This is a genomic window from Brevibacterium sp. LS14 (assembly GCF_012027885.1).
GTDB classification, from domain to species: domain Bacteria; phylum Actinomycetota; class Actinomycetes; order Actinomycetales; family Brevibacteriaceae; genus Brevibacterium; species Brevibacterium casei.
The window spans coordinates 1-53374 of sequence record NZ_SJXG01000055.1; the positions used below are offsets into that span (position 1 = coordinate 1).

Genomic DNA, 53374 nt, shown 5'->3' on the forward strand with positions numbered 1-53374 from the left:
AACACTCCCGGTCGGCGGGGGTCTGATCGGTGGAGTGTGCAGATGGCGCGGGTGGGGTTGTCGTTCAGCGACAGGTCGGAGATCTCGGCGGCCTCGAAAGCGGGCTGGTCGGTGCGGAGGATCGCCCGTCACCTGGGGCGTTGCCCGTCGGTGATCTCGCGGGAGCTTCACCGGAACTCGACGAAGACCCGCGGCTACCAGGCCGTGACCGCAGACGTCAGAGCGCAGCGTCGGCGAGCTCGCCCGCAGCAGCGGAAGGTCGCGGGGGATCCGGTGCTGCAGGCGAGGGTGGACGCCGACCTGGCCGCGTCCTGGACGCCGAACGAGATAGCGGGCCGGTTGCGTCTGGAGGCGACAGACCCGACCGTTGAACGCATGGCGAACTCTCCTGACGCACGCGGCCGAACCGTCTCCGGTGAGGCTATCTACCAGTACATCTACGCAATCCCGAAGGGTGAGCTCGCCCGCAAGGGCATCTTCCTGCAGTCCAAGCGGACCAAGCGCCGACCACGTACGACCGGGCGGACGCGCGGTGGCCCAATCGTAGGTATGGTCCCGATCGCGGAGCGAGGTGAGGACGCCGCCCAGCGTCGGGTGCCGGGGCACTGGGAGGGTGACCTGATCATCGGGAAGAACGGCACCTCGTGCGCGGCGACGCTGGTGGAGCGGATGAGCGGGTTCACCGGGCTGCTGGCCCTGCCCTCGAAACACGCCGAGCCAACCGCTGACGCGGTCATCGAGTTTTTCAACGACCTGCCCGAGATGATGAAGGCATCGTTGGCGTGGGACCAGGGCAGCGAGATGGCCCAGCACGCGAAGGTCTCCCTGGCCACGGCGATGCCGGTCTACTTCGCCGATCCCCACTCGCCCTGGCAGAGGCCCAGCAACGAGAACACGAACCGGCTCTACCGGGAGTATCTGCCCAAGGGCACGGTGATCCCCGATCACCAGCCCTACCTCACCACCATCGCCGAGGAGATCAACAATCGACCCCGCCGCCGACTGGGCTATCTCACGCCCACCGAGGCATTCGCTCGACTGCTCGCCGGCGAGCCCCATGTTGCTTCGACGCCTTGACATCGCCTAGTCCGTCTCGCGCGATGACCCATTCGTTCCGAAAATGAAGTCATAGGTGGAGGATATCTGCCCTCCCTAGGGTCTCAAGTTCACAACACGAAGCCCCGCCAGTAGCGGCACCTCACCAGCACCTGTGCGATCGTGTCAGTCCCCTCGACTAGGCTGGTCGGCATGACCGCCGCAGCCACCGCCTCCGCCCTCGACGTCCTCCACGATGTCTTCGGCTACGAGGAGTTCCGCGGACAGCAGGCGGGGATCGTCGACCGCCTCGTCTCCGGCGGGGACGCCGTCGTCCTCATGCCCACCGGTGGCGGCAAGTCGCTGTGCTATCAGATCCCCAGCCTCGTGCGGCAGGGCACCGGTGTCGTCATCTCCCCGCTCATCGCGCTCATGGCCGATCAGGTCGCAGCATTGGAGAACCTCGGCGTCCGCGCCGCCTACCTCAACTCGACCCTCGACTTCGACGAGGCCCAGGACGTCGAACGCCGCCTCCTCGACGGCGAGCTCGAGCTCCTCTACCTCGCCCCCGAGCGCCTCGTGCTGCCGCGGACGATGCAGCTGCTCGAGCGTGCGCACGTCTCGCTCTTCGCGATCGACGAGGCGCACTGCGTCTCGCAGTGGGGTCACGACTTCCGCAGCGACTACCTCGGCCTCGGGGTCCTCGCCGAACGGTTCCCCGCCGTTCCCCGCATCGCCCTGACGGCGACGGCGACCCCGGCCACGCACGCCGAACTCACCGAGCGCCTCCACCTGCACGACGCCGAGCACTTCGTCGCGAGCTTCGACCGGCCGAACATCACCTACCGCATCGAGCCGAAGTCCTCGGCCCGCTCGCAGCTGCTCAACTTCATCACCACCGAACACCCCGGCGACTCCGGGATCGTCTACTGCCTCTCCCGGCGTGGTGTCGAACAGGTCGCCGAGGCGCTCGTGGCCCGCGGGATCCCCGCCCTTCCGTACCACGCGGGTCTTCCCGCCGATGTGCGCGCTGAGCACCAGGCCCGCTTCCTCCGCGAGGACGGCCTCGTCATGGTTGCGACGATCGCCTTCGGCATGGGCATCGACAAACCCGATGTCCGCTTCGTCGCCCACCTCGACCTGCCCCGCAGCGTCGAGGGCTACTACCAGGAGACCGGGCGTGCCGGCCGCGACGGTCTGCCCGCTGACGCGTGGATGGTCTACGGCCTCGGCGATGTCGTCTCCCAGCGCCGTCTCATCGAATCGGGTGAGGGCGACCAGGCCCACAAGCGCCGGGCGATGTCCCACCTCGACGCGATGCTCGCCCTCTGCGAGACCGTCGACTGCCGTCGCGTCCAGCTCCTGCGCTACTTCGACGAGGAGTCGGGCCCGTGCGGCAACTGCGACACGTGCCTGACCCCACCGGCGACGTGGGATGCGACCGTGGCCGTGCAAAAGCTGCTCTCCACGGTCATCCGCCTCGACCGCGAACGCGGCCAGCGCTTCGGCTCCGGACAGGTCATCGACGTGCTGCGCGGCAACGACAACGACCGCTCCCGCGCCTCGAACCACGACCAGCTCAGCGTCTGGGGCGTCGGCGCCGACATGAGCGAGAGCGAGTGGAAGGCCGTCATCCGGCAGAGCCTCGCCCGCGGTCTCCTCGAATCCCACGGCGACTACGGCGTCCTCGTCCTCGGTCCCGCCGCCGATCCTGTGCTCCGCGGTGAGGCCGAGGTCTCGATGCGCATCGACCCCGTCAAGCGATCCGGCGGTTCGCGCGCAGGGGCGAAGCGCCGAGGCGGGGACATCACGCTCGATACCGCCGACTCCGCACTGTTCGAAGCCCTGCGCGCATGGCGGGCCGAGCAGGCCAAGGAGCAGTCGGTGCCCGCGTACGTCGTCTTCCCCGACGCGACGATCTACGGCATCGTCGAGGCGAAGCCACGGACCGTCGCCGAGCTCGGCCAGGTCAGCGGCGTCGGGCTGAAGAAGCTCGACCGCTACGGTCCGGCCGTGCTCGAGGTCATCGCCGCCCACCTCGGCTGACGCGTCGCCCGAGCGCCTCCGCCCGGGCGAGCGCCCGCCGTCGGACTGGCCTGCCGCCTATCCTTCGGTCTCGGTGAAGGCCTCGGGTCCCGCCTCGGCGGCGGCTGGGTCCATCCACATGAACTCGATGATGTTCCCGTCGGGATCGGTCATGCTGATCGCGTACATGAACCCGTGGTCCTGCGGTGGGCGGTTCTCGCCTCCCCCGGATTCGAGGACCGCTGTGCGCATCGCGTCGACGTCCTCGCGGGAGGGGCGGCTGAGCGCCGTCATCGCCTGCGCGCTCGCATGCGGGTCGATGATCGGCTTGTCGGTGAAGGACTGCAGATAGTCCTTCGTGAGGATCATGAAGAAGATCGAGTCCTCCCACTTCACGCACGCGGCGTTCGCGTCGGTGAATTCGGGGACGATCGTCGCGCCGAGCGCTGAGTAGAACGCCTTCGAGCGTTCGAGGTCGAGAGTGGGGAGGTTGACGAAGATCTCGGTCATGTCTGCTCCTTCGCAGAGGGTGCGGGTCACCCGCGGTGGGCTGGGTCTTCGCTGGGGCGCGGGTCTTCATTGAGTCTGGGTCCTCCGAGGATTCCCCTGCTCATCCTCGCCTGCCCTGGTCAGACCGTCAATGCCTCGGCGCCTGCCGTCAAACCCGCCCTCACCATCGGCGCCTGCCGTCGAAACCGCACTTCCCCGCGGAAGCGCACTCACCCGCGGTGGTGGCCGAAGACGAGGCTCGTCTGCGTGTGGGCGATCGCCTGATCGGCGAGGTGCTCATCGATGAAGGCATGGAGGCCGAGGGGGTGGGTCGTGGCGATGTGGACGAGGAGGTCACGCTCGCCCGAGACCTGGAAGACCTCGAGCGTCTCGGGCACCGCGAGGAGCCGATCGATGACCGCGGCCATCGAAGCGCGCCCCACGGGCGTCATCCGCACCGAGATCATGCCGAAGACGTGGAGTCCGAGCGCCTCGAGGTCGATATCGGCATGGAAGCCCCTGATCACCCCGCGCCGACGCAGCGCACTCACCCGCCCCGAGCATGTCGACGGGGCGATGCCGACACGCTCGGCGAGCTCCCGGTTCGAGATCCGGGCATCGGCACTGAGCTCACGGAGGATCGCGAGGTCCACCTCGGCGAGGGAATCGGACTCCGGTGTGCGATGATCGACGATCAGACCCGAACGATTACCCATTCTCTCACTCCATTTCCGTGGATCGTTCACTTTCACTCCGATCATCCCGCACTTCCGGCACGATGGGAACATGACCGAACTCACCGTTCTCGACCGGGCCGCCTGTCAGCGCCGCGATGCCGACGATCCTCTGCGCGGATTCCGCGACGACTTCATCATCCCCACGGACACGATCTACCTCGACGGGAACTCGCTCGGCGCCCGCCCCAAGGGTGCGGCCGAACGCGCCGCCGCGGTCATCGAGGACGAGTGGGGCGAGGGCCTCATCCGCTCGTGGAACACCGCCGGGTGGTTCGAGCTTCCCGCCGCGCTCGGTGAGAAGGTCTCCGGCCTCGTCGGCGGCGGCGACGGAAGCACCGTCGTCACGGACACGACGTCGATCAACCTCTTCAAGGCCGCTTCGGCGGCGCTGCGGATCCAGGCCGAGGACAGGCCCGAGCGCCGCGTCATCCTCACCCAGCGGGAGAACTTCCCCTCCGACATCTACATGCTCCAGGGCCTGGCCGAGCAGCTCGACGACGGGTACGAGGTCCGCCTCGTCGACGACGCCGAGGTGACCGCTGGCTTCCCGACGACGATGACCGACGAGGTCGCCCTCGTCGTCCTCACCCATGTCAACTACCGCACCGGCCGCCTCTTCGACATGCGCTCGACGACCGAGGCGATCCACGCCGGCGGGGCGCTGGCGATCTGGGACCTCTGCCATTCCGCGGGCGCCCTGCCCATCGACCTCGCCGGGGGCGGTGCGGACATGGCGGTCGGCTGCACGTACAAGTTCCTCAACGGCGGGCCGGGATCCCCGGCGTTCATCTGGGTGGCCGAGGAGCATCGCAACCGCTTCGCCCAGCCTCTGTCGGGATGGTGGTCCCATGCGAAGCCGTTCGAGATGAGCCCCGGATACGCTCCCGCCGAGGGCATCCGCCGCTTCCTCACCGGCACGCAGGGCATCGTCTCGATGTCCGTCGCCGAGGTGGGGCTCGACGTCGCCGCGCGCGCGGACATGGGTGCGGTGCGGGCGAAGTCGCTCGAACTCAGCGACCTCTTCATCGAACTCGTCGAGACGCGCCTGTCCCACCACCCGGTCGAGATCGTCACCCCGCGCGAGCATGAGCACCGCGGCTCACAGGTCTCGATCGCCCACGAGGAGGGGTTCGCGATCATGAGCGCCCTCATCGCCCGCGGCATCATCGGCGACTACCGGGAGCCCTCGATCCTGCGCTTCGGCCTCACGCCGCTCTACCTCGGGTTCGCCGACGTATGGGACACCGTCGAGGCGTTGCGCGACATCCTCGACAATCGCCTCTGGGACACCCCCGAGTTCAAGGTCCGCGGCGCCGTCACGTAGGCCGCGAGCAACCCTCGGGGGCGCGAGCGTCGAGTCTCGGCAAACCTCCGGACGCTGAGCAACCCTCGGGGGCGCGAGCGTCGAATCTCAGCACCCCCGGGCACTGAGCAATCTGGCGCCGGGGTGCCGAACGCCGAAGGGCGCTGAGATTCAGACCACCTCGGCGTAGACGCCGAAGAAGGGCTCACCCGCCCGGTTCGTCGCCCTTGTCGCGGCGAGCGTCGTGAGCAGACTGCCGGTGCGCTCGCCGGTGGTCGGATCGAGGTCGATGACCGCGCAGCGCGGCACCGGTCCCCCGATGCGCACCCGCAGCCCACCCACCGCTCCGGTCCCGCGCACGGTCATCACCCGTCCCAGCCACGTCTCCTCGGCGAACGGCTCGTTCGTGTCGACGAGCAGTGTCGCCCGGAAGCGGTGGAAGAGATCGGTCACCGCCGCACCCCCTGCCACCTCGGCGAGGGAGGCGGTGGCGACGATCGTCAGCGGCTGGCCGAAGACGACGCCGCCGCGCGGGGCCTCGGCCAGGCGCACCGGCCGCCCCAGATGCGTCGAGAACAGTTCATCGTGGTCGCCGTCGGTGAACGTCAGGTCGACCGCCCGACCCCAGTAGTCGCAGGTGAGCGTCTCACCGGTGGGCTCAGGAACCGCCGTGACCGCGGTTCCGTCGGGGAGCACCGTCTCCAGCGCCTCACCCTGCATCCGCGCGACGACGGCGAGCAGGGAAGGATTCTGCACGGTCCGCAGCACGCGCCGGGTGCGCATGTCGACGAGGCAGAAGCGCCGATCACCGAGCGGACCCGCCGCATCGAACCGGGCCTGCGGCTGCACGAGGTGCCGCGTGCCCTTGATCGGCGAGAAGCCGACGGCACGAACGTCGAGAACGTCGTCGTCCACCTCGGCGCCCCCCTCCCATTCCACCCTTCGAACATCTGCGTCCCACACTAGGTGATGATCCGCGCCCGCACCTCGCCGCCACTAGGCTGATGAGCAGCCGTGCACCGACCACCAAGGAGCTTGCACATGCCGAAGATCACCATCGGCCTCGGAATCATCCTCATCCTTTTGGGCGTCATCGGATGGCTCGCCACCGGTATGGCGAGCTGGACCGCGCTCATCCCCGCGATCCTCGGTCTCATCATCGCGATCTGCGGGTGGATCGGGATCCGCCGCCCGAAGATCGGCATCCACATCGCCCTCGTCGTCGCCCTCCTCGGCGTCTTCGGCACGTTCATGAACGTCCTCAAGCTCGGCGATCTCTTCGCCGGCACCGCCGAGCGTCCGGCCGCCGTCATCATCAGTACGGTGACGTTCGTCCTGCTCATCATCTACATCATCCTCGGCATCCGCTCGTTCATCGCCGCTCGCAGGAACCCGACCGCCGCCTGAGTCCCGACCGTCCGGTCAACCGGACGCCAGCAGGTCGTCCGGCATCTTTGCATCCCGACCGCCTCGCCGCATCCCCGCGCCGAGGCGGTCGTCTGCGTTCCGGTGCGATCCGCCCGTCCGTCGTGCCCCGGCACGGCCTATCGTCGTGTCACGGGCGGACGCTAGCCTGTCAGTGACCGTGCATGTGCACGACGATCAAGGAGGATCGCATGTCGAACAACACCCCCGCCGCCGCACCGAACACCGCTGCCCCGTCCGCCGCTCTGCCCGCCGAGAGACCGAATTCCGCGCTCGTCGTCTTCGACGCCCAGTATGCTGCGTTGGCCGCAGCCTGGAACGCCGCCGAGGTGGTCGCGACGATCGCCGACCTCGTCGAGCGTGCCCGACAGTCCGGGACCGAGGTCGTGTGGGTCCGCCACAGCTCCGCCGGGCTTCCGCCGGGCTCCGACCAATGGCAGATCGTCGAGGAGCTCATCCCGGCAGAGGGAGAGGCGATCGTCGAGAAGACCCATGCAAGCAGCTTCGAGGACACCGACTTCGACGAGGTGCTCGCAGGCCGGGGCATCGGCCACCTCGTCGTCACCGGGGCCCAATCGGACTGCTGCGTGCGCTCGACGATCCACGGCGGATTCGCCCGCGGCTATGACGTCACCCTCGTCTCCGACGCCCACACGACCGAGGATCTCACCGAGTGGGGCGCACCGCCGCCCCAGGACGTCGTCTCTCACACCAACCTCTTCTGGACCTTCGAATCCGGTCCCGGACGACAGGCGCGGGTGCAGGAGTCCGCGGAGGTCGACTTCGGGGTTCGGTGACTGAACCGGATCAGACTGAGCTGGATCTGACTGAACCGGTCCATCGGCGCGTGCGCCTCAGCGCCGTTGCAGCGTCCAGGCACGGGCCTGGCTCCGCCAGCACCGCGTCAGTCACAGAACGGTAGCGCAGTCGGCCCTTCTGCGATCATGGATCCATGAGCGAAGACCCGCGCAGCATCGAACTGACCCGCATCGCAGAGAACCACTACCGTGCGACCGCTCCGAACGGCGCGAGCATCGAATTCGGCCGTGGCGAGGGTCTGATGACGCCCGTCGAACTCCTGCTCGCCGCCGTCGCCGGGTGTTCGTCGATCGACGTCGACACAGTGACGAGCCGGCGGACGGAGCCGACGCGCTTCGACGTGCGAGCGAGCGCGGACAAGGTCGTCGAGGACGGCGCGAACCGGCTCGAGAACGTCCACCTCGACTTCGACCTCGCGTTCCCCGACGACGAGGCCGGCCGCAGGGCCGATACCCAGATCGAGAAGCTCGTCGCCCTCTCCCACGACAAGTACTGCACGGTCTCGCGCACCATCGAGCATCCGACGCCCGTCGATGTGAGGATCCACCGCGACTGACACCGCCGATGGCCGATCGGCCCCGCGGGGTTGCTCACACGCGAGGCCCGCCGCTTCCGCTGAGGTTCCGCACTGGTTCGCCGCCCGGACGGGCAGGCTCAGCTCGCGAGCAGCCGCTTCTTCTCCACCTCGATGTCATAGTCGGCCGGCGGCCACTGCGGATCGATCGCTGAGAGGGCATCGATGAGGAGGCGCTGGACGGCGAGGCGCGCGTACCACTTCCGGTTCGCAGGTACGACATACCAGGGAGCGATGGCCGTCGAGGTCCGTTCGAAGACGTCCTGGTAGGCCTCCATGTACGCAGGCCAGAGCAGGCGCTCGTCGACATCGCCGGGGTTGTACTTCCAGTGCTTGTCCGGCCGGTCGAGGCGTTCGAGGAGGCGGTCGCGCTGCTCCTCGGGCGAGATGTGGAGCATGACCTTGATGATGACGACGCCCGCCTCGGCGAGTTCGGCCTCGAATGCGTTGATCGCGTCGTAGCGGCGTTCGATCTCCGCCGGATCGGCGAGGCTGCGAACCTTGCCGATGAGCACGTCCTCGTAGTGGGAGCGGTCGAAGACGCCGATCATCCCCGGACGGGGCACCCGCTTGCGGATCCGCCAGAGGAAGTCGTGGGCGAGCTCCTCCTCGGTGGGCTTCTTGAACGCGGCGAGTTCGACACCCTGCGGGTCGACCGATCCGACGACGTGGCGGACGATCCCGCCCTTGCCCGCCGTGTCCATCGCCTGAAGGACGAGGAGGACGGCAGGCCCTGAGTCCTTGTCATGGTGCGCCGCGAAGAGACGCTCCTGCAGATCGTCGAGGTTCGGGGCGGCCGCGGCGAGATCCCGCTGACCGCTCTTCTTCTCACCCTCGTAGCCGGGGGTCGACTCCGGATCGACATCGCCGAGGCGGAATCCCTCTCCGACGTGCAACAGTGGGCCGGGGTCCTGCGTCCAATGGCTGCTCATGCGAACATCTTCGCAGGTGGGTGACCCAGCGTCCACACCGACATCGAGCACCCCGCAGTGACCGCCCTGCCCGCCGCGACTCTGGGCAAGGCGCCTTCCCATGCCCTACCCTTGAACCAACCTTCACAGCGGCGGGAGGAGTGTGCCCATGGACGACGATCTGCTCATCGTCGAAGAGCTCATGCTCCTCCTGCTCGCCGACGACGGCACCGCGATCGCCGGAGCCAATGTCCTCCACTGCCTTCTGCCTGCTGCGATCTTCGTCGAACTCGCCCTCACCGCGCGCCTCGACGTCCACTCCCACCGCCGTTCCGCCGGCACCCTCATCCATGCCCGGCGCACAAGCCCGGATCCGGCGATCGATCCGCTGCTCGCCGAGGCGCTGCGGGCGATGGGCACGCGGGAGCATTCGGCGTACGGGCTCGTCTCCGCCCTCGGGATCGACGTCCGACAGCCCGTCCTCGACCGCCTCGCCCGCCGCGGACTCATCATCCGGGAGACGAGGAAGATCCTCGGCGTGCTGCCGGTGACCCGATGGCCTGCCGCCGACTCCCGCGCCGAGGCGCCGCTGCGCGATCGCGTCACCGCCGTCCTCGACGGTGATGCCGACCCCGACGCGCGAACGGCGGGGATCATCGCGCTCGTCTCCGCCTCCCAGGTCTACGTCCAGCTGCAGCCGCGGATGCCGTGGACTGCGGGGGTGGCGAAGCGTCTGCGTGCGATCGAAACGGGAGAGGTCACCGCCCCCGGCACGACACAGGAGTCGAGGGAGATCACCGAGGAGCTCGCGAAGGCCGTGCGCGCCCTGACCTCCTCGGCCACCTCGGCGCCGATCCTCTGACTGAGGTACCCCCTCAGTCCGGGCGACGGAACACCGAGGGCAGCCGTTTCCGTCGGGACCGCCCCTCCTTCGCGCGGAACGACCACTGCCGCATCGGCTGCGGCACCCGCCACTGCAGCTTCCACGCGAGCATCCGGAACCCGAAGGCGAGCGCGGCGATGAGCACCGCGGTGACGCCGCCGAGGACGCCCGTGCGGTCGGCGATGATCGTCAGACCCGACCCGAAGAGAGCGGGGATGAGGTAGAGGTCGGTGCCGCTGAAGATCGCCGGGTCCTCGTTCGCGACGACGTCACGCAGCAGTCCGCCGCCGCACGCGGTGAGCGCCCCCATGAGCAGAGCCACCGGTGCCGCTGACCCAGCGTCGAGCGCGATCGCGGTGCCGGTGAGGCTGAAGAGGCCCATCCCCATGGCATCGAAGACGATGATCCAGATCCGCGCCCGCAGGGTGTGCCGCCCGAGCAGGTAGACGATGAGCGTCGCGAGCAGCGGCGGCGCGAAGTAGACGGGGTGGGCGATCGCGTTGGGCACACGGTCGAGGAGGATGTCGCGGATGATGCCGCCGCCGATGCCGGCGAGCATCCCGAGGACGAGCCCGCCGGTGATGTCGAATCCGCGCCGGGCGGCAAGCAGCACACCGGAGATCGCGAACACGAACGTGCCCATGAGGTCGAGCACGAGCAGGACGATCGCGACGAATGACACACCGACTCCTTGATCCGGGCCGCAGCCACTCGCGGCGCTCCCGCCACCACTGTAGTGCGGCTGATGAGAACCCGGCGGCGTGACCCACATGCCCACGGTGACCCTCACATCCTCGGCGGCGCCGCTAGGCTGGCCCCATGACCGAGCACACAACGCCGTCCGGTGAGCCCACCGTCGTCCTCATCCACGGAGCGTTCGCGAACTCGCTGACCTTCGCCCCGCTCCAGGCGGCGCTGGCCGGCCACGGCGTCCGCTCGGCGGCGCTCGACCTGCCGGGTCACGGCTTCGCCGCGTCCGTTCCCGCCGGCTACCATTCACCGCAGGATCTCTCCACCCTCGCCACCTCACCGAGTGCGATGGCCGGAGTGAGTCTGGACGATGCCGTCGACAGCCTCGCCGAGGCGCTGGTGAGCTTCCGGAGGTTCGGACCCGTCATCGTCCTCGCCCACAGCCGCGGCGGTGTCGCCCTCACCGCGCTCGCCAACGCCCACCCGGAGCTTGTCGACCATCTCGTCTATGTCTCGGCGTGGGCTCCCGTCGACCTCGAGGCCGCCGCGTACAACGGGGAGCCGGAGATGGCGGGGGTCGACTCCACGGTCCTCGCATCCCTGCTCGTCGGGAATCCGGCCGAGCTCGGGGCGCTGCGCTGCAACTTCCGCGCCGCCGCCGGCGAGCAACTGGCCGCGCTCAAGAACCTCTTCGCCGCCGACCGCAGCGACGACGAGTTCCTCACCTTCCTCAGCACCTTCCAGACCGATGAGGGACTCGACGCGGGCGGTGCCGACGATCGGGCGCACGCGGGCACGTGGGGGACGATCCCACGGACGTACGTCCGCCTCGACGAGGATCGGTCGATCCCTCCGGCGATGCAGGACCGCCTCATCGCCGAGGGCGACGCGCTCACCCCCGACAACCCCTACCGGGTGCGGACGCTGCCGACCTCGCATCTGGGATGGCTCATCGACCCCGCCGAAGCGGCAGCGCAGATCGCGGACATCGTCGCCGAGGTGCGGACCGGGTGATCACGTCGACACCGGCCGGGTGAGCGCGCTCAGCGCAGCCGACCCGAGCCGAGGCGGCGAGAGTGCTCAGCTGAGCAGGAAGTTGTCGGGGTTCTTGTAGGCCTCGATCTCGACGCTCGGGGAGCCCATCCCCTTGAGCAGCTTCGAGATCGGGCAGCGGGCGTGGGCGCGGGCCGCGTACTTCTCCGCGTCCGCATCCGAGACCCCATCGATCGAGACGTACGCGCGGGGGACGAAGTAGTAGCCACCGGACTTGTCCCGGTGGAGGTCGACCTCGCAGCGGACCCGGGAGAGGGCCTCGAGGTCGTTGACGGCGAGGACCACTTTGAGGGTCTCGCCGAGGCAGGTGCTCCACGCCATCGCGAGGAACTGCTCCGGATTGCTGCCGAGCTCCGTGTGGGAGGTGGGCGCTGTGGCCAGGGTCGGGCCGTCCTCGACCCTCACCTCTCCCGAGGTGCCGCCGAGGTTCTCCACCTTCGCGGTGTAGATGGGAGCGTTGGCGCCTTTGGGTGCATCGTCCGAGTCTTCGCGGCGTGCCTGCGGCTCGGCGTATCCGGGGTTCTCAGTCATTGATCCATGTTACGACGGCGAAGAGACACGCGGCTGAACGTTTCGTGAAATGGAGACGCCCGTCCGGCTCATCCGCAGCCCGCCCGGCTGATCCGACGCCCGCTCGGCTGATCCGACGCCCGTCCGGCTCATCCGCAGCCCGCCCGGCTCATCCGCAGCCCGCCCGGCTCCGAACTCCTCGCATGAGACCACTTCTGCGCTCGGTCCGCTGGCTGCCCATCCTCCTCGGCGCCGCCGCGACCCTCGTCCTCTTCGGCCTCGCCGACCTCATCGCCCGGCTCATCGGCCCGAACTCCGCGCCGCTGCTCGCTCTCGGTCAGGCGATCATCCCGCTCACCCCGACGAGCATCATCAAACCGGTCATCGCGATCTTCGGCGACAACGACAAACTCGTCCTCGTCGCCACGGTCGGCCTCGGCGCACTCGTGCTCGGCGGCCTCATCGGCTGGTTCGGGTCAGTGCGACCGCGGGCGGCCCTCGCCGCCTTCACCCTCGCCGGGCTCGTCCCCGCGGTCGTCGTGCTCTCCGCACCCGGTGCGCGCCTCCTCGACCTCGTGCCCACTCTCCTCGGGCTCGTGGTCGGGCTCGTCGTCCTCGGACTCGGACTGCGGATGGAGGATCGGTCCCCCGCCGCCGGTGACGCTGCCCCGACCCCCGCCGAGGCGGTCGCCCCGCCCCGGGTCACCGACGACACCGCCCCGAGCGCTCCCCCACCCGTCACCCGGCTCCTCACCCGCAGCCCATCACGGCAGCGGCCGACCTCCCGCCGCCGCTTCCTCGCCCTCACCGGCACGGCGGCGGTGATCGGCGCGATCGGCGTCGCCGCAGGGCAGTCGCTTGTCACCCTGACGCGGGAGGCCGGTGCCGCCGCGGCGAACTTCGTCCTCCCCCGCGCCGCGCGGAGGGCACGGCCGATCCCACCCGAGGCCAGCCTCGGCGTCGAGGGGATCGAACCATTCATCACCGACCAGAAGGACTTCTACCGCATCGACACCGTGCTCGCCCCGCCGACGATCGATCCTCGCACCTGGTCCCTGCGGATCCACGGAATGGTCGAGAACGAGGTGACGCTCACGATGGACGAGCTCCTCGCGCTTCCGCTCGAAGAGCAGCACACGACGCTCACCTGCGTCTCTAACCCGGTGGGAGGGGATCTCGTCGGGACGGCGACGTGGCTCGGCTACCCCGTTCGCGAACTCCTCCGCCGGGCACGGCCGCAGCCGGGAGCGGACATGGTCCTCTCGAAGTCCGACGACGGCTTCTCGGCCTCGACCCCGCTCGAGGCGATGCTCGATGATCGCGACGCCCTCCTCGCAGTCGGAATGAACGGGCAGCCACTCACACCCGTGCACGGCTTCCCCGCCCGGCTCGTCGTCGCCGGACTCTACGGCTTCGTCTCAGCGACGAAGTGGGTGACCGAACTCGAGGTCACCCGCTTCGATCGGGCGGAGGCGTACTGGACGCAGAGAGGGTGGGACGCGAAGGCACCGATCCTCGTCGCCTCGCGCATCGACGTCCCCCGCCCCCTCGCCCGGGTCGCCGCAGGCACCGTCGTCGCCGGCGGTTCGGCTTGGGCGCAGACGCGCGGGATCGAGCGGGTCGAGGTCCGCCTCGACGACGGCGACTGGACGCGGGCCGAACTCGGCGCCGACGTCAGCGACGACACGTGGCGGCAGTGGCGGGCGGAGTTCCCCGACGTCGGTGCGGGCACGCACGCGATCACGGTCCGCGCCGTCGACGGTGAGGGCACGGTGCAGACGGCCGAGCGGCGGGAGTCGATCCCGAACTCCGCGACCGGTCATCACCGGATCCAGTTCACCGTCGAATGAGAACTGAGATCAGCGAAAGAGATTTCTTCCTCAACCACCCATCCAGAACCCGCCCGGCTGCGAACCCCGGGTACACAGCAGGACACACAGGCGCTGTGTCGACCAGAGAACCGCACCACAGTGAAACAAGGAGAAGAACGATGAAGACACTTCGCACCCGCACTGCCACACTCCTCTCGGCCGGCGCGATCGGTATCCTCGCACTTTCGGGCTGCTCGGGCACCGGCAGCGGCTCGGAGGGCGGCGGCTCGGAGACCGAGTCGAGCGAGTCCGCGGAGACCTCCGCGCCGGCCTCGGAGGAGGCGATGGCCGACTCCGAGCTCGTCGGATCCGGCTGCGCCGCCTACGCCGAGCAGAACCCCGATGGGGCCGGCTCCGTCGAGGGCATGGCTCAGGACCCGGTGGCCACCGCCGCGTCGAACAACCCGATGCTCTCGACGCTCACCGACGCCGTCTCGGGCAAGCTCAACCCGGACGTCAACCTCGTCGACACGCTCAACGGCGACGAATTCACCGTCATCGCCCCGGTCAACGACGCCTTCGAGAAGATCCCCAAGGACGACCTCGATGCGCTCGCCGGCAACGCCGACGAACTGACGAAGGTGCTCACCTACCACGTCATCCCCGGCCAGCTCTCGCCGGACGAGGTCGTCGGTGAGCAGGAGACCGTCGAGGGTTCGAAGGTCAAGATCGGCGGCAGCGGCGACGACCTCACGTTCGATGACGCCAAGCTCGTCTGCGGCGGTGTGAAGACGGCGAACGCGACCGTCTACATGGTCGACAGCGTGCTCATGCCTCCGAAGTGAGACACGCCTGCGCCTTCCCCGCAAGGCGCGCACAGGCCTCCCAATTGAGGGATGGGAGGAGTCGCCGGGGGCCGCGACCCCAGTGGTCCGGCCTCCGGCGACATTCACCGGTCCCTCGCACCCCGCGCTCCCGGAATGTCGCCCCATCACCTCAGGCGGAGATGACATGATGGGAACATGACTTCCCACGATCCTGGCGCGCAGGGAGAGGCACCGCCCGGTCAGAGCATCGGCTCGCCGCCGGCGGCCGATCCCTGCGGTCGGCTCCTCGTCGAGGTGGCCGCGGGCGACCGCGGAGCCTTCGAGGAGCTCTTCGTCTCCCAGTCCCCCGTCCTCATGGCCGTGATCGTGAGGATCGTGATGAGCCGCTCGCTCGCCGAGGAGGTCCTCCAGGAGTGCTTCGCCGAGGTGTGGGCAAGGGCCCGCAGCTTCGATCCCGGCCGCGGCACCGGCCGGGCGTGGCTCGTGACGATGTGCCGCCGCCGCGCGATCGACTGCGTGCGCAGCGTGCAGGCCTCCCGTGACCGGGACGTCGCCGACGGCCTGCGCCAGGCCGCCACCGTCGATGAGGAGGTAGAACAGACAGTCATCAGCAAAGCAGAGTCGGATCGCACAGTCTCAGCCCTCAAGCTTCTGCCCGACGACCAATCGACGCCGATCGTCATGGCGTTCTATCAGGGGAAGACCCACGCTCAGATCTCAGAGGAGCTCGGAGTCCCCCTGGGCACGATCAAATCGAGGATCAGAGACGGAATGAAGAAGCTGCGAAGAGACTTGGAGGCGAGCCGATGAACGCAGATCGTGACTATCTGGCCGCCGGATTGGCCCTGGGTGGGCTGAGCGAGAGCGAACTCGCCGAGGCGCGCGCCCTGGCCGACACCGACGCCGACTTCCGCGCCGAAGTCGATGCCTACGCCGACACCGCCGCCCTCATGGCGATGTCCGACGAGCCCCAGAGCGTGAGCGAAGAGACCCGAACCGCGATCCTCGCTCTGCCCGAGACGGTGGCACAGGAGGACAGTGCTGCCGATGCCGCCGATGCCGGTCCCGCCGAGGCGGCCGACCGTTCGCCGGCACCGTTGCGCGAGGTCACCCGACCAAACGAGACGGGTCAGATGGAATCCGCACCGACCGGGCCCGTCGCGGCGGGCAACGGGACCGCGGCCCCGCCCTCGGCCCGAACCGGATCCACAGGCGCTGCGTCCACCGACGCTGCATCCGCGGGGTCACCCGCCTCGCCCCGAGACGACCAGCCCGTCGACCTCGCCGAGCGACGCCGCCGACGGGCATGGCTGCCGTGGGCGGCGGCAGCGGCCGCGGTGGCCCTTGTCATCGCGGGCTTCGGCATCAACTCGTGGCAGACCCAGCAGCGTCAGTACGCGCTCCAGGAGCGCCTCGAGCACACGCAGAAGCAGCTCGATGAGACGACGCGGCTGATGACGGCACCCGACCTCAAGACGTCGACGGCCGAGCTGCCCGACGGCGGCTCGGTCACCGTGGTCTCCTCGGAGGCCGAGCAGGTCATCCGCGTGTCCGCGAGCAATGTCGACGTCCCGAGCGGTTCGGACCTGCAGATGTGGGTCATCGACGCCGACGGCCCAGAGAGCGCGGGCCTGATGTCCGGTGCCGGCGCGCAGATCGACGATCGCACGTTCACCGCCGGCAGCCAGTTCGGCATCACCGTCGAGCCCTCCGGCGGGTCGCCGCAGCCGACGAGCGATCCCATCGTCGCCGTCGAGCTGTAGTCAGCCGGCAGCGCCGCTCGCGTCCACCTCTCGGCGGAGGCGTTTCCGCACAGAGGCGGATGTCTCCGGGGTCGGCACTGCCTAAGCTGGAGGCATGGCAGATCCGATCACCATCGAGGAGCGGCGACCGCGCGTCGGGGACTGGTACCTCGTCGCGGCGCTCGCCATCGGCTCAGCGGTCTTCGCCGCACTCTACGATGCCGGCGGCTTCTGGCCCTTCGAGGTCCCACTCTGGATGGCCTGCACGGCATCGGTCGCCGTCGCCCTGCCCCTGCCGTGGCGCCGACTCCACCCGAGTGTCACCGCGTGGCTGATCTCGGCGATCTACGTCACCGCCCAATTCCTCGGGGCGATGGAGCCCGGTGTCTCCCAGATCGCCCTCTTCATGGGCACGTATGCGATCGGAGCGTGGCAGAGCGACCGCCGCTCGGCGTTCCTCTCCCGCCTCCTGCTCTGCGTGGCGATCTTCGCCTCCCTCATCGTCGGTGCGGTCATCGAGCTCTCGAACCTCGGCAGCCTCACCGTCCTCCAGTATGCCGCGAACTCCGGCATCACCGTCCTCATCAACATCATCTTCTTCGGCGGCGCCTGGCTGTTCGGCGACCGGGCGTGGAATCAGCGTCTCCTCCTCGCCGAGCTCAGACGCGCCAACAACGAGGTCCGCCGCCAGGGCCGACAGCTCGCCGATCAGGCGCTCGACCTCGAGCGCGTCCGCATCGCCCGCGAACTCCACGACGGCGTCGCCCACCACATCGCCGGGGTGAGCATCCACGCGGCCGCAGCGCGGCGCAGCATGGAGCGCAACCCCGACCGGGCACGCGAGTCGCTGGGGATCATCGAATCCTCGACACGGGAGACCGTCGAGGAGCTGCGCACCCTCGTCCACACCCTCCGCGACTCCGGCAGCCCGACAGCCCCGACAACCGACGGCGCAGGCAATCCCGGTCTCGGCGACCTTCCTGAGCTCTTCGACAACGCGCGTCGGAACGGGCAGCGCCTCGAGTTCCGGACCCTCGGCGAGCCCCGTCCACTCACCCCGATCATGGAGCTCTCCGTCTATCGCGTGATCCAGGAGTCCCTGACGAACTGTCATCGCTACGCGGGGGCCGACGCCGAAGTGGAGGTGCGCCTGCGCTACTGCGATGCGGAACTCGAGGTCGAGGTCAGCGATGCACGTCGGCGCACCGCGTCCACCGGCCACCTCCCGGAGACCGATGCCGACGCCACCGTCTCCCACCACGCTCCCGGCCAGGAGACGGGCTCTGCCGCCTCGGTCGGCACAGGGCTCGGCATCATCGGGATGCGAGAACGCATGAGCGCCCTCGGCGGCACCCTCGAGGCCGGCCCGAAGTCACGCGGGGGCTGGCTCGTCCGGGCCCGCCTGCCCTATCCCCTCCGGAGCGGCAACCGCTCCGGGACGGTCGATGCGACCGACACCCCTGACCCGTCCGGGGACCCCGCTGTCGATGCCGCCTCGGCGAGGACCCCCGACGAACTCGCCCCAGCGGAGGTCAGCCCATGATCCGAGTCCTCCTCGTCGACGACCAGTCGATGGTCCGCACCGGCTTCCGCACGATCCTCGAGTCCGAGGACGACATCGTGGTCGTCGGTGAGGCCGAGAACGGGCAGGAGGCCGTCGATCGGGCCCTCGAACTCTCCCCCGACGTCATCTGCATGGACGTGCAGATGCCGGTCATGGACGGGCTCGCCGCGACCGCGGAGATCGTCCGTCGGGGCGCCGCCGGCGCCGTGCTCATGCTCACGACCTTCGACCGCGACGACTTCCTCTTCGACGCCCTCGCGGCGGGAGCGAGCGGATTCCTCCTCAAGACCGCACAGGCCGAACAGCTCATCGACGCCGTGGCCGCGCTCGCCGGCGGGGACGGTCTCCTCTCACCCGAGGTCACCCGCCGGGTCATCGAACGCTCCGTGAGCACTCCGGCGGCGAGCGCCGCCCCGGCGCCCGAGCTCGACTCTCTCACCGACCGCGAACACGAGGTGCTCCGCCTGCTCGCGACGGGTCTGAGCAACGCCGAGATCGCCGGGCAGCTCTTCCTCGGGGAGGCGACGGTGAAGACGCACGTGTCGAATGTGCTCGCGAAGCTCGGCATCCGCGACCGCACGCACGCGGTCATCTGGGCGTATGAGAACGGGGTCGTGAGAGTCGGCGAAGGCCGCGCGGACCGCTGACGGTCAGAGCGACGCGGGCCGTGAACGGTCCGGAGGAGCTCAGCCCGCTGAGGGTCCGGGGGCTGCCGGTGCGAGCGCACCGGCAGCCCCTGATGACGAGGCTGAGAACGCCGAGGCGCCTCTGGGGATTGCCGTCATCGGATACTCCTCGGGGAGTGCACGCGGAGTCGGACTCCACTTGCATTACGTATCGTAACGCAATGTAAGATGGTCTTCAACGTCCCTGGTGCCGGGAGTCCCGGCTGCAGTCGACGTGAGCGACCCGACCCGAAGAAGGAGTGTCGACATCATCATCCAGAGGCTCTCCGGTCGCCCTCGAGACGATTCGATCGACTCCTCGATCCTCGACGCGGCGGCACGGATCATCATCGACGACGGCTACTCGGCGGCGACGATCGCGGCGATCGTCAAAGCGGCCGGAACGAGCAAACCCGCCTTCTACCGTCGCTTCGACAGCGTCGCCGACCTCGTCCCGGCGCTCGTCGAACGGCGCCATCAGCTCAGCGTCCCCGCCGACACCGGGTCGCTGACCGGCGATCTCTGTGCCTTCCAGACTGCACAGGCCGAGATCTTCAACGACCCGTTCGTCCGGGCGGCGATGCCGGGCTGGCTTGCGCACATGCAGGAGTCCCCGGAGACCTCGGGACCGTTCGTCGAGGGCTTCCTCCCGCAGCGGATGGCTGTGCTCGAGGCGATCCTCGCCCGGGCGGAGGAGCGCGGAGACGCGGTGCGCTCCGGCCTCGACATGGACACCCTCATGGAGGCGTGCGTCGGCCCCTTCCTCATGCGCTCCCTCATCCCGGGTGCACCACTGCTCGACGACGCCGACGTCGATCGCACCGTCGCTCTCGCCTGCCTGCTCATCGACCAGGCGAGCGCCGCAGCCTCGGCTCCCCCGGCCAGCGGAGTCCGATCTCGTCCGCACGACTGAGCCGCAGACGGCCGCTCGGCCGTAGCGTGGGAGCATGATCACTCTCGAGGGAATCTCCCGCAGCTTCGGTGCCACGCAGGTGCTCCACGACCTGAGCTTCTCGATCGGCGCGGGCCGGATGACCGGCTTCGTCGGATCGAACGGTTCGGGGAAGACGACGACGATGCGCATCCTCCTCGGCGTCCTCGCCGCAGACAGCGGACGGATCACCGTCGACGGCACCGACATCACCCCTGCCGATCGGAGCGCGATCGGCTACATGCCCGAAGAGCGCGGGCTCTACCCGAAGATGCCGATCATCGATCAGCTCGTCTACCTCGCCCGCTTCCACGGGCTCAGCCGCCACGACGCCAAGCGCCGCGGACTCGACCTCCTCGAGCGCCTCGACCTCAAAGGCGAGCCGAGCGACACCCTCGAATCAGTCAGCCTCGGCAACCAGCAGAAGGTCCAGATCGCCGCCGCGCTCATCCACAGCCCGCGCGCCCTCGTCCTCGACGAGCCCTTCTCCGGCCTCGACCCCGCCGCCGTCGAACGCACTCTCCAGGTGCTCTCGGACTTCGCCGCCACCGGCGCCCCCGTCCTCTTCTCGAGCCATCAGCTCGACCTCGTCGAACGCCTCGTCGACGACCTCGTCATCATCGGTGACGGCCGGCTCATCGCGACGGGCACGGCCGATGAGCTGCGCCGCTCCCGCAGCCTGCCCGAGTGGACGCTCGAGGCCGACGCCGACCTCGCGTGGGTCCGTGAGGTCCCCGAGGTCGACGTCACCGAGTTCGACGGCTCGTGGGTGCGCTTCACCGCCCCGGATGCCGATGCCGCCGAGGCGGTCCTGCGCCGGGCGCTGTCCGTGTCCTCGGTGAGGTCGTTCACCCCGCACTCCGTTCCACTCAACCGTCTCTTCCAGGAGGTCACGCAGCCATGAGCACCATCACCGCAACGGACCGGACTGCACCGACCCGGCCCACCCGGGCGAGCTTCACCACGGCCATCGGCCTCGTCATCGAACGCGAGATCATGGTGCGGGTGAAGTCGAAGGCGTTCATGATCTCGACCCTGCTCTCGATCGTCCTCTTCGGCGCCGCCGTCGCCGCATCGGGGGCGCTGCCCTCTCTGTTCGCCTCGACGGACAAGGTGGCGGTGACCTCGGCGGAGACCGTGGCCGGGATCGAGGGCATCGAACCGGTCGAGGTCGCCGGCGTCGAGGAGGCGAAGGAGCTCGTGCGCACCGAGGCGGTCGCCGCGGCCGTCGTCGACTCACCGGACTCGCCGACCGGCACCACCGTCATCGCCCTGCGGTCGGCCCCGGAGTCGCTGGCCGGGGCGCTCAGCCTCACCCCGGACGTCGAGATCCTCGACCCCGACGCCCCGGATCCGACGCTGACGAAGTTCATCGGACTCGGCCTCGGGCTCATCTTCCTCAGCTCCGCGATGACCTTCGGGGTGACGATCGCGTCCTCCGTCGTCGAGGAGAAGCAGTCGCGGATCGTCGAGATCCTCCTCGCCTCCGCCTCGGCGAAGGTGCTCATGTTCGGCAAGGTCATCGCGTGTTCGATCCTCGCGTTCGCGCAGATCGCGCTCACCGCGGTCGCCGTCCTCGTCGGGGCCGCGATCAGCGGCAACGATCTCGTCCTCGGCCGCCTCGCCGCCCCGATCGCGTGGTTCATCCCGCTCTTCGTCGTCGGCTTCGTCATGATCGCCGCCCTCTACGCGGCGGCCGCCTCGATGGTCTCCCGGTCGGAAGACCTCGGGTCGACGAGTTCCCCGCTCATGATGCTCATCCTCCTGCCGTACATGGCCGTCGTCCTCTTCGCCGACAACGAGGCGGTCATGGCCGTGCTCAGCTACATTCCGTTCTCCACCGCCGTCGCCGTGCCGATGCGGGTGTTCATGGGCACGACCGAGTGGTGGGAGCCGGTCGTCTCGCTCGCGATCCTCGGTCTCACGACCGTCCTCGCCCTGCTGCTCGCGACCCGCATCTTCGAGGGCTCGATCCTCCGCTCGGGTCCGCGGGTGACGTGGAGGCAGGCCCTGCGTCCTGCGTGACCCGCACCTTGACCGCCGGGTCCCGGCGTGGTTCGGTAGACGCTATGAGCGAGCCGGCACTGACGCTGCACACCGATCGGCTGCGACTGCGCACCTACCAGCCCTCCGACGCCGAGGCGCTGCTGCCGATCTACTCCCGCGAGGACGTCTCGCGGTTCCTCCTCGGCGACCCGTGGACCGCCGAGGCGGCGCGCACCGAGGTCGGCAAGCGGCTGCAGCGCACGGGGCTGAGTGGGGAGGCGAAGGCGCTCGCCCTCGTCATCGAGACCGATGACGACAACGACGCGATCGCCGGGTCGCGGGTCATCGGCGACATCGGGATCTGGCTCGACGGCACTGATCCGACGAAGGCGGAGATCGGCTGGGTGCTCGACCCTGCCGCGAGCGGTCACGGCTTCGCCTCGGAGGCCGCGATCGCCGTGCTCAACATGGCCTTCGACGACTGCGAGCTGCGTCGGGTCGTCGCGCAGATGGACGCCCGGAACACCGCCTCGGCGAAGCTGGCCGAGCGGATCGGGATGAAGCGGGAGGCGCATCTGCGTCAGGACTGGTGGTCGAAGGGCGAGTGGACCGACACCCTCGTCTTCGCCATGCTCGCCAGCGACCGCGTCACCGCGTGAACACGGCCCGACCCGATCGCACCACCCCGCCCGCCGCATCAGCGAGCGATGACGACGCACCGCGCACGGCTCCTACGGGGTGCGCCTGCACAGGGTGAGCGACCCGACGACGATCGCCCCGACGATCCAGCAGCCGATGAAGAGGATCCGCAGCCACACCCAGCCCGCGTCCTCGTCCCCGGTCGCCACCGCCGTGAGCGCGTCGATCGCGTGGGAGAGCGGCAGCCAGTCGCCGATCACCTCGAGCACGTCCGGCAGCCGGTCACGCGGAAGGAAGATCCCGCCGAGGAGGATCTGCGGGAAGACGAGGACCGGCATGAACTGGACGACCTGGAATTCGGTGCGGGCGAACGCGCTCGCGAGCAGCCCGAGTGCGGTCCCGAGCAGGGCGTCGGCGATCGCGACGACGAAGAGGAGGCCGAGCGAGCCGTCGATCGTCAGACCGCACACCCCCACCGCGAAGGCGACGGCGATCGCCGTCTGGACGATCGCGAGGAGCCCGAAGGCGAGTGTGTAGCCGAGGATGAAGTCGCCCTTGCCCAGCGGCATCGACAGCAGGCGCTCGAGGGTGCCGCTGCGCCGCTCACGCAGGGTGCTGATGCTCGTGACGAGGAACATGACGATGAACGGGAAGAGCGCGAGCATCGCCGGCCCGATCGTCTCGAACACATCGGTCTCGTCGAAGATCCACGCGACGAGCCCGATGAGCAGGCTCGGCACGACGAGGAGGAGGGCGATCGTGCGGGGATCGTGGCGGATCTGGGCGAGCACGCGACCCGTCGTCGCCAGCGTGCGCTGCGGGGTCATCGCCGACCTCCCCTCGGCCGGGCGGGGCGCCTCTCGCCGAGGAGGCGGTGGCCCTGACCTCGGTCATCGCTGAGGTCGCGTTCGATGATCCGGAGGAAGGCGTCCTCCGCCGTCGCCGACCCGGTCTCGCGGAGGAGACTCTGCGGAGACGAGTCGGCGATGACACGGCCATCGCGCATGAGGAGGAGCCGGTCGCAGCGCGTGGCCTCGTCCATGACATGGCTCGAGACGAGGATCGTCGCCCCGTCGTCGACGAGCCCCCGGAAGATGTCCCAGAGTTCGGCGCGCAGCACGGGGTCGAGGCCGACCGTCGGCTCATCGAGGACGAGCAGCTCGGGGGTGCCGAGCATCGCCGCCGCGAGCGACACCCGGTTCGCCTGACCGCCTGAGAGCGTCCGGGCGAGCTGGCGAGCCTGCGCGCTGAGCCCGGTGCGCTCGATCACTCGGGCGACGTCGGCCGCCGGAGCCCCGACGACGCGGGCGAAGTAGCGAAGGTTCTGTTCGACGGTGAGGTCGTCGTAGATGCTCGCCTGCTGGGTCATGTAGCCGACCCGGTGGCGCAGGGCGGACGATCCCGCGCGCCGTCCGAGCACGCTGACCTCGCCGCCGCGAATGGTCTGCACCCCGACGATCGCCCGCATGAGCGTCGTCTTCCCGCTGCCGCTCGGGCCGAGGAGTCCGACGATCTCCCCACCGGGCACGCTGAGATCGAGGCGGTCGAGGACCGTCGTCCTCCCGCGCCGGACCGTGAGGTCCCGGATCTCGATCGAATTATTCACCATATGATGAATTACACGCCCGATGCGCGCTCACGTCAAGGGTCGGTCAGCCGCCACGACCGTCGATGTGCCCCTGCAGAGCCGGACCGACCCGGGCGATCACCTCGTCCAGCGGCACCGAGGCGAGCGGTTCGAGGACGACGACGTGCCGGACGATGAGCGCCCCCGCCATCTGGGCGAGAACGAGGGAGGCCCGCAGATCCGCCTCGGTCGCCTCGACGCCCTCGGCCGCAAGCCTCCCGGCGATCTGACTGCCGAGCTCGCGGACGAGGAACTGCCTGACCAGACCGCCTGCGGCCGAACCCCCGATCGCCGATTTGAGCAGGGTGATGCCGACGGGCTTGACCCGCGGATCCTCCCACGCCGTGAGCACCGTCGTCGCGATCGCATCGCCGAGGCGGTCGAGCGGGGCGTCGAGCGCGCGGCGGACGATCCTGTCGGGGCGGACGGGAAGCCTGACCGCCTCGGCGAAGAGGGCGGCCTTCGAGTCGAAGTAGTGGTGGATGAGGGCGGGGTCGACGCCGGCCCGGCGGGCGATCCCCCGCATCGAGGCGGCGTCGTAGCCGCGCTCGGAGAACTCGGCGGCGGCCGCCTCGGCGATCGCCTGGCGCGCGTCACCGCCGGACGACTTCGGCGGACGACCGCGGCGGCGCTGGTTCGGGGGCACAGACCTCAGCTTAGTCGGGTGCGATCGGCTGGGCACTGTGCACGGAGGGAGCAGACCGCGCCGGCACCGGCATCGCGCGCTGGTCCGGACGCCGCTGCAGCGCAAAGGTCTGCACAACGGTCCGCCGAGGCGGCCAAAGGTGTTCGAAACGCGCCTCTGCCGGGTCGGAACCACCCAGGTTCGGGCAATAGCGTGGGAGAGGCAGAACTCTCAGGGAAAGGCTCACATGTTCAGGCAGTCGTCGAAGCTGGCCAACGTCCTCTATGACATCCGGGGACCCGTCCTCGAAGAGGCGGAGGCGATGGAGGCAGCGGGACACACGATCCTCAAGCTCAACATCGGCAATCCGGCACCCTTCGGCTTCGAAGCCCCCGAGGCGATCGTCCAGGACATGGTCGGCCACCTGCCCCACGCGCAGGGCTACTCCGAGTCCCGCGGCATCCTCTCCGGCCGCCGCGCCGTCGTCCAGCACTACGAGTCGAAGGGGATCACGAACCTCGACACGCGGGAGGTCTTCCTCGGCAACGGGGTGAGCGAACTCATCACCCTCTCCCTCCAGGCACTGTGCAATCCCGGCGACGAGATCCTCGTCCCCAGCCCCGACTACCCGCTGTGGACCGCCTCGGTGGCACTGTCCGGCGGCACCCCGAAGCACTACCTCTGCGATGACGAGAACGGCTGGCTGCCCGACCTCGAGGACCTCGAGTCGAAGATCACCGAGCACACCCGCGGCATCGTCGTCATCAACCCGAACAACCCGACCGGCGCCGTCTACCCGCGCGAGACGCTTGCGGCGATCGTCGACATCGCCCGTCGGCACGGCCTCATCGTCTTCGCCGACGAGATCTACGAGAAGATCACCTACAACGGCGTCGAGATGGTCAACATGGCCACCCTGACCGGCGACGACGTCCTGTGCCTGACGTATTCGGGTCTGTCGAAGGCCTACCGGATCGCCGGCTACCGGGCGGGCTGGCTCGCGATCACCGGACCGCTGGCGGAGGCGAAGAGCTACATCGAGGGGATCACCCTGCTGGCGAACATGCGGATGTGCGCGAACGTCCCGGCTCAGCATGCGATCCAGGCCGCTCTCGGCGGGCGCCAGTCGATCGAGGACCTCGTCCTGCCGACCGGTCGCCTCGGCGAGCAGATGGCCGTCGCCCATGCCGGGCTCAACGCGATCGACGGCGTGAGCGCGCAGCAGGCCGATGGGGCGCTCTACCTCTTCGCGAAGCTCGATACCGAGAGGTTCGGGATCACCGACGACGAGCAGTTCGCGCTCGACCTCCTGCGCGAACAGAAGATCCTCATCTCCCACGGCACCGCGTTCAACTGGTCGCGCCCCGATCACTTCCGGCTCGTCACACTGCCCTCGGTCGACGTGCTCGAGGAGTCGATCGGTCGCCTCGGCGAGTTCCTCTCCGGTTACCACCAGGTCGCGCCGACGACGTGCGAGCTGCCCGTCGTCCGTGATGTCGAGGGCGCGGCCTGAGCTCGTGGGGATAGCGGGACCGCCGCTAACCTGGGGTGATGGGCGCACACCACTCCTCACGACGGCGGCGCGGCAGGCGTTCGCGCAGGCCGCTGATCGTCACCGCGATCGTCCTCGTCGCTGTCGTCGGCATCGGTGCCGCCTGGTGGTTCGCCTACGTGCCGAACGGCAGGCCGGCGTTGCGCGCGGGCGAGGTGCTCGCGATCGACGTCTCCAACCATCAGGGCGCCATCGACTGGCCAGCCGTCGCCGGTGACGACGTCGGGGCCGCGATGATCAAGGCGACCGAGGGCAACGACTACGTCGACCCCCGCTTCACCGAGAACTGGGCGGGTGCAGGCGAGGCCGGGATCCGTCGCGGCGCCTACCACTTCTTCACCCTGTGCTCGCCGGGCAACGAACAGGCCGAGAACTTCCTCTCAGCAGCCCCGCCCGACGCGGATGCGCTCGCCCCGGCGATCGATCTCGAGCTCATCGGCGCGTGCGAGAGGCGACCGTCCCAGGCCGAGGTCGATGCCGAGCTCACCGACTTCCGCCGCACCGTCGAGGAGGCGTGGGGTCGGCCCCTGCTCGTCTACGCGAGGGGGTCCTTCACCTCCGAGTATTCGATCGGCGCGCTGGCCGAGCGCCCGCAGTGGGTGACGAACTACTTCGTCCGGCCGGCCGACGACAGCTGGACGATGTGGCAGGTCCACTACTTCGCGAAGATCGACGGCATCGAGGGGCAGGTCGACCTCGACGTCCTCCGCCTCGGCGCCATCCCCCGCTCGGAGTAGTCGAACGACCGGTGCACCCCGGCATCCCGGCATCCCGACAACCCGGCGCCGGACGGCAGCGCACCCCGCCGCCGAACGCACCCCGGCACGCACTCCACCCCTCCACCACGTCGGCATCGTGTCCTCCGCGACGGCATCTCCTCCACTACCTCGGCATCTCCCCCATCACGACGACACAGTTGAGCAATCTTGGCTCCCCACCCACTGATCCCGCACCGCCCAACCGACGATTCCCGCCGCCAGCCCTTCAGCAGACAGGCCCAACGCGGCCCGAGACACCGCGACCATCCGCCGAATCACCGCCACTCTCCGCCTCGCCGCGTCACAGAAGTTCATAGTGTAGTAATCCACTCAACTTAGTGGCTATTGTGTGGGGGTACCGCAGAACTGCTCAACAATCCTCACGCAACGGAAAGGCGGCCTCCATGCGGCAGCTCATCGTCTTAGGCATCGTCGGGCTCATCGCCCAGCTCATCGACGGCTCCCTCGGCATGGCGTACGGCGTGACGTCGACGACCCTGCTGCTGGCCACGGGCATCGCCCCGGCGACCGCCTCGGCGGCGGTGCACTTCTCCGAGATCGGCACCTCCCTCGTCTCCGGCATCTCCCACCACAAGTTCGGCAACGTCGACTGGCGCACCGTCCTCATCCTCGCCGTTCCCGGATTCATCGGCGCCTTCGCCGGTGCGACGTTCCTCGCCGGCCTCAATGGCGATGCGGCGACGCCGTGGATCTCGGGCCTCCTGCTCGCCCTCGGCATCTACGTGATCTGGCGCTTCCTCGCCCTCGGCGGGGCGAGGCCGACGTTCAAAGCGCGTCCGGGGAAGACCCTCCTCGTCCCCATCGGCCTCGTCGGCGGCGCCCTCGACGCGATCGGCGGCGGGGGCTGGGGTCCCGTCGGCACGACGACGCTGCTCTCCTCCGGTCGCCTCGAACCGCGCAAGGTCGTCGGCTCGATCGACACGAGCGAGTTCGTCGTCGCCGTCGGCGGCTCGCTCGGCTTCCTCTTCGCCCTCGGTTCACAGGACATCGAGTGGTCGATCGCCGGGGCCCTCCTCGTCGGCGGCATCATCGCTGCCCCCTTCGCCGCGTGGCTGGTGAAGATCCTCCCCGCGAAGGTGCTCGCGATCGCCGCGGGCGGCATCATCATCCTCACCAACGCACGGACGATCGCACTGGCTCTCGGCGCCTCGACCCCGGTGCTCACGACGATCCTCATCGGTCTCGCGCTCGTCTGGGTCTCGCTCCTCGTCCATGTCGTCCGCCTCGAGCGGAAGTCGCGACGCGAGGAGGCGGCCGAACCGGTCGCGGCCGACGCCTGAGCCGCTGAGCTGTCCACGGCACCGCGGAACGACCACGGTCGGGCCGCGGTGCCGCCGTACGATGACAGTCCCGCCGCACGACGACGGCGCCGCTGCACCTTCACGGTCCCGCAGTGCGAGGACAGTGCCGCTGTACGATGACGGCATGCGGGTCACCACGAAATCCGACTACGCGCTGCGCGCGCTCATCGAGATCGCCGCCAGCGGCGACGGCGACCCCATCAGCGCCGACGAACTCGGCCGCCGCCAGGACATCCCGAAGGGGTTCCTCCAGGCCATCCTCGCCGACCTCCGCCGGGCAGGCATCCTCGTGTCCGTGCGCGGGAAGTCCGGAGGGTGGCGGTTCGCGGACTCCGCCGCCGAGGTGACCGCAGCCGATGTCATCCGCGCCGTCGACGGCCCCCTCGTCTCCATCTACGGCCAACGCCCCGAGGCCGTCGAGTACGATGCCGCCGCCGAGGCGCTCCAGCAGGTCTGGGTCGCCGCCCGCTATGCGCTGCGTGACGTCCTCGAGAAGGTGACGATCGCCGACCTCGCGGCGAAGACCCTGCCTCCGGAGATCGCCGACAAGGCCGCGATCGAAGACGCCTGGCAGCCGCACTGAGCGCTCACCACTGGAGACTCGGTGTCCTCACCGCCAGACCGCGGTGACCGTGCGGACGTCGGCGTCCACCTCGGCGAGGGCGGCGGAATGGGCGGCGGCGATCGGATCGTGGCGCGCGGGTCGGCGGCTCGGACCGAGCACCCGGGCGCGGGAGACGAGGAGGACGTCGCGGCGGGCGGCCGTGAGCGGCAGCGGCACCACGTCGATCTCGGGATCGCTCGGCAGTGACGACTCGGGGATCATCGCGACGGCGAGTCCGGCGGCGATCATCCGGTTGATCGCCGCGTAGTCGTCCATCCGCATGCCCACCCGGGGTTCGAATCCCGCGGCGAGGCACAGCGCCCGGATGACCTCGTCGATCGCATCGCCCGGGTCGATGCTGAAGGCCCACGACTGCGTGACGAGGGCGGCGAAGTCCGGCATCCCGTGGGCATCGACGGGGATGGGACCGACGGATGCAGGCACGCAGAGGAAGAGCCGTTCGGAGTAGAGGTGCTCGGCGGTGAGGCTCGGCGGGATCCACACCTTGTCGACGTCGGTCGAGACGAGGAGCGCGAGGTCGAGGTCCCCGGCCTCGAGGCGGGAGACGAGCTTCGCGTGCTCGTCCATCGTCACGTCGAGCGCCGCCCCGAGCCCCGGGGAGTCCTGGTGCCAGCGCGGTCGCTTCTGCAGCTCGTGGTGGAGTTTGGGGATGACGCGGGCGCCGACGGTCGGAACGGCTCCGATCTTCACCGGCACCGCCTGGGAGTCGCGCCACAGGCCGACCTCGTCGACGAGGCGGTCGCAGAGTCCGAGGATCTCGACGCCGCGGGTGACGACGAGGGCGCCGACAGTCGTCGGGTGCGATCCGCGCGGGGTGCGCTCGACGAGCGTGGCTCCGAGCGATCGCTCGAGGTTGCCGAGGTGATGGTTGACCGTGGGCTGGCTCCAGCCGAGCGCTGAGGCCGCTGCGGCGACCGACCCGGAATCGGCGACGGCGCGCAGCGCCACGAGACCCCGAGTATCGAGGACTTCCATTGGTCTACCCCCATGATCTCTATAGTGGCTATAGAGTACGGGAGGAAACTTGGTATTCTCCTCAGACTCCTCGCTCCTTACATTGGAGACATGACCGTGCACCAGGACTCCCCCATGCCCGCAACCGCCCGCGCGCACACGCGCGCGCCCTACGCCGACGCCCTCGCGACGGCGGCGGGCCGCGATTCGCTCTTCCTCTCGACTCCGGGGCACGGCGGCAATCGGGAAGGGATCTCCGCAGGTCAGGCCGATTTCTTCGGCGATCACACCCTCGCCCTCGACATCCCCCCACTCTTCGACGGCATCGACCTCGGCGTCGACACCCCCAAGGACGAAGCGCTGCAGCTGGCGGCCGAAGCCTGGGGGGCCAGGCGGACCTGGTTCCTCACCAACGGCTCCTCCCAGGGCAACCGGATGGCGGCCCTGGCCATCGGCACCCTCGGCACCGGAGTCATCACGCAGCGCAGCGCCCACTCGAGCTTCATCGACGGCATCGTGTTGGCCGGACTCAACCCCCGCTTCGTGTCCCCCAGCGTCGATGAGGTCAACGGCATCGCCCACGGCGTCACCCCCGACGCCCTGCGCCACGCCATCCGCATGCACCCGGAGAAGGTCACCGCGGTCTACCTCGTCACCCCGAGCTACTTCGGCGCCGTCGCCGACGTCGCGGCACTCGCCGAGGTGGCCCATGAGGCCGGCGCGATGCTCGTCGTCGACGCGGCCTGGGGCGCCCACTTCGGCTTCCACCCCGACCTGCCGGCCTCCCCCGTGACGCTCGGGGCCGACATGGTCATCATGAGCACCCACAAGCTCGCGGGCTCCTTCACCCAGTCCGCTCTCCTCCACCTCGGCGACACCGAATACGCCGATCGCCTCGAGCCGGCACTCGCCCGCGCCTTCATGATGACGGCCTCGACGAGCGAGAACGCCCACCTCATGGCGTCGATCGACATCGCCCGCCGGGAGCTCGTCAACGCCGAGGACGCGATCACCGACTCGCTCGAGAACATCCGGCAGATGCGCGCCCAGGTCGAGGGGACGGGGCGCTACCGCCTGCTCTCCGGCGACTTCCTCAGTCATCCCGACGTCGTCGACATCGACCCGTTCCGCCTGCCCATCGACATCACCGCCACCGGTCTCGACGGGCACACGATCCGCAAGCGGCTGGCAGAGGACTACGGCATCTTCGCCGAGATGGCCACGGCCACCACCCTCGTCGCGCTCATCGGACTCGGCAAGTCCCCCGACATCACCCCGCTGCTCACCGCCCTCGACGAACTCCGAGACGAGCACGCGGCGACGGTCGACGCCGCCGCGGACGACGAGGCAGCAGTCGGCACGGCAGCAGTCGAGGACGCTGTCGAGGACACCCCCGTCGAGATCCCGCCGCTGCCGAGCGCCGGTGATCTGGTCATGCTCCCCCGTGAGGCGTTCTTCGCCGAGTCCGAGGTCGTCCCCGCCGCCGAGGCGGCCGGCCGGATCAGCGTGAGCTCGCTCGCGGCGTACCCGCCCGGGATTCCGAACGTCCTTCCCGGTGAGGAGATCACCGCGGAGACCGTCGCCTTCCTCCAGGCCGTCGCCGCGAGCCCGTCCGGCCACGTCCGCGGCAGCGTCGATCCCGGACTCGAGTCCTTCCGCGTCGTCCGCTATCCCCACGCAGGAGACTCTCCGCTCTGATCTGAGCATCGCCTCGAGGGCGTGCGGATCCCGTCTCGATGGGGTCCGCACGCTTTTCTTCTGAGGCAGGAACTCCGGTCCCGGACGAATCGGAGCACCACCTCGGCGGGGAACGCACACCCACCTCGGCGGGGGTCGTGATGATCACATCTGCCGAGGTGACGAACACGGCCGAGGTCGATGATCGGCAGGGCCGTCGCTGCCTTGTCGCACAAGGGCTCCTGCGCCCTCGAGCCGCCCAGAGTACGGCTGCATCGCGCACCAAGGAAACAAGACTCCTTGCGTGATCCGGTTCACTCCGACTGTTGACATGGTTTGCACACCGCGCAATGATGTTCTGCATTGTCTTTTTGAAGCCCAGCATGTGAGCGGCGATTGCACTGCTGTCAACGTGAGGATTCTCAGATGACCACCGGCCACTCGGAACCGTCCAGGGAAGGCCGAAAGCCCTTCCGCATCAAGCGGAGGAAGAAGCGTTTGGATGCCGATGACTGCATCGTCGTCGAACCGAAGTCCATCCGCACCGCCATCGGCGGGACCACCGTCGGCAACTTCATGGAATGGTTCGACTTCGGCGTCTACGGCTACCTCGCCGTGACGATGACGACCGTGTTCACCGAGGGCATGGACAAGCAGATGGGTCTGCTCGTCACCCTGCTCGGCTTCGCGGTCTCGTTCCTCGTCCGCCCGCTCGGCGGCATGGTGCTCGGACCCCTCGGCGACAAGATCGGCCGGCAGAAGGTCCTCTTCTTCACGATGGCGACGATGGCCACCGCCACCGCTCTCATCGGCATGCTCCCCACGGCCGCCCAGGTCGGACTGTGGGTGATCATCCCCCTCTACATCCTCAAGATGATCCAGGGCTTCTCGACCGGCGGCGAGTACGCCGGTGCGACGACCTACGTCTCCGAGTTCGCTCCCGACAAGTCGCGCGGCTACTGGGCGTCGTGGCTCGACGTCGGCTCGTACCTCGGCTTCGCAGCCGGTGCGGGCACCGTCGCCATCACCTCGGTGGTGACGACGAGCATCTGGGGCGAGAACGCGATGGTCGACGGCGGCTGGAGGATCCCGTTCCTCGTCGCGATCCCGCTCGGCGTCGTCGCGATCTGGTTCCGGATGAAGATCCCCGAGACCCCCGGCTTCGAAGCGGCCCAGCACGAGGGCCTCGTGACGAAGGACAACGACGACCCCTACGCCCGCCACGGGCTCATCGGCGTCATCCGTCACTTCTGGAAGGAGATCCTCATCGGCATCGCGATCGTCGCGGGATCGCAGACGATCGGCTACGCCCTCACGAGCTTCATGCCGACCTACCTCGAGGAGACGGTCAAGGTCTCGAACATCCAGGCAGCCGTCGTGACGATCCCCGTGCTCGTCCTCATGTCGGCGAGCCTGCCGCTCATCGGACGTCTCTCGGACAGGCTCGGGCGGAAGTTCGTCTTCGGCCTCGCCGCCGGGCTGACGATCGTCCTCATCGTCCCCGCCTTCGCGGTCATGCAGATCGGTGAGATGTGGGCGGTGACGATCGCCCTCTTCATGGTCGCCGTCCCCGCGGCGTTCTACATCGCCTGCCTCGCCTCGACGCTGCCGGCGCTCTTCCCCACCGCCTCGCGCTACGGGGGCATGGGACTGACCTTCAACCTCGGCGTCTCCCTGTTCGGCGGCACGACTCCGCTGTTCAGCCAGGCGCTCATCGACCTCACCGGCAACTCGTACATGCCTGCCTTCTACATCATGTTCTTCTCGGTGATCGCGTTCGTCGCCGTGTGCTTCATGAAGGAGTCGGCGCACCGGCCCCTCCTCGGGTCGTTCCCGACCGTGAGCTCGCACGAGGAGGCCGTCGAGCTCGAGAAGACCCAGGACGACAACCCCGACATCGACCCGGAGACGATGCCGATCGGCGCCGGGAGGTAAGCGCTCGCCCTTCCCGTTCTCGCCCCTCGACGCCCGCGCTTGGCCGCCCGCGTCGAGGGGCGCCGGTCGTCTCGGGCGGCTCAGGCCTCCGTGCGCCGGAAGAAGTAGAGGTTGCGGGTGACGAGCTCGGCCACCTCATCATCGGCCCCGGTTTCGATGAGGTCGACGATGTCGATGAGCTCCTTCGCCGAGGTGACCGCGATGTCCTCGACCGCGACCCCTCCGACCGGCGCCTGCCCGCCGATGCGCGACTGATCGCGCAGGCGCAGGCTGATCTCCGCGGCCCGGGATCCGAGGCCGAAGGCGAGCAGGGACTCATGAAACCGGCGGTCGTGGGTGTAGAAGCCGACGATGTCCCCGGCTTCGGCGGCGGTCACCGTCGCCTCGGCGTGCTCGCGCAGCTGCCGCATCCGGTCGCCGATGTCGGGGCGGGCTGTGTCGGGGTGGGCTGTGTCGGGGTGGGCTGTGTCGGGGCGCGCTGAGTCGGGATCGGCGGCCACGCCTGCGGGTCCGGTCCCGGCGATCTCCGGGTCGCCGGCTTCCGGAGTCCCGGCGATCTCCGGGTCGCCGGCCTCCGGAGTCCCGCCGTCGGAGCCCGCACTTCTCAACTGCCGGCAGAGTTCGCGGACGGCGGGGACGGCGAGGAGCACACGGATGCGGATGATCTCCTCGAGGTCGGCCTCGGTGACCGGGACGAGCCGGAACCCGCGGTTGGGCACGGCCTCGACGGTGCCTTCGGTGACAAGGGCCATCATCGCTTCGCGCACCGGACTGAGCGAGATGCCCAGCTGCTTCGCGAGTCCCGCGGCGGAGTAGATCCGCTCCTCGTCGAGCTCTCCGGTGGCGATCGCGTCGCGGATGATCGCCAGCGCGTGCTCGCGCAGCGACGGTGGTGCCGTTGGTCGATCCATGCTCACCCTCCTCGCTCACCTGTCGCGATCTGCTCGCCGGAGTTCCGGTCGAACTCTCCCGCACAAACCTGCACGCTGAACTCCCGCGCGATCTGCTCGTCCGACTCCCGCACAAACTTCGCAGAGCTATTGACAGCATAGCCCGGAGAATCGACGATGGAAGCACGGTAGTCGGTAATCGATTACCTATTCCGCTCGTTCCCGGAAGGGAACCCGTTCCTGCGATGGAGGAGGAATGGACGACCCGCTGCTCCAGCCGTACGACCTCGGCGGACTCACTCTGCGCAACCGCATCGTCTCGACCTCGCACGAGCCGGCCTACACCGAACTCGGCATGCCCAAGGACCGGTACCGCCTCTACCACCGGGAGAAGGCGCGCGGCGGCGTCGGCCTGACGATGATCGGCGGATCCGCGATCGTCTCGCGCGACTCTCCTGCGGCCTTCGGCAACATCGACCTCTCGACCGACGAGGTGACCCCGTGGCTCGCGGCGATCGCCGAGGACTGTCATGCCGAGGGAGCGGCGGTGATGATCCAGGCGACCCATCTGGGCATGCGTTCGTCGAACTTCACCGGCGACTGGCTGCCGCTCGTCTCCCCCTCGCGCACTCGTGAGGCCGCGCACCGGTCGTTCACGAAGGCGCTCGAGGACTTCGACATGGATCGCATCGTCGCCGACTTCGCCGCCGCGGCCGCCCGGGTCGCCGACGCCGGCTTCGACGGCATCGAGATCATGCATGCCGGTCATCTCCTCGATGCGTTCCTCGCGCCCTGGCTCAACGAGCGCACCGACGACTGCAACGGCGGGCTCGCCGATCTCACGCGCTTCCCCCTCCGGATCATCGACGCCGTCAGGGAGGCCGTGCCCGACGGGTTCCTCGTCGGCATCAGGATGGCCGTCGACGAGCGCCGCGACGACGGGATGCGCGAAGACCGCGCAACCGATGTGCTCGAGGTCTACGCCGCCCACGGCATCGACTTCCTCAACCTCAACGTCGGCACGATCGGCTCCGACAGGGTGCTCGCCGAGGCGATCCCGGGCATGGGCACCCCTTCGGCCCCGTGGCTCGAGACGTGTCGGAGGATCCGGAAGGCGATCGAGATCCCCGTCCTCCATGCCGCGCGCATCGCCGATGTTCCGACCGCCCGGTGGGCGATCGAGGACGGCTGTCTCGATCTCGTCGGGATGACGCGGGCGCAACTGGCCGACCCCCATCTCGTCCGTAAGATCGCCGAGCACCGTGAGGACGACATCCGTCCCTGCGTGGGCGCGAACATGTGCCTCGACAGCATCTACACCTCCGGTTCGGCGACGTGCATCCACAATCCTGCGAGCGGCCGGGAGGCCGATCTCCCGCAGGAGGTCCCGAAGGATTCCGTCGCCGAGGTCAAGCACGTCGTCATCGTCGGGGCCGGCCCCGCAGGTCTCGAGGCCGCCCGCGTCGCCGCGGTCCGCGGGCACCGGGTCACCGTCCTCGAGGCCGACTCCGCGCCCGGCGGTCAGGTCCGCATCGCCGCCCGCTCCGAGCGCCGCCGGGACCTCATCGGGATCGTCGACTGGCGCGTCCAGCAGTGCGCCAAGCACGGTGTGGATCTGCGTCTCAACGCCTTCGCCGACGCCGAGGCGGTGCTCGCCCTCGATCCCGACGTCGTCATCGTCGCCACCGGGGGGATCCCCGACACCGGACCTCCGCTCGGCGGGACCCAGCCGTTCGACGTCTGGGACGTCATGGACGATCATCTGCGCGCGAAGTCCCGGGTGCTCGTCTTCGACGACCACGGAGCCTATCCCGCCCTCGATGCCGTCGAACGCCTCGCCCGGGGCGGACAGGAGGTCGTCTACGTCAGTCCCGAGCGGACCATCGGCATCGACGTCGGCTCGATGAACTCCCCCGCCTACCTGCGGGCATTCTCCGAATTCGGCGTCGACGTCCGCCTCGGCGAGCGCCTCGTCGCGGCAGCGCCCGAGGGGACGCGGGTCCGGGCAGGACTGCGCAACGAGTACTCCGATCTCGAGTCCGCGGTCGAGGCGGATGCCGTCGTCGTCGATCACGGGACGGTGCCCAACGACGACGTCTACCTCGAGCTGCGCGAACGCTCACGCAACCGGGGCGAGATCGACCTCGACGCCTGGGTACACGGGCATCCGCAGCCCGCGACCGGGCCATCGTCCCGTCCCACCACGGCTGACGAATCCGCCGAGGCGGCCGACGCTGCCGAGCAGCCCCGTCCCCCCACGCGTGCCGAGCCCGCCGAGGCCGCCGGGTCCTTCGCGCTCTTCCGGATCGGGGACGCCGTCGCCTCCCGCAACATCCATGCCGCGGTGCTCGAGGGCCTGCGGGTCGGGATGGGACTGTGACGCAGTGTCAGGGAAAGGGAGACCCACAGTGATGATAAAGACGGTCGACTACCACACGGCCGGGGAGCCGTTCCGGATCGTCGCGAACCCGCCGATCGACATCGCCGGGTCCGCCGTCGCCGACCGGCGGGCGAGCGCGATCGCCAGTCCGGAGGTCGACGGACTGCGTCGGCTGCTCTGCTTCGAACCGCGCGGGCATGCCGACATGTACGGCGGGTTCCTCGTCCCGCCCGATGATGACGGCGCGGACCTCGGCGTCCTCTTCTGGCACAAGGACGGGTTCTCCACCGCGTGCGGTCACGGGACGATGGCGCTCGGTGTCTGGGCGGTCGAGTCCGGGCTCATCCGCCCCGCCGAGGCGGGTCCCACCGAGGTCGTCATCGACGTCCCCTCGGGCAGGGTGAGGGCGAGCGTGCACACTGACGCCGAGGGCGCCGTAACCGCCGTCGACTTCGTCAATGTGCCCAGCCGCCTCGTCGCCTCAGGAGTCACGGTGGAGACGAGCCAGGGTCCCGTCGAGGTCGATCTCGCATGGGGCGGGGCGCTCTACGCCTGTGTCGAGGACAGCGGAATCGACGTCACTCCCGACCGCCTCGGCGAGCTCATCGCCTTCGGACGGGAGGTGAAGGCGGGACTGCGCGGACATCCGCTGACCGTCCACCCGGATGACGAGCGACTGAGCGGGGTGTACGGGACGATCGTCGTCGACCGGCTCGGCACCACCTCAGCCGGCGAGCTCCACCAGCGCAATGTCACGATCTTCGCCGACGGGCAGGTCGATCGGTCCCCGTGTGGGTCGGGCACAGCGGCAAGGGTCGCCGCCCTCCATGCGACCGGCGAGCTCGGTGACGGGCAGCGGCTCGTCCACGAGTCGATCGTCGGCACGCGCTTCACCGCGCGGGTCCTCGACGTCACCGATGACGGTGTCGTCCCCGTCGTCACCGGCACGGCGCACCAAGTCGCTGAGTCGAGCTTCACCGTCGACCCGAAGGATGACCTCGTCCCGGGCTTCGTCCTGCGGTGAGCGGCCTGCTCACCGGTCGATGACGAGGTCACTCAGCGGCGTCGAACAGCAGGGAAGGAACTTCCCGGCGGCGATCTCCTTCGGACGGATGCCGCCCTCATGGCTCATCTCGACCTCTCCGGAGAGGAGGTCGGACTTGCACGTCCCGCACATGCCCGACTCGCATGACGAGGGGACGGTCAGTCCTGCGGCGAGCGCGGCATCGAGCACGGTCGTCTCGGCGTCGCAGTCGACGGACAGGCCGCTCGCGGCGAACTCGACGGTGAAAGCCGGTGGCGCCGACGACCCCGTTCCCGCAGAGATCGGCGCTCCTGCGGAGAGCCTCGCTCCCGCGGGAACCGTCGCTCCTGCGGAAACCGTCACTCCCGAAGCGACCTTCGCTCCGGCGGAGACTGTCGCGCCTACACCCTCCGTCGCCGGGGTTCTGCGGCGAGCGAGCCGCTGCGCGGGAGTCGTCGCGAAGGCGAACGTCTCCTCGTGCACTCGGCTCACCCCCGCCTCGGCGAGCAGGGAACGGACGGTGTCCATGAATCCGCTGGGCCCGCAGACGAAGGCCTCCCGTTCGGTGAGGTCGGTGACCGACTCGAGGACGTCCCGGCGGATCCGACCGCGCGGACCGCTCCAGACCTCGGTCGCGGAGTCGCGGGAGCACATCGTGATGACGGTGATCCCGGGGACCTCGGCCAACTGGTCGAGTTCGGTGCGGAAGACGATGTCGTCGGGGGTCGAGGCGCTGTGGAGGAGGACGATGTCGATCGTCTCGGGAGGATTGCGGGCGAGCAGCGCACGGACCATCGACATGATCGGGGTGATCCCCGACCCCGCGGAGACGAAGAGGTGGCGGCGGGCGGGATGGAAGCTCGTGCTGAAGAGGCCGTACGGCCCGTCGACATGGAGTCGGTCACCGACCCGGAGCCGGTCGTGGAGGTAGGCCGAGACCGGACCCGCCTGTCGTTTGACGGTGATCGTCAGCGTGTTCGTGCCGAACGGCGCCGAGGAGATCGAGTAGCAGCGGTCGAGTCCGAGCTCGGGCACGTGCACCGTGAGGTACTGGCCGGGTTCGAAGTCGGCCCTGTTCAGCCACGGTGTCCACAGCTCAATCGTGATGACGTCGCGGGTGTTCGCGGTGATGGCAGTGCAGACGGCGAGACCGGTGATCCCCTCGTCCGTGTCGCGGAACTCGTCAGCGTCGCGGAGCTCGCCCGTGTCGCGGAGTCCGTCCGTGCCGCGGGGTCGGGCAGCGGGGGTCGCGAGTGCCGGCACTCGGAACCTCGACCTGCTCGGCGTTTCCGGTGCGACGAGCGGGAACGGCGACCTCACGTACCTCATCGCCCGCACACCCTCTCTCTGTGGGCCTTCAGCCGTTCGATGTACCACGTGCAGAACTCTTCGAGATGCGCCTCGGTGGGGGCATAGGGCCCCGGCAGGTACGCCGGCGACGACACCCCCAGCTGACCGCGTTCGCAGAAGGCCGCGTCCTGCTCGTTCGTCTTCATCCACACCGTCGTGAGGTTCTCCAGGTCGTAGTCGACGCCCTCCTCCGCCTCGGCGTCGACGAGCCACGTCGTGCGCACGAGCGTTCTGTCAGCGGCGAGGGGGACGAGGCTGAAGGTGACGATGTGGTCGGCCATCGCGTGGAACCACATGTTCGGTTGGACATGGAGTGAGGCCCGGCCCAGGGAGAAGGTGTCGAGGTCGCCGAGCAGTCTCGCCGAGGCGGCCGACCCGTCCATGGTGTACGACTCGCCGTGTCCGTCAAGGGCGGCGCGTTCGATCCTGAACCCGGTCGGGCGGCCGCTGAGCTCCTCGACGAGGGCAAAGGGAAGTCCGTTGCGGTCGCAGTCGTCGTGGAGTCGCCGTTCGGCGTCGAGGAAGCGCTGATAGGCCGGTTGCAGCCGGGGTGGGATCTCCTCGGGGGCGTACCCGTAGGTGGGGAAGAATGTGCAGGTGAGCTCCGGATGCCCGGCCTCGCAGTGGTAGCACTCGCGGTTGTTCTCCATGACGAGCTTCCAGTTCGAGTCCTCGATGAGGTCGACCTGTGCTGCGACCTTCGCTCCGGCGATGTCATGCGGGGCGATGTACGGCGCGATGACGTCGGCCACCTCGTCGATGTCGTCCGGCTCGGGTCCCAGGCAGACGAAGATGAGCCCGGCGATGGTGCGCACGCTCACCGAGCGCAGGGAGAAGCAGGCGGGATCGAAGCCCGGTGCCTGTGCTCCGGCGGAGATGAGCTCACCGCGGGGCGTGTAGGTCCACTGGTGGTAGCTGCAGACGATGTTGCCCACCGATCCGGCGAGGTCGCTCAGCAGTCTCGTCCCGCGATGGCGGCAGACGTTGTGGTGGACACGGATCTCGCCGTCGTCATCGCGGATGACGATGACCGAGTACGTGCCGATGTCGATGGTGACGAAGTCGCCGGGTTCGGGCACCTCGGCGACGGAGCCGACGAAGATCCACGTCGAGGCGAAGATCGCCTCGACATCGCGGGCGAAGAAGTCGGGACTGGTGTAGAACGGGGCCTCGAGCGAGTACCCGGGGCGGCGCTCGTCGATGAGCTCATCGAGCCCGCGTGGATCCGTTCCGGGGACGACCGTCCTGTCGGGATCGAGCCCGCGTGCCCGCGTTCGGGGATCGACTGTGCTGTCGGGGAGCAGGGTCATCGGTTCCACCACCTTGTCGCGTCGGGGGCATCGGCGCCGGCGACCGAGCACCCCGGGCAGCGACCGCCTCGCAGCGGCTGTCGCGGCGCGGACCCAGCGCCGGAGGGACTTCGCCGTTCCCTCTCAGTCTCCGCCCCCACCTCGGCGAAAGGAAGCGAATCATTTTGTCCGCGATCATGCAAGAATATTGCATGATCGATCGTCGTCTCCACGTCCTCCGCGTGCTCGCCGAGGTCGGCACCGTCACCGCCGCCGCGGAGCGGCTCGGGTACACGCCGTCGGCAGTGTCGCACCAGCTGCGGACCCTGTCGAAGGACCTCGGGGTGACCGTGCTCGAGCAGCGCGGGCGGATGCTCGCACTCACCCCGGCGGGGCAGATGCTCCTCGACCGCACGCAGGAGCTGTTCACCCGGTGGGAGGAGATCCGCGGCGAGCTCGCATCGTTCGGTCCCGCCACGGGCACGCGGACGCTGCGCCTGTGCGGGTTCTCGACGGCGGCGGCGAGCCTGCTCCCGCTCACCGCCGACCGGGTGATGGGCGCGCATCCGGACTGCACCGTGCGGATCATCGAGGCGGACCCGCAGGAGTGCTTCGACCTCCTCGTCGCCGACCAGGCCGACATCGCCGTCGTCGTCGCCACCGATCCGCTGCCGCCGCGCAGCGACACCCGCTTCGAGCAGTCGGCGCTCTTCAGTGACCGTCTCGACCTCCTCGTCCCCAGCCGCCACCGTCTCGCCGGCCGGGAGTCGGTCGCGCTCGGTGAGGCGGCGGAGGAACGGTGGATCCTTGACCGGCCCGGCACGCCCTACCACCGGCTCGTCCGTACGGCATGCGCGGCCGCAGGGTTCTTCCCCGAGGTCGCCCACGAGTCCCACGAATGGGAGACCGGTGCGGCGCTCGTCTCCGCCGGACTCGGCGTCGCGCTCGCTCCCCGGCTCGCTCACCTGCCCGAAGGCTACGACGTCGTCCGGGTCCCCCTCCGAGGCGACCCGGTCCCCTCCCGAAAGATCCTCACCGGGGTCCGCAGCGGTTCGGCCGATCAACCGCTCATCGCCGAGGCACTGACAATCCTCGCCGAGGCGGCCGCCGCTGCCGCCCGACGCGCGGTGTGAGGGGCGACCCCTTCCACCCGCCGGGGTCGCCTTCGCCACGCTGACCCTCCACCCCGGCAGGCCCTCCATCGCGGCTGACGCCGCTTCCTCCCGGCAGAATCCGTTCGGAATTGTGGGTGCGATCACATAGTGTGGCAGGACAGCCGTGGCACCCGCACCAGTGAGGAGAACCCATGGACGACGTGAGCTATCTCGACGCCGAAGCCGTGTTCGCGGCCCTCTCCCCCGCCGAGGCGGTCTCCGCTCTCCGCGAGACGCTGGCCGGGGGATTCGATCCCAGTGACGACATTCCCCGGACCGTCACCGACATCAGCGCGGGGAACATGATCTTCATGCCCTCGGAGTTCGGACAGTGGGTCGGGGTCAAACTCGTCGGAGTCTCGACAGGCAATGCCGAACGCGGGCTGCCCCGCATCCTCGGCCAGTACCTCATGTACGAGGCCTCCACGCTGCGCCTGCGCACGGTCATCGACGGCGCGGCACTGACGACCCTGCGCACTCCCGCCGTGTCCGTCGCCGCAGTCCTGCCCGCGCTCTCGCGCTTCCCGGACCCGGTGAAGGTCGTCATCTTCGGCGCCGGGCCCCAGGGGATCGGTCATGCCGACACGATCAGGGCGGAGCTCGACGTCGCCGAGGCGGTCTTCGTCGTCCGCTCCCCCGACCGGGTCGGCGACGAGGTGCGAGATCGTGGACGGGTACTCGCGGCAGGGTCGGAGGAAGCGAACGAGGCCCTGCGCGACGCCGACATCGTCGTCGCCGCGACCACCGCGCGCACGCCGCTCTTCGACGCCGATCTCGTCCGCCCCGGTGCCGTGGTGCTTGCGTGCGGCTCGCATGATCCGCACGCACGGGAGCTGCCGGCGGAGCTGTTCGCTCGCTCAGAGGTCGTCGTCGAGGACCTCGACACCGCCCTGCGCGAAGCCGGGGACGTCGTCCTCGCGATCACCGATGGTGCCCTCGACGCGGACACGATCGTGACGATGAAGCAGGTGAGCACGGGCGAGGTCACGCTTGACGCGGACCGCACGCTGATCTTCAAGGGGTCGGGGATGTCGTGGGAGGACCTCGCCGTCGCGGCGAAGCTCGTCGAGACCGTCGACCGCGGCGAACGGTGAGCTGCGGTCAGGCCCATTCCTGCATGGGCCGGGGTGTCCAATCGGGGAACCACGGTCGTGACCGATGTCTGGCCTGGCGGTGGGTGATCTCCCCGGAGAATTCTCCGGCGGCGTCGAACGAGGTGCGGTAGCCGGAGTACCGGCCTCCTGATTGCGCTTCGATGGAGCCGTCGACGACGGAGAAGATGAGGCTGTCGAGCTGCTGGAGGAGGACGTCGGAACCGTAGTCGCAGAAGTCGCAGCCGCAGTCGGGCACGCGGGCGAGAGACACGGCCGGATCGCCGAGGGCGACGACGACGTTGGCGACGCGGTCGATTCCGTCGTCGTCGGCGACGAAGTCGTTGAATCCGATGACGAGCTCGGGGTTGCCCTCGACGTCACTTGTGAGGATCGCGCTGCGGTCGGCCACGGAGAGGAAGGGGTCGTCGCTGGCCCAATCGACCGGGTGGTCGGCGACGCGGATGCCGCGTCGGGCGAGCACATTGATCCACGCCCGCGCGCGTGCGTGGACGATGGCGAATTTCTCATGATCGGTCACGTCCGACCAGCCGTCGGGGGCCGGTCCTCCGCCCCACTCGAACTCGGGGTCGAGGTGGGGGTCCTCCCACCTCGGCGTGCGCGACCCGGTGGCGCGGAAGTCCTCCTCGACCTCACGGAACAGCGCGGCAGCCCTCTCTGACACCGGAAGAGTCGCAATAGCGGGATTCCACCGCTGGTCAGAGGGGTCTTCGTAAGATCGGGCAAGGTTGCTTCGCAGCTCCTGCCCCCAGAAAGTCATGGTTCGATCTTAGACTGCTCGTTCCGCCGCGGAGTCAACACTTCGTCACAGCGGGTCACTGCCTGGTCACCAATCATCGAACGTCACTCCTCTGCGATGTCCTCACGGCGTTCGAGCACGTCGGCGGGGCCGTCGGGCCGCGCCGCGCAGCCGTCATAGGTGCAGGTGTGCTTGCCGTCGCATCAGGTCCGTTCGTCGCCGACACCGTCAGTCCTGCAGTCGGGTCGTTCCCTCGTATCCCCCTGAGGTGTTGAGCTGCTTGGCGTAGCAGTGGTCGGGCCCCAGACCGTTCGAGGAGCACCAGGCGAGTGCGTCCTCGGGGTCGCTGTAGCCGATGCCGACGACGGTCACCCAGAAATCGTCCTCTTTGAAGCTCGAGAAATCACCCGACCACACCAGTTGTACCCGGGGATACTCGTTGCGGAATTCCTCGTATTCGGCGAGGATGTCCGCTTCCTTCCACGTCTTTCCCTCGGCTTCGAGGCCGACTCGCTTCGAACTCAGCTGGGGAACCCATTTGCCGTTGAGGTCCTTGACCACCGAGGGGCGGTCGCGGTCGACGATTTGGTCGAGCGCCTCCTTCGGGTCATCGGGGAGTTCGGGCGATGACTCTGCGGTCGGCGTGGTCTCCGCACTCGGCCCGCCGGACGGCGACGGCGAGACCGAGCCGGACGGGGAGCTGGCGACTGTCGTCTCACCCGAGTCGTCCTGGGTGAAGAACATCGCCGCGCCCCACCCGATGGCACCGGCGACCACGACTGCGAGAACGATGAAGAGTCCGATGACGCCCCTGCGACGGCGTCGATCGGTCGTCGGCGCCGCAGACCGACCCGGGCCTGCGGCAGCGAACCCGACCCCTTGCTGGTGGGGCCCCATCTCCTGCTGCTGGGATCGCATCCCTTGTTGGTAGGGCCCCACTCCCTGCTGATGGGGCTCCATTCCCTGCTGGTGGGGTCCCGCCTCCGGCTGACGAGGAGGAACGCCAGGGCGCTCGGACGCCAGACGCGCGGGCTCGTGTCCCGGATGCTCCTGCTCCCCACCGGGACGCTCTGCTCCGTTCGGGTGCCGCGCCGACGCCGGCTGCTGAGCGGCGATGAAGGGCGAGGCCTCGTTCGGGCGGCCCCATCCCGTCTCCGCTGGGGGACCCCATGCTCCAGGGGCGCCGGCACCCGCGCTGCCCTGTCGAGCAGCCTCGGCGCCGTCGGCGGGACCTCGGTCCCAGCCGTCATCGGACCCCGATCCCCAACCGGTCTCCGCGGCAGGCCCCCATGCGTCCGCGTCACCGGCCCGCGGGCCACGGCCGGGCTGAGGTCCTCCGCTCGCATCATCGCGCGGCCACCCATCGTTCTGGCCACGCCCGCCTCGGGAAGGGTTGTCGCTCATCGGCAGCTCCAGATCGGTCGTCGGACACAGAATTCTGAGAAAAACTCCCTCTGCTGTTTCCAGCCTAATATAGGATGCCACTACAGATGGATATGTCGTTGCGAATGACTGATCACGTCCCCATCAGCCCGGCGCAGCAGGCATCATTGGCGGCAATGAGGTCGGCGACGCACTCGGGCCTGAGCAGTCGAAGGATTCCCCATGAGCACATCGTCCCAGAACCCCGAAGAGCGGTCCCCCGACAGTTCGAAGCGCAGCCCCGAGCACGGCTCCGCGACACCGTCGAAACCCGCGAAGCCGTCGGAAGCTACTAAGCCATCGGAAGCCGCGAGGCCGTCGGGGACCACGAAGCCGTCAGAAACTGCGAAGCCGTCGGCTGCCGGGAAGCCGTCAGCGGCACCGAAGAAGCCCTCCGCCGAGCCCGCCCGCAGCAGCACCCGTCCCGGCAGTTCGGCGTCCGGCAGTTCTGGTCCCGGCAGCTCGACGCCCGACAGCTCTGATCCCAGCAACTCTGATCCCGGCACCTCTGACACCAGCAGCTCCAATCTCAACAGCTCCGCGTCCAGCGGCACCGATGCGGAAGACACCGTCACAGCCGCGCCAGCAGTGGACAGTCGCGAATCGACTTCTCAGAGCGCACCGGGCTCGGACACGAGGGCACCGGGCTCAGGTTCGGACACGAGCGCGCCGACCGAGCAGTTCCCGCGCTTCTCCCCGGAAGCCGCTGCCCAGCAGAACTCCGTGTACTCGCCGGAAGGTTCGCCCTCCCCAAAGCAGGGGACCCCTTACTCCCCGGAAGGATCCGGGTCCCGGCAGCCACAGGGCGAATCCACGCACGGTGCCCCTCCTCAGGGAACTCCGAATCCCCCGTCGACGCCGCCGTGGCAGGGGGCGGGGTCGCAGCATCCGCCCCAGGGGCCCGCTCACCAGGGAGCATCACCGTACCAGGATGCGCCGTATCAGGGAGCCGCCTCGCAGGGATCGCCGTATCAGGGTGCCGCCTCGCAGGGTGCGCCACACCCCCAGCAGGGCACGCCGTACCAGGGTTCACAGTATCCCCAGCAGGGGGCGACCCCGCAGGGCATTCCCTATCCCACATCGAGCGCGGGACCCTCGCCGCGGGCGGCGACATACCTGGCACCGCTTGCCCGCGGAGCCACGTGGAAGGCGGTGCTCATTCCTCCGGGGATCGCCCTGGCCGCCGGCATCCTCGTGTCGATCATCCTCACGGTCGTCGTCATGTCGACCGCCGAGGTCGATTCGGCCTCCCAGACCATGGGCGCGGACACCGACAAGATCGGCTACGCCCTTCCATTCGTCCTCATGGCTCTGGCCCTGTTCGGTTCGGCCGCGTTCCGCTTCGACCTGCAGATCGAGGACTTCGCCTCCGCGAACGGCGCACTCCACCTCTCCGGCGCCCCACTGCTCGTCACGCTCGTCGTCCTCGGGACCCTGTGGTGGTTCACCCAGTGGAGCGAGCGACGCCAGCCGTCTCCCAACCGCGGGTCGACGTGGATCCGGATCGGAATCTCCGCGCTGGCGTTCACCATCGTGCTCTTCCTGCTCCAGCTCATCTTCGCGGCACGGTTCGCGCTCATGGAAGGCGGCGGTGCCGCGCAGTTCGAGTTCTCGGCGGTGACTGCGCGCTCGTTCTTCGTCCCTCTGCTCGTCATCGCCGCGGTGAGCGCGTGGGGCCGAGTCGCCGGCCACTTCAAGGGCACAGAGGCGATCGGCGCCCCGTTCCTCCGCTGGGCTGTTCCGCCTCTGCTCGTCGCATGGGTCCATCTCGTCGTCATGGTCGCCGTGATGTCGATCGTGGCGATCTTCGTCCTGCCCTTCGGTCTCGACGTCCCCGGCCAGGTGGTTCCGCTCGTCTTCATCACGATGGGTCTCATCCTCACTCTGCTCGTCCACCTCGGCGGGGTGACGTTCTCGATACAGGGTGGCTTCGGTTCGGGATCGGGTGGCTTCTCGGACTCGGGAACGTTCTCCGAGTCACTGACGATCTTCAGCGACGAGGCTCCCGGGCAGCTGTGGTTGGGTCTGCTCGCCGTCGTCGTCGCGGTCCTCGCCGCAACGCTCGTCGCCACGGTGACGCGGCAGCCGCGGTGGACGGTGCAGGGTCAGGATCCGAATCAGTGGCATTCTGCGTGGAGGATCCCGCTCGCCTTCGCCGCGGTGTGGGGGATCCTCTCGCTGACGGCGATCCCGATGCGGGCCTCTGTGCGCGGTTCGGCCGGAGCGACGGATGTCTTCGGGTCGATGGCTGCCGGACAGGCCGCACTGAGCACCTTGGCGTGGTCGTTCCTCGTCTTCGCAGTCTGGGGCGGCCTCATCGAGGTGCTCTCGCGCACGCTCGGGCCGCGCCTGGCGCTGACGATGCCTGCGGTGACGCGGTTCCTCGCCGGTCGGGCGACGCACCCGCACTGGGGTCGCGAACTCGGCATGAGCGCTCCGGAGTATCCGCTCATCCATCGCAGCGCGGTCTCCGGCACGCGATCGGGCCAGACACCGCCTCCGCCGCCGCAGACTCCGTTCGGCCCGGCCGGTCCGCAGTCGGGAGCACTGCAGGATTCGAGCGGCAATCCGATTTCGCAGTCAGCACCCGGCTCGGCGTCACAGCCTGCTTCCGGGACGACGTCTCGGTCCGCCTTCGATTCGGCCCTCCACGCGGCCTCCGGCTCGACTGCACAGTCCGCCTCCGGGGCTGCGGATCCATCCGTCTCGGGATCAGCGGCGCAGTCCGCCCCAGACTTCGCCGGACCCTCATCTTCGTGGAGCGCAGACCCATCGCCGAGTCAGACCGGCACGGGATCCACGCGCGCGTGGTCGGAGGCGGGCACCTATTCCGGGGCAGCGTCGGCACCAGCGCAGTCTGCGTACGACGGGCGATCCCCCGGCGCGTCGGGAGGCCCGGCCAAGCCGTTCGACCGGAAGAAGGCCACCGTCGTCGGCGTCATCAGCGGAGTCTCGGTCCTCGTCATCGTCGCCGCGCTCATCGTCGTCACCCAGGTCAACGGTCGGATGTTCGGCCCGGAAGCGGCCGTCGAGAAATACCTTGACCGACTGGCCGACGGAGACGCCGAAGGGGCGCTGTCGATCGCGGATGTCGATGTGCCGGCGGAGCAGAGGCAGCTGCTCACCAACGACGTCCTCGGCGCCGCCAAGGCTCTGCCCACGGACATCACCGTCGCCGATGCCGACGTCTCCGACGACCAGGCCACGGTGTCGGCGACCTTCGACCTGGGAGGAAGCAAGAGCACGACCGACTTCTCCCTGGTCAAGTCGGGTAAGACTGCTCTGTTCTTCGACGATTGGAAGCTGCAGTCACCTGAGCTGTCCTACCTCGCGGTGGAGACTCCCGGGCTGACGACGGTCAAAGTCAACGGCATCGATGTCGACACAGACGGCAGTCAGCTGGCGCTGCCGGCGTTCCCGGCGCTCTACGAAGTGGGGCTCGCCGAGCAGACAGAGCTCATCTCCGCCGACCCCATCGAGGCACGGACGTTCTTCGCCGGCAGCGTCGACGATGCGGACATGGAGGGCGTCGAACCGGCTCTCCTCGCGGCGCAGCCGACCGATGCGTTCCGCAGCGAGGTCGACAAGCAGGTCAAGACCCTCATCGACAGCTGCGCGCAGAAGACCGTCGCCCAGCCCGACGGGTGCCCGTTCGGCTCGTTCAGCGCCGAGAGCTACGACGCGACGAACATCAAGTGGTCCACCTCCTCGTATCCCACGGTCACCGTGGCGGACAGCTCGTCGGATCCGTACTACGACCTGGGAGAGACGACCGGCCCCAACGGCGGTCCTGCCTGGGCCGTCACCTCGGTGACCGAGGGAGAGGCGTTCGTCACCGGCAACTATGATTCGTTCTTCGATGATGACGGCACGTTCGATGACACGGTGACGTTCTCCGTGGACGGGACGGCTGAGATCGTCGACGGGAAGGTCGTCATCACCATCAACGACGGCTACGGATACTGAGACGCCGGGGAATTCGCGGGCCGGGCCGGTGCGCGGTCCACGCTCACATAGGCCCGGCCGCAGCACGCCCCCGCGCCCGCCTTCCCGGTACGCCTGCCAACCCGGGGCACACCATGCCCGGCTCACATCGGCCCGGCGCACAGCACGACCCCGCTCGCGCCGGCCCGGTGCACAGCATGCCTGGCTCGCATCGGTCCGGTGCGCCGTCTCTTCGCGCGCCCGACCTGACACGGGAAGTCCGTGCTCGCACCCGGCCGCCGTCGGGACGTCGGTTGAATCACATCGGCGATCAGACAGTGTGGAAAGGCTACCCTTATCTGTAGACTCGACGTGAACGAACGTCCATCGTCGCCGCGGGGTCTCGACTCGCCGCGGGGGCCAGAGGAGAACCCGTGTCACGAGCATCCATCAACGCCTTCGAAGCCACCGTCATCGGCATCGAGGATCTCAGTCCCGCCTTCCGTCGCATCACGTTCGGAGGTCCCGGACTCGCCGGCTTCGGCGTCACCGACCATCCGCGCGACCTGAGGATCAAGCTCGTCATTCCCCCAGGCGGCACGACCGCTCCCGCTTTCGACCTTGTGGGGTTCTTCAGCGAGCAGGCACAGGCCGGGACCTCGTGGTACCAGGCGTGGTTGCAGCTCGACGAGGCGCTGCGCGGGTGCATGCGCACGTACACGGTCCGCGAGTGGCGAGACGAGGCCCGTGAGCTCGTCGTCGACATGGTCCTTCACACGGACGAGGCAGGACATTCGGGTCCGGCCGCGAGCTGGGCCGAGACCGCAGAGATCGGTCACCGCCTTCACATCATCGGACCGTCGCGCGATCACGACGGCGATTACGGCGGGATCGAGTTCCGATCCGGCGACGCCGATCAGCTCCTCCTCGCCGGAGATGAGACCGCCGTGCCGGCCATCGCCTCGATCCTCGAATCACTGGTCGGGGGCAGCGTGCGTGGGAAGGCGGTCATCGAGGTCCCCAGCCCTGCCGATGTCCTCGATCTCACCCTCCCCGACGGATTCGAGATCGAATGGCTCCCCCGTGGTGATGCTGAGTTCGGCGCCAAACTCGAGCCCGCAGTCCGGGCGGCGGTGAAGGCGGAGAGAAGGGTCCTCGCCGAGGTGGGAGGATCAGGCTCGGGCGTCGAGCTCCCGGACGTCGACATCGATTCCGAGATCCTCTGGGACGTTCCCTCCCAGCTCTCTCAGGCCGCCCAGAGCAGTTCGAGCGACAGCACGGCCCGGCCGTTCTACGCGTGGATCGCCGGTGAGGCGGGACCGGTCAAACGCCTGCGTCGGTATCTTGTCCAGGAGATCGGCGTCGATCGCAAACAGGTGGCGTTCATGGGCTATTGGCGTCAGGGCAAGGCCGAAGGCTGAGCGGATCACACCGCCGTCCGTGCGCCTTGGGGCGTGCTTCGGTCAGCCCGAGCGCTCGGCGGACGCTCGCAGCGAGCTCACGATCTGCGGTCCGATCGCACATGCGGCCCCAACGAGGCAGAGGACTCCGCCCGCGGCTGCCAGCGGCGGCGGCACCTCGGCGAGGATGATCCATGAGAGAAGAACGACGATCGCCGGGACGAGAAGGCTTGAGGAGCTGAGCAGGCCGGCCGGGAGAACGCGGATAGCGAATCCCCAGAGATTGAACGCGATCGCAGTCGGCACGACGCCGAGGTAGACGACCTGGAGGGTGATGCCGATGGGTGCGGCGGCCACCTCGGCGACGAGGCTCGGAGTGAAGACGAGACACGCAACTGTGCCGGCGAGGATACCGAGCCACGTCACGGTCACGGAGTCCTCGCGCGAGAGGAAGTGCTTCTGGAGGAGCACACATGCCGCGTAGAGCACGGCGGCGACGAGGCTGAGGACCAGTCCACCTAAGGTGATGACTCCGGTGAAACTCGCTGCCGTGATCAGCCCGATGCCGCCGAGCGAGATGAGTATGCCGAGCAGGAGGCGCCAGGGCAGCCCCTCGCGGAGGACGATGCCTGCGAAGACCGCGATGATGAGCGGTGCGACATTGACGATCATCGAGGCGGTGCCGGCGTCGATGGAATGCTCCGCTGCGTTGAGGACGACGACATAGGCGGCGAACCACGCCACTCCCCAGAGGGCGACGATGAGCCAGGCGCGCATCGATGAGGGGAACCGCGGGCGCCGGATGAGCATCCACAGCGAGAGCACGGCGGCTGCGGCAAGGCAGCGCAGCAGTGCCATCGCTCCGGGGTTGAAGTGGGCAGCTGCGTCACGGATGACGACGAAGGACGACGCCCAGAAGACCATGGTCAGCAGTGCGGCAACCCATGGCAATGCGGGGAAGCGGACGGAGAGAGGCAGCGATCGGCCGGTCGGCGCGGTGGCCAGCGGTGTCGCCGTGGTGTCCACAGCGTCGTCGGCTGCCCTCGACGAGCCTTCTCGCTCTGGATTGCGTCTCATATCTGTGATTATTACGGTTCTCATCGTAAGGGAAAAGCGCACGCTCTTGCACAACTGTGCACGGTATTCGTACGGTTGGGGTATGCACTCCGTCGCGCATCTGCAGTCATTCAAGTCGGTCGCGATGACGGGCTCGGTCCGCTCTGCCGCTCATCATCTCGGACTCTCACCGTCAGCCGTCAGTCATCATCTCAAGCTGCTCGAACGCGAAACCGGTCTCACCCTATTCACCCGGCGCGGACGCGGACTGTGCCTGACAGAAACGGGCGCCTCCATCCTCGGAGAGATAGAGGCGGTTCTCGATTCATCGAGTCGACTGCAGCAGCGGATCTCCGAACTGCAGGAGAGCCGTGTGAACCGGCTGTCGATCGGGTACTTCGCGTCGGCTGGGACGAGATGGCTGCCGGAGCTCGTCGCCTACCTCGAGAACCGCTACCCTGATACCGCCGTTCAGCTCAATCTCGCGGAAGGACCGTGGAGGGAGCTGAGCTCCGATATTCAGCTGGTCATCTCTGAGTCGCAGGAACTGCGCTTTCCCGTCGAGGTCGACAGCAACCTGCTCGTCGCAGACCCGTATGTCGTCGCTGTTCCCGACGACCATCGGATCGCCTCTCGCGACTCGATCTCGCTCGCTGAGCTCGAAGAGCTGCAGTGGATCGACAATGACATCGGCGACGGACCCTGCCGAACGATTCTCTTCGACGCATGTGCGCGAGCCGGCGTACGGATCCACTTCAAGCATGAGGCGCATTCCTTCCCGACGGCCCTGCACATGGTCAGTCGCGGACTCGGTGTGACGATCCTTCCCCGGCTCGGCATCGACCCGCTGCCGCCGGGAGTGCGAATCGTGCCACTGGCGGATCCCGCTCCGACGCGATACATCCACGCAATCAGCGATCCGGGGCATCCGCAACAGGAGCTCATCGCCGATGCCATCTCCGCCTTGCGGGATCTCGCTGTCAACGACACCCCACAGACTCCTTCTCACGGATGACATCGCACTAATGGCGTCATACGGATTACTTTCTACGGATGGCGTCATACAAATGGCGTCGCACGGATGACGTCATGCGGATGAGGTCCGAGAGATTGCGTGAACAGGTGCTTCAACTCAGCCGATGAGGACAGGGCTGTGCCCTCACCCGGTGCCCCGCTGTTGATCCTGACCAGTCCCGTCAGAGTGATCATCTCTCACCGTGTCGGGGTGGTCGTCGAAGAGGGACGCGATGATCTCCTCGGCCAGGAACCGCGGATGCAACAGTGGTCGTCGGGCAGGATCCACCGACGCCGGTGGTCTCCACGCCGGACGCCCATCCAGAAGCATGAGCATCTCCCAGTCGCAGCGATCCAACAGGTGATGGTGGGCACTGCAGGCCAGAGCCAGATTGTTGATCGTCGTCTTCCCACCCCTGGCCCAGGGCACCACATGATTGGCCTCACACCACCCCGGGGGCGCATCACACCCGGGGAACGTACACCCCTTGTCACGGGCGGTGATGACCGCGACCTGTTTCTTGTTCGCGAACCGTTTCTCCGTCATCACCTGCATCGTGTGCGCGGTCTCACTCATGAGGTGGAAGAACACGTCCCCGTTGAGCCCGTTGGTTACGAGTTCGTGGATCGGGATCGGGGTCTCGACCCCGGTCGTGCCCTCCCCAGTCCGATGAGCGAGGTCCTCAGCGGTCGCGGTCACCACGAGAGCGTAGGGGGATCCGGTGCCGGCCTGGTCCATGCTGATCCGAGAGATCAGGGTGGCGAAGCGTTCATAGATCCACGCCCGCGCCGAAGGCCGCTGCCCGGTGAGGTCGACCGGGGTGCCGTCCTCACGCACCCCGACCCCGACCGGGAAACCGGAAGCCACGCCGCCTGTGGTGTTGGTCGGATCGGTGATTCCGGCCGAAGTGGCAGAACCCGTGCCG

49 protein-coding genes are annotated in these 53374 nt (G+C 68.7%); 31 read left to right on the forward strand and 18 right to left on the reverse strand.

Features of this window, described 5'->3' with window-relative positions:
* The coding region (locus EZE58_RS12485) for an IS30 family transposase (RefSeq protein ID WP_240941127.1) at positions 1 to 1077 on the forward strand (1077 nt) is incomplete at its 5' end.
* A 171-nt stretch (positions 1078 to 1248) separates the two neighbouring features.
* The gene (gene recQ, locus EZE58_RS12490) at positions 1249 to 3081 is read left to right on the forward strand and encodes a DNA helicase RecQ (RefSeq protein WP_009376649.1); all 1833 of its coding nucleotides are present in this window, start codon (positions 1249 to 1251) and stop codon (positions 3079 to 3081) included.
* A gap of 57 nt (positions 3082 to 3138) precedes the next feature.
* Here recQ and EZE58_RS12495 read toward each other — a convergent pair whose 3' ends face one another.
* Both EZE58_RS12495 and EZE58_RS12500 read right to left on the reverse strand, forming a co-directional pair.
* Positions 3139 to 3570 carry a VOC family protein gene (locus EZE58_RS12495; RefSeq protein ID WP_009376650.1) on the reverse strand — a complete coding sequence of 144 codons (432 nt, stop codon included), beginning with the start codon at positions 3568 to 3570 and terminating at the stop codon, positions 3139 to 3141.
* Positions 3571 to 3779: 209 nt separating this feature from the next.
* Entirely contained in the window at positions 3780 to 4265 is a 486-nt protein-coding gene (locus EZE58_RS12500; protein ID WP_009376651.1) for an Lrp/AsnC family transcriptional regulator, read from the reverse strand.
* A 70-nt stretch (positions 4266 to 4335) separates the two neighbouring features.
* On the opposite strand from EZE58_RS12500, the gene kynU reads away from it, so the two are divergent.
* Positions 4336 to 5610, forward strand: a complete 1275-nt coding sequence (gene kynU / locus EZE58_RS12505) for a kynureninase (RefSeq protein WP_009376652.1) — start codon at positions 4336 to 4338, stop codon at positions 5608 to 5610.
* Positions 5611 to 5760: 150 nt separating this feature from the next.
* Here the strand turns inward: kynU and EZE58_RS17730 are convergent, their stop codons facing one another.
* Complete coding sequence (locus EZE58_RS17730; RefSeq protein WP_063249481.1) at positions 5761 to 6528, reverse strand: MOSC N-terminal beta barrel domain-containing protein; 768 nt, start codon at positions 6526 to 6528, stop codon at positions 5761 to 5763.
* 102 nt (positions 6529 to 6630) lie between these two features.
* Between EZE58_RS17730 and EZE58_RS12515 the strand changes: the two genes are divergently transcribed.
* From EZE58_RS12515 to EZE58_RS12525, 3 genes are all read left to right on the forward strand, one after another.
* Positions 6631 to 6996, forward strand: a complete 366-nt coding sequence (locus EZE58_RS12515) for a hypothetical protein (RefSeq protein ID WP_009376654.1) — start codon at positions 6631 to 6633, stop codon at positions 6994 to 6996.
* Positions 6997 to 7205: 209 nt separating this feature from the next.
* Positions 7206 to 7811, forward strand: coding sequence for an isochorismatase family protein (locus EZE58_RS12520; RefSeq protein WP_009376655.1), 606 nt, complete (start codon positions 7206 to 7208; stop codon positions 7809 to 7811).
* Between the two features lie 155 nt (positions 7812 to 7966).
* Positions 7967 to 8389 (forward strand): OsmC family protein, encoded by a 423-nt coding sequence (locus EZE58_RS12525; RefSeq protein ID WP_009376656.1) that lies wholly within the window; start codon positions 7967 to 7969, stop codon positions 8387 to 8389.
* Between the two features lie 98 nt (positions 8390 to 8487).
* Here the strand turns inward: EZE58_RS12525 and EZE58_RS12530 are convergent, their stop codons facing one another.
* On the reverse strand, positions 8488 to 9339 hold the full coding sequence (locus EZE58_RS12530) for a polyphosphate kinase 2 family protein (protein WP_040341354.1): 852 nt from the start codon (positions 9337 to 9339) through the stop codon (positions 8488 to 8490).
* A gap of 148 nt (positions 9340 to 9487) precedes the next feature.
* Here EZE58_RS12530 and EZE58_RS12535 point away from each other — a divergent pair, with 148 nt between their 5' ends.
* Positions 9488 to 10180 carry a GPP34 family phosphoprotein gene (locus tag EZE58_RS12535; RefSeq protein WP_009376658.1) on the forward strand — a complete coding sequence of 231 codons (693 nt, stop codon included), beginning with the start codon at positions 9488 to 9490 and terminating at the stop codon, positions 10178 to 10180.
* Between the two features lie 13 nt (positions 10181 to 10193).
* Here the strand turns inward: EZE58_RS12535 and EZE58_RS12540 are convergent, their stop codons facing one another.
* Positions 10194 to 10883, reverse strand: coding sequence for a TRIC cation channel family protein (locus EZE58_RS12540; protein ID WP_009376659.1), 690 nt, complete (start codon positions 10881 to 10883; stop codon positions 10194 to 10196).
* A 137-nt stretch (positions 10884 to 11020) separates the two neighbouring features.
* Between EZE58_RS12540 and EZE58_RS12545 the strand changes: the two genes are divergently transcribed.
* Positions 11021 to 11905, forward strand: a complete 885-nt coding sequence (locus EZE58_RS12545; RefSeq protein WP_009376660.1) for an alpha/beta fold hydrolase — start codon at positions 11021 to 11023, stop codon at positions 11903 to 11905.
* A 66-nt stretch (positions 11906 to 11971) separates the two neighbouring features.
* Here the strand turns inward: EZE58_RS12545 and EZE58_RS12550 are convergent, their stop codons facing one another.
* A complete protein-coding gene (locus tag EZE58_RS12550; RefSeq protein WP_009376661.1) occupies positions 11972 to 12475 on the reverse strand; it encodes an OsmC family protein in 504 nt (167 codons plus the stop codon).
* A gap of 182 nt (positions 12476 to 12657) precedes the next feature.
* On the opposite strand from EZE58_RS12550, the gene EZE58_RS12555 reads away from it, so the two are divergent.
* The 10 genes from EZE58_RS12555 to EZE58_RS12600 all read left to right on the forward strand — a co-directional run bounded on the left by EZE58_RS12555 (position 12658) and on the right by EZE58_RS12600 (position 22639).
* Entirely contained in the window at positions 12658 to 14304 is a 1647-nt protein-coding gene (locus EZE58_RS12555; RefSeq protein WP_144587731.1) for a molybdopterin-dependent oxidoreductase, read from the forward strand.
* A 140-nt stretch (positions 14305 to 14444) separates the two neighbouring features.
* Positions 14445 to 15110: a fasciclin domain-containing protein gene (locus EZE58_RS12560; protein WP_063249477.1), complete on the forward strand. Its 666-nt coding sequence runs from the start codon at positions 14445 to 14447 to the stop codon at positions 15108 to 15110.
* 177 nt (positions 15111 to 15287) lie between these two features.
* Complete coding sequence (locus tag EZE58_RS12565; protein WP_009376663.1) at positions 15288 to 15902, forward strand: sigma-70 family RNA polymerase sigma factor; 615 nt, start codon at positions 15288 to 15290, stop codon at positions 15900 to 15902.
* Positions 15899 to 16855, forward strand: a complete 957-nt coding sequence (locus EZE58_RS12570) for an anti-sigma factor (RefSeq protein WP_009376664.1) — start codon at positions 15899 to 15901, stop codon at positions 16853 to 16855. The genes EZE58_RS12565 and EZE58_RS12570 overlap by 4 nt, the downstream gene beginning before the upstream one ends.
* 94 nt (positions 16856 to 16949) lie before the next feature.
* Entirely contained in the window at positions 16950 to 18377 is a 1428-nt protein-coding gene (locus EZE58_RS12575) for a sensor histidine kinase (protein WP_009376665.1), read from the forward strand.
* A complete protein-coding gene (locus tag EZE58_RS12580; protein WP_009376666.1) occupies positions 18374 to 19045 on the forward strand; it encodes a response regulator transcription factor in 672 nt (223 codons plus the stop codon). The genes EZE58_RS12575 and EZE58_RS12580 overlap by 4 nt, the downstream gene beginning before the upstream one ends.
* Positions 19046 to 19298: 253 nt before the next feature.
* The gene (locus EZE58_RS12585; RefSeq protein WP_131248245.1) at positions 19299 to 19976 is read left to right on the forward strand and encodes a TetR/AcrR family transcriptional regulator; all 678 of its coding nucleotides are present in this window, start codon (positions 19299 to 19301) and stop codon (positions 19974 to 19976) included.
* A 34-nt stretch (positions 19977 to 20010) separates the two neighbouring features.
* Entirely contained in the window at positions 20011 to 20898 is an 888-nt protein-coding gene (locus EZE58_RS12590) for an ATP-binding cassette domain-containing protein (protein ID WP_009376668.1), read from the forward strand.
* Positions 20895 to 22019: an ABC transporter permease gene (locus tag EZE58_RS12595; RefSeq protein WP_167560662.1), complete on the forward strand. Its 1125-nt coding sequence runs from the start codon at positions 20895 to 20897 to the stop codon at positions 22017 to 22019. Before EZE58_RS12590 ends, EZE58_RS12595 begins: the two co-directional genes overlap by 4 nt.
* A 44-nt stretch (positions 22020 to 22063) precedes the next feature.
* Positions 22064 to 22639, forward strand: a complete 576-nt coding sequence (locus EZE58_RS12600) for a GNAT family protein (protein WP_009376670.1) — start codon at positions 22064 to 22066, stop codon at positions 22637 to 22639.
* Positions 22640 to 22711: 72 nt separating this feature from the next.
* Here EZE58_RS12600 and EZE58_RS12605 read toward each other — a convergent pair whose 3' ends face one another.
* From EZE58_RS12605 to EZE58_RS12615, 3 genes are read right to left on the reverse strand one after another with little or no spacing between them, the layout of a single operon-like run.
* A complete protein-coding gene (locus EZE58_RS12605) occupies positions 22712 to 23446 on the reverse strand; it encodes an ABC transporter permease (RefSeq protein WP_009376679.1) in 735 nt (244 codons plus the stop codon).
* Complete coding sequence (locus EZE58_RS12610; protein WP_009376681.1) at positions 23443 to 24228, reverse strand: ABC transporter ATP-binding protein; 786 nt, start codon at positions 24226 to 24228, stop codon at positions 23443 to 23445. The genes EZE58_RS12605 and EZE58_RS12610 overlap by 4 nt, the downstream gene beginning before the upstream one ends.
* Before the next feature lie 43 nt (positions 24229 to 24271).
* Positions 24272 to 24892: a TetR family transcriptional regulator gene (locus EZE58_RS12615; RefSeq protein WP_063249473.1), complete on the reverse strand. Its 621-nt coding sequence runs from the start codon at positions 24890 to 24892 to the stop codon at positions 24272 to 24274.
* Positions 24893 to 25118: 226 nt separating this feature from the next.
* Between EZE58_RS12615 and EZE58_RS12620 the strand changes: the two genes are divergently transcribed.
* The 4 genes from EZE58_RS12620 to EZE58_RS12635 all read left to right on the forward strand — a co-directional run bounded on the left by EZE58_RS12620 (position 25119) and on the right by EZE58_RS12635 (position 29086).
* The gene (locus tag EZE58_RS12620; protein WP_167560664.1) at positions 25119 to 26384 is read left to right on the forward strand and encodes a pyridoxal phosphate-dependent aminotransferase; all 1266 of its coding nucleotides are present in this window, start codon (positions 25119 to 25121) and stop codon (positions 26382 to 26384) included.
* Between the two features lie 38 nt (positions 26385 to 26422).
* Positions 26423 to 27160 (forward strand): GH25 family lysozyme, encoded by a 738-nt coding sequence (locus EZE58_RS12625; RefSeq protein ID WP_167560666.1) that lies wholly within the window; start codon positions 26423 to 26425, stop codon positions 27158 to 27160.
* 425 nt (positions 27161 to 27585) lie between these two features.
* Positions 27586 to 28482 (forward strand): sulfite exporter TauE/SafE family protein, encoded by an 897-nt coding sequence (locus EZE58_RS12630; protein ID WP_167560668.1) that lies wholly within the window; start codon positions 27586 to 27588, stop codon positions 28480 to 28482.
* 145 nt (positions 28483 to 28627) lie between these two features.
* Positions 28628 to 29086, forward strand: a complete 459-nt coding sequence (locus EZE58_RS12635; protein ID WP_040341421.1) for an Rrf2 family transcriptional regulator — start codon at positions 28628 to 28630, stop codon at positions 29084 to 29086.
* Between the two features lie 27 nt (positions 29087 to 29113).
* Here EZE58_RS12635 and EZE58_RS12640 read toward each other — a convergent pair whose 3' ends face one another.
* Positions 29114 to 30103, reverse strand: a complete 990-nt coding sequence (locus EZE58_RS12640) for a LysR substrate-binding domain-containing protein (protein WP_009376692.1) — start codon at positions 30101 to 30103, stop codon at positions 29114 to 29116.
* Positions 30104 to 30193: 90 nt separating this feature from the next.
* Here EZE58_RS12640 and EZE58_RS12645 point away from each other — a divergent pair, with 90 nt between their 5' ends.
* Both EZE58_RS12645 and EZE58_RS12650 read left to right on the forward strand, forming a co-directional pair.
* Positions 30194 to 31780 carry an aminotransferase class V-fold PLP-dependent enzyme gene (locus EZE58_RS12645; protein ID WP_167560670.1) on the forward strand — a complete coding sequence of 529 codons (1587 nt, stop codon included), beginning with the start codon at positions 30194 to 30196 and terminating at the stop codon, positions 31778 to 31780.
* A 405-nt stretch (positions 31781 to 32185) separates the two neighbouring features.
* Positions 32186 to 33694 carry an MFS transporter gene (locus tag EZE58_RS12650; RefSeq protein WP_081590970.1) on the forward strand — a complete coding sequence of 503 codons (1509 nt, stop codon included), beginning with the start codon at positions 32186 to 32188 and terminating at the stop codon, positions 33692 to 33694.
* 80 nt (positions 33695 to 33774) lie between these two features.
* Here EZE58_RS12650 and EZE58_RS17495 read toward each other — a convergent pair whose 3' ends face one another.
* A complete protein-coding gene (locus tag EZE58_RS17495; protein ID WP_009376695.1) occupies positions 33775 to 34605 on the reverse strand; it encodes a GntR family transcriptional regulator in 831 nt (276 codons plus the stop codon).
* A 235-nt stretch (positions 34606 to 34840) separates the two neighbouring features.
* On the opposite strand from EZE58_RS17495, the gene EZE58_RS12665 reads away from it, so the two are divergent.
* Together EZE58_RS12665 and EZE58_RS12670 are read left to right on the forward strand one after the other, a co-directional pair.
* Positions 34841 to 36964: an FAD-dependent oxidoreductase gene (locus EZE58_RS12665; protein WP_009376697.1), complete on the forward strand. Its 2124-nt coding sequence runs from the start codon at positions 34841 to 34843 to the stop codon at positions 36962 to 36964.
* A gap of 31 nt (positions 36965 to 36995) precedes the next feature.
* Positions 36996 to 37988: a proline racemase family protein gene (locus EZE58_RS12670; protein WP_009376699.1), complete on the forward strand. Its 993-nt coding sequence runs from the start codon at positions 36996 to 36998 to the stop codon at positions 37986 to 37988.
* Between the two features lie 9 nt (positions 37989 to 37997).
* Here the strand turns inward: EZE58_RS12670 and EZE58_RS12675 are convergent, their stop codons facing one another.
* Positions 37998 to 39251 (reverse strand): hybrid-cluster NAD(P)-dependent oxidoreductase, encoded by a 1254-nt coding sequence (locus EZE58_RS12675; RefSeq protein ID WP_009376701.1) that lies wholly within the window; start codon positions 39249 to 39251, stop codon positions 37998 to 38000.
* A gap of 62 nt (positions 39252 to 39313) precedes the next feature.
* The gene (locus EZE58_RS12680; protein ID WP_009376707.1) at positions 39314 to 40648 is read right to left on the reverse strand and encodes an aromatic ring-hydroxylating dioxygenase subunit alpha; all 1335 of its coding nucleotides are present in this window, start codon (positions 40646 to 40648) and stop codon (positions 39314 to 39316) included.
* A gap of 191 nt (positions 40649 to 40839) precedes the next feature.
* Between EZE58_RS12680 and EZE58_RS12685 the strand changes: the two genes are divergently transcribed.
* On the forward strand, positions 40840 to 41760 hold the full coding sequence (locus tag EZE58_RS12685) for a LysR family transcriptional regulator (RefSeq protein WP_167560672.1): 921 nt from the start codon (positions 40840 to 40842) through the stop codon (positions 41758 to 41760).
* Positions 41761 to 41933: 173 nt separating this feature from the next.
* Complete coding sequence (locus tag EZE58_RS12690) at positions 41934 to 42875, forward strand: ornithine cyclodeaminase family protein (RefSeq protein ID WP_009376709.1); 942 nt, start codon at positions 41934 to 41936, stop codon at positions 42873 to 42875.
* Positions 42876 to 42882: 7 nt separating this feature from the next.
* Here EZE58_RS12690 and EZE58_RS12695 read toward each other — a convergent pair whose 3' ends face one another.
* From EZE58_RS12695 to EZE58_RS12705, 3 genes are all read right to left on the reverse strand, one after another.
* Positions 42883 to 43557 (reverse strand): DUF6226 family protein, encoded by a 675-nt coding sequence (locus EZE58_RS12695; protein ID WP_009376710.1) that lies wholly within the window; start codon positions 43555 to 43557, stop codon positions 42883 to 42885.
* Between the two features lie 303 nt (positions 43558 to 43860).
* Positions 43861 to 44550: a hypothetical protein gene (locus EZE58_RS12700; RefSeq protein WP_009376713.1), complete on the reverse strand. Its 690-nt coding sequence runs from the start codon at positions 44548 to 44550 to the stop codon at positions 43861 to 43863.
* Between the two features lie 629 nt (positions 44551 to 45179).
* Positions 45180 to 45629, reverse strand: coding sequence for a hypothetical protein (locus tag EZE58_RS12705; RefSeq protein WP_167560674.1), 450 nt, complete (start codon positions 45627 to 45629; stop codon positions 45180 to 45182).
* Positions 45630 to 46206: 577 nt separating this feature from the next.
* Here EZE58_RS12705 and EZE58_RS17240 point away from each other — a divergent pair.
* On the forward strand, positions 46207 to 49020 hold the full coding sequence (locus tag EZE58_RS17240) for a hypothetical protein (protein WP_009376717.1): 2814 nt from the start codon (positions 46207 to 46209) through the stop codon (positions 49018 to 49020).
* Positions 49021 to 49412: 392 nt separating this feature from the next.
* On the forward strand, positions 49413 to 50399 hold the full coding sequence (locus tag EZE58_RS12715; protein WP_009376725.1) for a siderophore-interacting protein: 987 nt from the start codon (positions 49413 to 49415) through the stop codon (positions 50397 to 50399).
* Positions 50400 to 50441: 42 nt separating this feature from the next.
* Here EZE58_RS12715 and EZE58_RS12720 read toward each other — a convergent pair whose 3' ends face one another.
* Positions 50442 to 51302 carry a DMT family transporter gene (locus EZE58_RS12720; protein ID WP_009376727.1) on the reverse strand — a complete coding sequence of 287 codons (861 nt, stop codon included), beginning with the start codon at positions 51300 to 51302 and terminating at the stop codon, positions 50442 to 50444.
* On the opposite strand from EZE58_RS12720, the gene EZE58_RS12725 reads away from it, so the two are divergent.
* Positions 51271 to 52449 (forward strand): LysR family transcriptional regulator, encoded by a 1179-nt coding sequence (locus tag EZE58_RS12725; RefSeq protein ID WP_240941302.1) that lies wholly within the window; start codon positions 51271 to 51273, stop codon positions 52447 to 52449. The genes EZE58_RS12720 and EZE58_RS12725 overlap by 32 nt on opposite strands.
* A 144-nt stretch (positions 52450 to 52593) precedes the next feature.
* Here the strand turns inward: EZE58_RS12725 and EZE58_RS12730 are convergent.
* Positions 52594 to 53374, reverse strand: a 781-nt coding sequence (locus EZE58_RS12730) for an HNH endonuclease signature motif containing protein (RefSeq protein ID WP_167560676.1), incomplete at its 5' end; no start/stop codon positions are given.

Bases quoted from the DNA above. Each gene is read 5' to 3' on its own strand.
- EZE58_RS12515 (WP_009376654.1), top strand. From the start codon at position 6,631: ATGCCGAAGATCACCATCGGCCTCGGAATCATCCTCATCCTTTTGGGC.
- EZE58_RS12545 (WP_009376660.1), top strand. From the start codon at position 11,021: ATGACCGAGCACACAACGCCGTCCGGTGAGCCCACCGTCGTCCTCATC.
- EZE58_RS12500 (WP_009376651.1), bottom strand. From the start codon at position 4,265: ATGGGTAATCGTTCGGGTCTGATCGTCGATCATCGCACACCGGAGTCC.
- EZE58_RS12610 (WP_009376681.1), bottom strand. From the start codon at position 24,228: ATGGTGAATAATTCGATCGAGATCCGGGACCTCACGGTCCGGCGCGGG.
- EZE58_RS12570 (WP_009376664.1), top strand. From the start codon at position 15,899: ATGAACGCAGATCGTGACTATCTGGCCGCCGGATTGGCCCTGGGTGGG.
- EZE58_RS12630 (WP_167560668.1), top strand. From the start codon at position 27,586: ATGCGGCAGCTCATCGTCTTAGGCATCGTCGGGCTCATCGCCCAGCTC.
- EZE58_RS17495 (WP_009376695.1), bottom strand. From the start codon at position 34,605: ATGGATCGACCAACGGCACCACCGTCGCTGCGCGAGCACGCGCTGGCG.
- EZE58_RS12680 (WP_009376707.1), bottom strand. From the start codon at position 40,648: ATGACCCTGCTCCCCGACAGCACAGTCGATCCCCGAACGCGGGCACGC.
- EZE58_RS12665 (WP_009376697.1), top strand. From the start codon at position 34,841: ATGGACGACCCGCTGCTCCAGCCGTACGACCTCGGCGGACTCACTCTG.
- EZE58_RS12690 (WP_009376709.1), top strand. From the start codon at position 41,934: ATGGACGACGTGAGCTATCTCGACGCCGAAGCCGTGTTCGCGGCCCTC.
- EZE58_RS12600 (WP_009376670.1), top strand. From the start codon at position 22,064: ATGAGCGAGCCGGCACTGACGCTGCACACCGATCGGCTGCGACTGCGC.
- EZE58_RS12575 (WP_009376665.1), top strand. From the start codon at position 16,950: ATGGCAGATCCGATCACCATCGAGGAGCGGCGACCGCGCGTCGGGGAC.
- EZE58_RS12555 (WP_144587731.1), top strand. From the start codon at position 12,658: ATGAGACCACTTCTGCGCTCGGTCCGCTGGCTGCCCATCCTCCTCGGC.
- EZE58_RS12620 (WP_167560664.1), top strand. From the start codon at position 25,119: ATGTTCAGGCAGTCGTCGAAGCTGGCCAACGTCCTCTATGACATCCGG.
- EZE58_RS12530 (WP_040341354.1), bottom strand. From the start codon at position 9,339: ATGAGCAGCCATTGGACGCAGGACCCCGGCCCACTGTTGCACGTCGGA.
- EZE58_RS12670 (WP_009376699.1), top strand. From the start codon at position 36,996: ATGATAAAGACGGTCGACTACCACACGGCCGGGGAGCCGTTCCGGATC.
- EZE58_RS12580 (WP_009376666.1), top strand. From the start codon at position 18,374: ATGATCCGAGTCCTCCTCGTCGACGACCAGTCGATGGTCCGCACCGGC.
- EZE58_RS12605 (WP_009376679.1), bottom strand. From the start codon at position 23,446: ATGACCCCGCAGCGCACGCTGGCGACGACGGGTCGCGTGCTCGCCCAG.
- EZE58_RS12640 (WP_009376692.1), bottom strand. From the start codon at position 30,103: ATGGAAGTCCTCGATACTCGGGGTCTCGTGGCGCTGCGCGCCGTCGCC.
- EZE58_RS12560 (WP_063249477.1), top strand. From the start codon at position 14,445: ATGAAGACACTTCGCACCCGCACTGCCACACTCCTCTCGGCCGGCGCG.
- EZE58_RS12635 (WP_040341421.1), top strand. From the start codon at position 28,628: ATGCGGGTCACCACGAAATCCGACTACGCGCTGCGCGCGCTCATCGAG.
- EZE58_RS12725 (WP_240941302.1), top strand. From the start codon at position 51,271: ATGACGACGAAGGACGACGCCCAGAAGACCATGGTCAGCAGTGCGGCA.
- EZE58_RS12650 (WP_081590970.1), top strand. From the start codon at position 32,186: ATGACCACCGGCCACTCGGAACCGTCCAGGGAAGGCCGAAAGCCCTTC.
- EZE58_RS12495 (WP_009376650.1), bottom strand. From the start codon at position 3,570: ATGACCGAGATCTTCGTCAACCTCCCCACTCTCGACCTCGAACGCTCG.
- EZE58_RS12525 (WP_009376656.1), top strand. From the start codon at position 7,967: ATGAGCGAAGACCCGCGCAGCATCGAACTGACCCGCATCGCAGAGAAC.
- EZE58_RS12590 (WP_009376668.1), top strand. From the start codon at position 20,011: ATGATCACTCTCGAGGGAATCTCCCGCAGCTTCGGTGCCACGCAGGTG.
- EZE58_RS12645 (WP_167560670.1), top strand. From the start codon at position 30,194: ATGACCGTGCACCAGGACTCCCCCATGCCCGCAACCGCCCGCGCGCAC.
- EZE58_RS12535 (WP_009376658.1), top strand. From the start codon at position 9,488: ATGGACGACGATCTGCTCATCGTCGAAGAGCTCATGCTCCTCCTGCTC.
- EZE58_RS12520 (WP_009376655.1), top strand. From the start codon at position 7,206: ATGTCGAACAACACCCCCGCCGCCGCACCGAACACCGCTGCCCCGTCC.
- EZE58_RS12720 (WP_009376727.1), bottom strand. From the start codon at position 51,302: ATGGTCTTCTGGGCGTCGTCCTTCGTCGTCATCCGTGACGCAGCTGCC.
- EZE58_RS12550 (WP_009376661.1), bottom strand. From the start codon at position 12,475: ATGACTGAGAACCCCGGATACGCCGAGCCGCAGGCACGCCGCGAAGAC.
- EZE58_RS12595 (WP_167560662.1), top strand. From the start codon at position 20,895: ATGAGCACCATCACCGCAACGGACCGGACTGCACCGACCCGGCCCACC.
- EZE58_RS12625 (WP_167560666.1), top strand. From the start codon at position 26,423: ATGGGCGCACACCACTCCTCACGACGGCGGCGCGGCAGGCGTTCGCGC.
- EZE58_RS12700 (WP_009376713.1), bottom strand. From the start codon at position 44,550: ATGCGATCCCAGCAGCAGGAGATGGGGCCCCACCAGCAAGGGGTCGGG.
- EZE58_RS12565 (WP_009376663.1), top strand. From the start codon at position 15,288: ATGACTTCCCACGATCCTGGCGCGCAGGGAGAGGCACCGCCCGGTCAG.
- kynU (WP_009376652.1), top strand. From the start codon at position 4,336: ATGACCGAACTCACCGTTCTCGACCGGGCCGCCTGTCAGCGCCGCGAT.
- EZE58_RS12685 (WP_167560672.1), top strand. From the start codon at position 40,840: ATGATCGATCGTCGTCTCCACGTCCTCCGCGTGCTCGCCGAGGTCGGC.
- recQ (WP_009376649.1), top strand. From the start codon at position 1,249: ATGACCGCCGCAGCCACCGCCTCCGCCCTCGACGTCCTCCACGATGTC.